The sequence below is a fragment of the Roseococcus sp. GW821-FHT12F05 genome (assembly GCF_058806835.1).
Genome location: NZ_JBXAQB010000003.1, coordinates 1 through 57,671 on the forward strand (window position 1 = coordinate 1; position 57,671 = coordinate 57,671).

The following is a 57,671-nucleotide window of genomic DNA, read 5'->3' on the forward strand; positions in this document are numbered from 1 at the left end:
TGCCGTGGTGCTGGGCCGCCAGCGACAACGGCTGACCGTCACGCACGAGCCATAAGGGCCTCGTCGCCGCGCTTACGCTGGTTCCGGCGGCGCGCGCGATCCGCTCGAAGGCGAGCTGGGAGGTGCTGCCCACCCCCCAACTCGCATAGGAGAGCTCGCCGGGCGCCCGTTTCGCGGCGGCGACGAGATCGGCGAAGCTTCGGATATCGGGCCGGGCCGGGCCGGCGATGAGCGCCGTCGGGACATGGGTGACGAAGCTGACCGGCGCGAAGTCCCGTTCGGGGTCGTAGGGTAGGCTGCGGTAGGTGAAGGGGTTGATCGCCATCACGTCCACCATGCCAAGGAAGAGCGTGTGACCGTCGGCCGGGGCCCGGGCGGCGGCCAGGGCACCGACCCCGCCCCCAGCGCCGAAGCGGTTCTCCACCACCACGGGCTGCCGCAGAACGGCGGAGAGCGGCTGGGCCAGCCCGCGTGCCACGACGTCGCTCAGCCCCCCGGCATTGAAGGGGGACACGATGCGCAGGGCCCGCTCGGGGAAGGCCAATGCGGGGCGGGCGAGCAGCGCCGCGCCCATGCCCGGCAGCAGCCGGCGCGAGATGTTTCGGTACAGGGCCATGGACACCTCGTGCGGATGGGGTCTGGCCGTGCCTTGCGTTCCCGCGCGCAGGCTGGGCCCACCGTTCCCCGGCAGCAATGACGTTTAGCCCACCGATCCTGCCATGGCGGGCGCATGGCAGGATCGGTGGGGAGAATGGCATTGCTGCCATGGGCATCGCCGCTACAGCATGGTGGCATGCCGAGCGACATCCCCACCCCGCGCCGCGCCCTGATCCTGGGCGCCGCCCCCGTGCAGCTGCTCGACCTCGCCGGCCCCGCCGAGGTGCTGGCCCAGGCGGGCCGGCTGCACGCCATGGCGCGCGGTCTCCCGAGCCCCGCGCCGCTTTACGACGTCGCCTGCCATGTGGTGGCCGGCCCGGGCCTGGCGCAGACCTCGGCCGGCCTCGCCTTCCGCGCGACGGAAAGCGAGGCGTCGCTCATGGGCATCGAGGCGCTGGACACGCTGATCGTGATCGGCGGCGAGGGTGCGCGCGAACGCGCCCACGACAAGCAATTGCAGAAGTTCCTGCGCCACCTGGCGCCGCGCTCCCGGCGTCTCGTCAGCGTCTGCACAGGCGCCTTCGTCCTGGCCGCCGCCGGGCTGATCGAGGGGCGGCGCGTGACCACCCATTGGCGTTACTGCGCCGAGCTGGCGCGGCGCCACCCCGGCGTCACCGTGGATCCCGAACCCATCTACATCCGCGACGGGTCGCTCTGGACGTCGGCCGGGGTCACGGCCGGGATGGATCTGATGCTGGCGCTGGTCGAGGAGGATCACGGCCATGACCTCGCGCTCGCCGTCGCGCGGGAGCTGGTGCTCTTCCTGCGTCGCCCCGGCGGCCAGAAGCAGTTCAGCGCCGTCCTGGCCGGGCAGAGCCGCGGCGGATCGCGCCTCGGCGGGCTGATGGCCTGGATGGCGGAGAACCTGCATCGCCCCCTTTCCATCGAGGCGCTGGCCGAGCGCGCCTGCCTCAGCCCCCGGCAGTTCGCCCGCGTCTTTCGCGAGGAGACCGGCGTCACGCCGGCGCGCTTCCTGGAGCAGCTGCGCGTCGAGGCGGCGCGAAGGCGGCTCGAATCCGGGCGCGGCGGGCTCGCCGCCGTGGTGGCGAGCTGCGGCTTCGGGACGGAGGAAACCATGCGCCGTGCCTTCCTGCGCCAGATCGGCGCCTCGCCCGGCGACTACCGCGACCGCTTCCGTCGCCCATCAACCACCGCCTCGAAGGACATGCACCCATGATCGACCCCGACCGCCACCTCAACATCGGCTCCCTGATCTTCGACGGGATCGACCAGATCGACCTGACCGGCCCCTTCGAAGTGCTGGCGCGCATCCCGAACTCCACCTACCGGCTGTACGGCAAGACCGGTGAGACGATCCGCGACCTGAAGGGGCTGCGCATCACCCCCGACGGCGCCATCGCCGAGGCGCCGCAGCTCGACGTGCTGCACATTCCCGGCGGCTTCGGCCAGGAGGCGCTGATGGAGGATGAGGAGGTGCTGTCCTGGATCCGCGCCCAGGCGGCGGGCGCGCACAGCATCTTCTCCGTCTGCACGGGCGCGCTGGTCTGCGGCGCGGCGGGGCTGTTGAAGGGCCGCCGCGCGACGACGCATTGGGCCTCCTTCCAGCTGCTCCCCTATTTTGGAGCGATCCCCGTCGACGAGCGGGTGGTGGTGGATGGCGATTGGGTCTTCGCGGCCGGCGTGACGGCGGGGATCGACGGGGCGCTGCGCCTCGCAGCCGAGCTGCGCGGCGATGCGGCCGCCCAGGGGATCCAGCTCTACATGGCCTATGCGCCCGAGCCGCCCTTCAACGCCGGTACGCCCGAGACGGCGCCGCCAGCGGTGCTGAAGCAGATGCAGGACCTCGTCGCCCCCGTGACCGTGCAGCGCGAGGCGACGGCGCGGCGGGTGGCCGAGAAGCTCGGCATAACGCCTGTCCTGGCAGGCTGATATAACCCTGAAGCCGGCTTGCAGTGGTTGGAGGTCGGCAGCTGTGGCGGTCGCATCGATGCAGTCCGCTCTTGCTGATTTCGCCTCATGAGCGGAAGTGCCGCTTGCGGCCAACTCCCGCGCCGCGAGTTCGTTCTTCCTCAGCTTCTTCTCGTTCGGTGGCGGGCGCTTATCTGATGGCGGGCCTGCCTGAACACGGCGGTGAGGTGCCGGGCTTCGCTGTTCCCGTCCCCGAGACCCCGATGCATCACGATACACTGCTCGCCGACTGCCTGCTCGCCGGCGGCCTGGAGCCGCGCCTCGGCGACGCCCATCGGCGCATTCTTCGATCGTCGGCTTCCCGAGCGTCGCGACACCGGAAATCCTGGACGAGCTCAACAGGTTGGCCATTCCCTATCGCTCGGCGACGCGCGCCGTCCTGCTCGACAAGACCGACGCGGTGCGGTTGCTGACCCGGATCCCCGGCGGCAGTGGTTCGCGAAGCGCAAGAGCATCGCGGCCATACTCAAGGAAGTCATGACCAACGAGGCATCGACGCTGGTCGACAGCGATGCCGCGAACAAGGCGGCGGACCCCGACCTCGCGCTGCAGGAGCTCGGCGCCGACTATGCCGGCCAGGCCTATGTCACCGCCACGGTGACCGTCTGGCACCCCCGGACCCGCGGATCGCGGCCGAGCGCCTGCGGCTGGTCGAGAAGATCATCCAGGGCCGCGACTTCACCGCGATGCCCGAGACGATCAATGCCGTGGATGCGTGGCTCGGGAACCCGCCGGGCCATGCCTACGCCAATGTTCGGCCATACGCTTGTCGTCGGGCCGACGGGCGCCGGCAAGTCCGTCCCGCTGGCACTCATGGCGCTGCAGTTCCGGCGCTACCAAGGCTCCCAGGTCTTCGCCTTCGATTTCGGTGGCCGCATCCGGGCGGTCACGCTCGCCATGTCCGGTGACCGGCACGATCTCGGGTTTGACGGCGGTGGCGTCCCGCGGGCTGATCGCATTCGGGCTCAGCCTGGTCCGGCCCGCCGCGGCTCGGTCCCGCGGAGAAAGATTTCGACGGCCCTTTCGACCTGGCCGACGATCTCCTCGGGGGAGGGCTGCTCCCGGAGGCCCAGGACGAGCATCATATGCATCTTGCCGATCGCCATGCCGAAGAGCATCCCGGCGGCCTCGCTGGCGTCCTCGACCTGGAGCTTGCCCTTCCGCGCATGCGCGGCGATGCAGCGCTCCAGCGATCCCTCGCCGCGGCCGGGCCCGGCGCGGTGGAAGGCCTGGGCGAGCTCGGGCGAGCGCCTCCCCTCGCTCGAGACCAGCCGGAACATCCCGATGTGCTTCCAGTCCAGCAGCCGCTCCGCCGCCATCAGCAGCAGGGCCGTCAGCGAGCTGCGCGGGTCGTCGCCTTCCTCCTCCGGCATGAAGACGATCAGCGGCGCCAGATGGTCCCAGATGACGGCCTCGAAGAGTGCCTCCTTCGAAGGGAAGAGCTGGTAGAGCGTTTTCTTGGACATGCGGGCGCCGCGCGCCACGTCGTCCATGTTCGCCGCCGCGAAGCCCTGCTGGAGGAAGACTGCCTCCGCCGCCTGGATCAGCTCCTGGCGCCGCTCGGCCTCGGCCGGGCGCCGGCGCAGCACGGGATCCGCGAGCACCTCCACCGCCTCGATACCGGCTCTTTCCGCTGACTTCATGGCGCCCTCCCGATGCCGACGGCCTGCAGCGTCGCACGTCGTCGGCTCCCTTGCATCACCGCCCGCGGGCCGTTGCCCCGGTCTCCTCGTTCCAGCCGCCGCCCAGTGCCTTGTAGAGCGTCACCAGCGTCTGCAGCCGCTGCACCTGGAGCGTGATCAGCTCCTGCTGCGCCGTGTAGAGCTGGCGCTGCGAATCCAGCGGCGCCTGATAGGTGTCGAGCCCGCTGCGGAAGCGCAGCATGGAAAGGCGGAAAGCGTCGGCATAGGCGGCGGCCAGGGCGGTCTGGGCCGCGATCTGCGAGTCGTAGGTGCCGCGCGCGGCCAGGACATCCGCCACCTCGCGGAACGCCGTCTGGATGGTCCGCTCGTATTCCGCGACCTGGAGCTGGGTCTGCACCTTGGCGAGATCGAGGCTGCCCCGGAGGACGCCGGCCGAGAAGATCGGCACGTTGATCTGCGGCGCGAAGCTCCAGCTCGCGCTGCCGGCCGAGAAGAGCCGGCTGAAGCTGGAGCTGGCCGTGCCCGCGCTGCCGGTCAGTGTGATCGAGGGGAAGAAGGCGGCCCGCGCCGCGCCGATATTCGCATTGGCGGCGAGCAGGTTGTGCTCCGCCGCCAGCACGTCCGGGCGCCGGACCAGGATGGAGGAGTCCATCCCGGCCGGCACCTCGGCCACCAGGGCGCCGTCGAGCGGCGCCGAGGGCAGCAGGTTCTCCGGCACGGGCGCGCCGACCAGCAGGTTCAGCGCGTTCAGATCCTGCGCCTGCTGCCGCGTGTACTGCGCGAGGCTCGCCCGCGCGGTCTCCACCGAGGTCTGCGCCTGGCGCAGGGCCAGCGCGGTCGCGGTCCCGCCGTCGTAGCCCGCCTGCGTCAGGCGCAGCGCGTCCTGCTGGTTCACCAGGGTGCGCTCGGTCAGGGCCAGCAATTCGCGGTCGCCGAGCAGGTTGAGCCAGGCATTGGCCACCTGCGCGACGAGGCTGATCTGCGAGGCGCGCCGCGTCTCGTCGTAGCCCAGATACTGCTCGAAGGCCTGCTGGCTCAGGCTCCGCACGCGGCCGAACAGGTCGACCTCGTAGGAGGTGAAGCCGATGCCACCGGACCAGGAGCGCGAGGTGATGGCGCGCCCGGTGGCGGAGAGGTTCGCGGGCGTGCGCTGGGCGCTCAGCGCGCCGGTCGCGCCGACCTGCGGGAAGAGCTCGCCGCGCTGGATGCGGTACTGCGCCTCGGCCTGGGCGACGTTGAGCGCCGCGGTGCGCAGGTCGCGGTTGTTGGCGAGCGCCAGTTCCACCACGCGCTGGAGCTGCGGGTCGCGCAGCACGTCCCGCCAACCGACCGCGTCGGCCGAGACCGAGGGATCGCCGGCGACCGGCGCGGCCGTCGGCGGCCGGCGATAGGCCGGCCCCTCCGGCCAGGCGGCCGGGACGGGCGCGGCCGGCCGCACGATGTCGGGGATGAGGCTGCAGCCGGAGAGGAGCGCTGCCGCGAGCGGCAGTGCGAGAACCGTGTTGCGCATGATCACTCTCCCGCCGCGGGCTGCGGGCTGGGGGCGGCCGGCTTTGCCTCCGCCGGGACCTTCCGCTTCACGCGGAACAGGCTCAGCACCGAGAGGAAGAAGACCGGGACGAAGACCACGGCGAGGATCGTGCCGGAGAACACGCCGCCGACCACGCCGATGCCGATGGCATTGCGCCCGCCCGCGCCCGCGCCGGTGGAGACCGCGAGCGGCAGCACGCCCAGCACGAAGGCGAGCGAGGTCATGAGGATGGGGCGCAATCGCTGACGTGCCGCGAAGACCGCGGATTCGCCCAGGGTGCCGCCGCGCTCGAACTCCTCCTTCGCGAACTCCACGATCAGGATGGCGTTCTTCGCCGTCAGGCCGACGGTGGTGAGGAGGCCGACCTGGAAGTACACGTCGTTCGCCATGCCGCCGCCGAGGGTGGCGGCCACGGCGCCGAGCACGCCGAGCGGCACGGCCAGCATCACCGCCGCCGGGATCGACCAGCTCTCGTACAGCGCGGCCAGGCAGAGGAAGACCACGAGCAGGGAGAGCAGGTAGAGCGGCGCGGCCTGCGAGCCGGACTGCCGCTCCTCGTAGGAGAGGCCGCTCCAGTCGAAGCCGATGCCGGCCGGAAGCTGCGCCGCCAGCCGTTCCATCTCGGCCATGGCCGCGCCGGTGGTGGCGCCGGCGCCGGGATTGCCCACGATCTGGAAGGAGGCGACGCCGTTGAAGCGCTCCAGCTTCGGCGGCCCGAAGGCCCACTCCGCCGTGGCGAAGGCGGAGAAGGGGACCATCTGGCCGGCCGTGTTCCGCACGAACCAGCTCTCGAGGTCTTCCGGCAGCATGCGCGAGGAGGCGTCGCCCTGCAGGAAGACCCGCTTGACGCGGCCGCGATCGACGAAGTCGTTCACGTAGCTCGAGCCCCAGGCGGCCGCGACCGTGCTGTTGATGCCGGCGATGGAAAGGCCGAGCGCGCTCGCGCGCTCCCAGTCGATGACGAGGCGGTATTGCGGCTCGTCGTCCAGCCCGTTCGGCCGCACGCCGGCGAGGAGCGGGCTTTGCGCCGCCAGGCCGAGGAGCTGGTTGCGGGCCGCCAGCAGCTGCGTGTGGCCGAGGCCGCCGCGGTCCAGCAGCTGGAACTCGAAGCCGGAGGCGTTGCCGAGCTCGGAGATGGCCGGCGGCGAGAAGGCGAAGATCATCGCATCCTGGTAGCCGCCGAAGCGCCGCATCACGCGCCCTGCCAGGGCTTGCACGCTGTTCGCGGCGCCCGGCCGATCGTTCCAGTCGCGCAGGCTGACGAAGGCCATGCCGGAATTCTGCCCGCGGCCGCCGAAGCTGAAGCCGGTGATGCCGAAGACCGAGGCGACCACGCCGCGCTCCTCCTCCAGCAGGTAGCGCGTCACCTGGTCCACGGCGCGCTGCGTGCGCTCCACGGTCGCGCCCGGGGGCGCCACCACCTGGACGAAGAGCGTCCCCTGGTCCTCGTCGGGGACGAAGGCCTTGGGCAGCCGCACGAAGATGACGCCCATGCCGACGACCAGCGCCAGGTAGATGAGGAACATCCGCTTCGGGCGGCGCAGCGCGGCGCCGACGCCGCGTGCATAGCCGTGGGCGCCGCGGTCGAAGTTGCGGTTGAACCAGCCGAAGAAGCCGCGCTTCTCGTGGCTCGCCTTGGTCGGCTTCTTCAGCAGCGTGGCGCAGAGCGCGGGCGTGAAGATGATCGCCACCAGCACCGAGAGCCCCATGGCCGTGGCGATCGTGATGGAGAACTGGCGGTAGATCACGCCCGTGGAGCCGCCGAAGAAGGACATGGGCAGGAAGACGGCGGAGAGCACCAGAGCGATGCCCACCAGCGCGCCGGTGATCTGGTCCATCGACTTGCGCGTGGCTTCCAGCGGAGAGAGGTCCTCCTCCTCCATCAGCCGCTCGACATTCTCGACCACGACGATCGCGTCGTCCACCAGCAGGCCGATGGCGAGCACCAGGCCGAACATGGTCAGCGTGTTGATGCTGTAGCCCAGCGCCAGCAGCACGGCGAAGGTGCCGAGCAGCACGATGGGCACGGCGATGGTGGGGATCAGCGTCGCGCGGAGGTTCTGCAGGAAGAGGTACATCACCAGGAAGACGAGGACGATGGCCTCGATGAGCGTCTTCACCACCTCCTCGATGGAGAGGCGCACGAAGGGCGTGGTGTCGTAGGGGTAGACCACGTCCACGCCGGCCGGGAAGGTCGGGCGCAGGCGCTCGATGGTGGCGCGCACCGCCTGCTCGGTGTCCAGCGCATTGGAGCCGCTGGCGAGCTTGATGGCGATGCCCGAGGCGGGGTTGCCGTTGTAGAGCGAGGAGATGGCGTAGTTCTCGCCGCCCAGCTCCACCCGCGCGACGTCGCGCAGCAGCACGCGCGAGCCGTCGGGCTGGACCTTCAGCAGGATCGTGCCGAACTGCTCGGGCGTCTGCAGGTAGGACGGGCCGATGATGGTGGCGTTGAGCTGCTGCCCCTGCACGGAAGGCAGTGCCCCCAGCTCGCCCGAGGCGATCTGCACGTTCTGCGCCTGGATGGCGGTGGAGACGTCGGCGGGCGTCAGGCTGAAGTTCACGAGCTTCGCGGGGTCGAGCCAGATGCGCATGGCGTATTGCGCGCCGAAGAGCTGGTAGTCGCCCACGCCCGGCGTGCGGCTCAGCGCGTCCTGCACGCTGGAGGCGATGAAGTCGCCGAGGTCGGCGTTGTTCAGGCGCCCGTCGGTGGAGACGAAGCCGACCACCAGCAGGAAGTTGCGCGTCGCCTTGGCGATGCGCAGCCCCTGCTGCTGCACCGCCTGCGGCAGGCGCGGCGTGGCCAGCGCGACCTTGTTCTGCACCTGCACCTGCGCGACGTCGGGGTCGGTGCCCTGGGCGAAGCTCAGCGTGATGGTGGCGCTGCCGTCCTTGGCGCTCTCCGAGTTGAAGTAGAGCAGGTTGTCGATGCCGCTGAGCTGCTGCTCGATCACCTGCACCACCGTGCTCTGCACCGTCTCGGCCGAGGCGCCGGGATAGGTGACGGAGATGGAGATCGAGGGCGGCGCGATGCTCGGATATTGCGCGATGGGAAGGGTGCGGATCGCCAGGATGCCGACGAGCATCGTCGCGATCGCGAGCACCCAGGCGAAGATCGGGCGGTCGATGAAGAAGCGGGCCATGACGTGCGCCTAGCGGCTTGCCGGCGCGGGGGCCGCGCCGCGCTCGTTCAGCGCCTGCTGCGTGGTCTCCGTGGCGTTCACCTTGCCGCCGGGGCGGGCGCGCTGCAGGCCCTCGACGATCACGCGGTCGCCCTCGCGCAGGCCGTCGGTCACGAGCCAGGCGTTGCCGATGGCGCGCTCGGCCTTGATGATCCGGGCCGCGACGGTGCCCTCGCCATCCACGACCATCGCCGTCGCCTCGCCGCGCGGCGTGCGGGTCACGGCCTGCTGCGGCACCATGAGCGCCTGATCTGTGACGCCCTCCTCGATGCGGGCGCGCACGAAGAGGCCGGGCATGAGCTGGCCCTGCGGATTGGGGAAGACGGCGCGGATGGTGATCGAGCCGGTCCCCTGGTCGACGATGACCTCGGAGAATTGCAGCTGCCCGGCCTCGGGATAGGCGGTTCCGTCCTCCAGGGTCAGGCGGACCACGGCCTGGCCCTCGCCGTCGCGGCGGAGCGTGCCGCTGGCGAGGTCCCGGCGCAGCCGCATGACGCGCGCGGCCGGCTGCGTCACGTCCACATAGATCGGATCGAGCTGCGTGATGGTGACGAGGGAGGCCTCCTGCTGGGCGGTGACCAGCGCGCCCGGCGTGACGGTGGAGCGCCCCGTGCGCCCGGGGATCGGGGAGGTGACGGTCGTGTAGTCGAGGTTGATGCGCGCGGTCTGCACGGCGGCGCGCGCCTGCGCGATATCGGCCTGGGCCTGGCGCAGCGCCGCCTCGGCCAGGTCGAGATCCTGCTGGCTGACGGCGCGGGCGCGGACCAGCGGCCGGTAGCGGTTGACCGTGACCGCAGCGGAGGCGGCCGTGGCCTCGTTGCGCTGGAGCGTCGCCTGGGCGCTGTCCAGGGCCGCCTGATAGGGCGCCGGATCGATCTGATAGAGGTGCTGGCCGGCCTGGACCTCGGCGCCCTCGGCGAAGAGGCGCTCGCGGACCACGCCGCCGACCTGCGGGCGGACCTCGGCGGTGCGGAAGGCCGCGGTCCGGCCCGGCAGCTCCGTGGTGATGGTCACGGGCTGCTGGCGGAGGGTGACCACCGTGACCGCTGGCGGCGGCGGCGCGGCGGGGGCGGCCTGCCCGCCGGCCTCGTCGCACCCCGAGATGAGGAGGGACCCGGCGAGGGCAGCAAAGGGCGCAATGCGCAGGCGGGCGTGGAGGCGACTGGGCATGGATAGGCCTTCCGGGATGGAAACTTATCAGTTTCCGTACGGATACTGGCGAGTTTCCGCCCTGTCAAGCGTCGTGCTGCGATGCAGCAAATCCGGTCAACCGCCAGGCCTGACCCGTGCCAGCGGAGCCGGAAGGTATCGTGGATGTGTCACGCGGCCGCCCGCCGGCCGCAATGAGAAGGCTGTCGCTGGATATCGGGGGGCGTTTAATATACTATATGATCTTCAGCGCCGTTGAGCGGCTGGAGAAGGACGCGCATGAAAATCGCCATCGTCGGTGCCGGCATTGCCGGCCTCTCCACGGCCTGGTCGCTGACGAAGCGGGGCGAGCAGGTCACCCTTTTCGAGCAGGGCGACATCCCCAACCCGCTCTCGGCCTCGGGCGATCAGCATCGGCTGATCCGTCGTGCCTATGGCGGCATGGATGGGTATTCGCAGCTTATCAGCGAGGCCTTCGACGCCTGGGACGAGCTCTGGACCGATCTCGGCGAGTCCTACCTGGAGAATCGCGGCGTCATCGCGATCAACCAGTATCCGAACGACCTCGGCCTCAGCTTCGTCGCGAGCATGCGCCGGGGCGGCCACGCCTTCGAGACGATGAGTCCGGGCGAGGCCGCGGAGCGCTACCCCTTCCTGGATCCCGCCAGCTTCCGGCAGGCCTATTACAGCCCGGAGGGCGGCCCGCTGCTGTGCCAGAAGATCGGCGCCGGCCTCGCCGCCTGGCTTCGGGGGAACGGCGCCACGCTGCGGCCTTTCACACGCGTCGCCTCCCTCGATTCCGCGGCGGGCGTCCTCACGCTCGACGGCGGCGGGGCCCTGACCTTCGACCGCATCGTCGTCACCGCGGGCGCCTGGGTCCTGCGCCTCTTTCCGGAGTTGGCGGACACGCTCACGGTCTGCCGCGCCCCGTCCGTCTATGTCAGGCCGCCGGAGCATCTGCGGCAGGCCTGGGAGAAGGCGCCCGCGGTGCAGAACATCGGCGGCATCCTCTCCGGGTACGTCCTGCCGCCCGCCCGCGGGACGGAGCTGAAATTCGCGGCCGGCGCCCTCCGCCGCCTCGCGCATGACGCGGATGCCGACCGCGTCGCCGCTCCGGAGGAAGGGGAACTCCTGCGCAACCTTTTCTCCCCGCCTCTGATGCGCGTCGGCGACTACGAGATCCTGCGGACCGTCACCTGCGCCTACACCTTCACCGAGGATCTGCGCTTCTTCGGCCGCGCCTTCGGCAAGGCGCTGGTGATCTCGCCCTGCTCGGGTCACGGCTACAAGTTCGGTGCCGCGACCGGCCGGCGCGTGGCCAATGCGGTGCTGGACGGCGACACCGGCCGGCTCGCGCGCTGGCTGCGCGCCGAGGAGCTTTCGCCGCGCCACATGGCCGCCTGAGGAGCTGCTGCCATGTCCCGTCGGATGCGCCTTGTCGCCTATCTGAAGACCGGCCCCACCGCCAACCATTCCGGCGGCTGGCGCCATCCCGCCTCCGTCCTCGACGACATCTTCTCGCCGGAGCGCTACGAGCAGGTCGCGAAGCTGCTGGAGGCCGCGTGCTTCGACGCCGCCTTCTTCGCCGACACCGCCGGCGTGCCCGACATCCACAAGGGCAGCTACGCGACCTATCTCGGCCTCGGCGGGCAGATCAGCTATCTCGACCCTATGGCGGTGCTGCCCTTCATGATGCGGGTCACGAAGCGACTGGGGCTGGGCGCCACGCTCTCCACCACCTTCCACCATCCCTTCCACCTGGCGCGCATCCTCGGCTCCATGGACGTGCTGAGCGGCGGGCGGATGTGCTGGAACGTCGTGACCTCGGCCACCGACTTCGAAGCGCGGAACTACGGCGGCGACAACATCCCGCCACGTGACGAACGCTACGACCGCGGCGACGAGGTGCTGGAGGCCTGCCTCGCGCTCTGGCACGGCTGGGATGCCGACGCCATGGTGATGAATAAGGACAGCGGTGTCTTCGTCGACGCCTCCAAGGTGCGCTACGCCGACTATAGGGGCCGCTTCGTCAGCACGCGCGGCCCGCTGCCCACGCCCCGGAGCGCGCAGGGCCATCCCGTGCTGATGCAGGCCGGCGCCTCACCGCGCGGGCGCGAGTTCGCCACACGCTGGGCGGAGCTCATCTTCGCCACCCCATCCGCCAAGGACGATGCGCTTGTCTACTACGCCGACATCAAGCGGCGCCTGGCGGAGGCCGGACGCGACCCGGCGAGCTGCGCCGTGCTGCCCTCGGCCGCGGTGGTGGTGGGCGAGACCCAGGAGATCGCGAAAGAGAAGGCGGCCTACCTGAACGCGCTGATCAACCCGGAGCTGGTGCTGGCGGCGCATTCCAACACGATCGGCCTGGATCTCAGCAAGCCGCTGCCGGAGGGGGATCTGGCGCCGGGCCAGGGCATCCAGGGCTCGCTCGACCGCGTGAGGGCCCGTGCGAAGAAGGAGGGCATCAGCTTCGTCGAGGCGGCGAGCCGCCCGCGAAACCTGATGGTCGGCACGCCCGGGGACGTGGCGGATCAGATGGAGGACTGGTTCCAGGGCGGCGCCTGCGACGGCTTCGTGCTCTGGCCCACCATCAGCCCCGGCATGTTCGAGGATTTCTGCCGGCTGGTGGTGCCGGTGCTGCGGAAGCGCGGCCTCGTGCAGCGCGAGTATTCCGCCGCGACGCTGCGGGACAATCTGCGCGTCTGATGCGCCAGACGCAGGAGGGCGCGGGCTTCGCGCCGCGTCATGGGAATCTGGCCGCTCAGCGGCCGGCGCCCGGCGCCTGAGGGCATGATCAATACGGCCGGATGCGCCGTTCCAGCAGCCGCACCAGCCCGCCGATGGTGATGCTATAGGCCAGGAAGAGGATCCCGGCCGCCGTCAGCGGTTCGACATAGCGGAAGCTGTCCGAGGCCTTGTCGAAGGCGACGCCCAGCAGCTCCGGCACGCCGACCACGGCCAGGTAGGGCGTCGTCTTGAGCAGCGAGATCATGTAGTTCGCCGTGGGCGCGGCCACGAAGCGCAGGGTCTGCGGCAGCACGACGAGGCGCGCCACCTGCATGCGCCTGAGGCCGAGCGCCCGGGCCGCCTCCACCTGCCCATGCGGCACCGCGTCGATCCCCGCGCCGAAGACCTCGCCCAGGAAGGCGCCGAAATGCACGGCCAGCGTCAGGACGCCGACCGTCGTCGCGCTGAGCACGATGCCCCAGACCGGGAGCACGAAGTACAGGAAGTAAAGCTGCGCCAGGAACGGGCTCAGCCGGATGGCCTCGGTGAAGCCCGCGCAGGCCACGAGCCCCACGCGCCCGCTGCGCCGTCCCAGCGCCAGCACGAGCCCCACGAGGATCGCGCCGACCGAGCCCAATGCCGCCGCCAGCAGGGTCATGAGCGAGCCTGCCAGGACGTCGGGCAGGATCTCGAGGAAATAGTCGGGATCGAAGCCCATCCCTAGCGCCCCCGTGTGCGGGAGCGCCGCGCCAGCGCATGCAGGGCGAGGGCGAAGGGCAGGCAGACCACCACGTAGATCAGCAGCAGGCCGGTGTAGATCTGCGCCGGCTGATAGGTGGCCTGCATCGCCTCCTTGGCGCGGAAGGTGATGTCCGCGAGGCCGATCAGCGAGATGTTCGCCGTCGTCTTGATGATCTCGATGACCTCGTTGCCGGCGATGGGCACCACCTTGCGCAGCGCCTGCGGCAGCTCGATCAGCAGCAGGACGCGGCTGCGCCGGAGGCCGAGCGACAGCCCCGCCTCGACCTGGCCCCCGCCCACGGATTCCAGCGCCGAGCGCAGCGCCTGCGAGCCGTAGGCGCCGATGTTGCAGCCGATCACCACGGCGCCGACCGTGTAGGCGCTCAGGTACACCTCGAAGGCCGGCCCGACGTAGTAGAAGAAGAACATCAGGATGATGACCGAGGAACTGCGCCAGAAGTCGATGAAGAGCGAGACGAACAGCCGCGGCACGCCCCGCAGCACAAACTCCGCGATGCCGAAGACGAGCGCGAAGGGAAAGGCGATCGCCGCCGAATAGAGCGCGACCAGGGCGGTGACGCCCAGCCCCTGCAGCATCCAGCCGATGAGCTGGACGAAGCTCACGCCGCGAAGGACGCCGCCATCGGGTTCAGGCGTCCCGGCACAGGCGTTCCGTGTCCGCGCCGACCGGCAGGTCGGCCTCGGAGAAGCGGTAGCGCTCCAGGATGGTCTTGAGCCCGCCGTCGCGCAGCAGCGCGGCGATGCCCTCGTCGAAGAGCCTCTTCAGGTCGGCGTCCGCCGGGCGGAAGGCGAAGGCGGCGAAGCCGAGCTTCTCCTCGCCATTGGGATAGACGTGGCCGGTGAAGGGCACGGCGCGTTGGAGGCCAGCGATGTTCGGGTCGTCCATCAGCGCGATGGTCAGGCCGAGGGAGAAGCCGCCGCCGTCCACGCGGTCGGCCTGCAGCGCGCTGATGAGCGACTGCGCGTCCGGCAGCAGCAGCTGGCGGGCGAGGGGGATGCCGGCCAGCTCCGCATTCTGGGCATTGATGCTGCCGCGCACCGTGCCGAAGCGCAGCGCGGGATTGTCCACGAAATCCTTGTAGCTGCGGATGTTGTGCGGATTGCCCGCCTTCACGACGAGCCCGTCGGCCACGCGGAGGTAGGGCGTGCTGAAGCCCACCAGCCGGCAGCGCTGCGGGGTGACGTAGAGGCCGCCATTGCTCATGTCGAAGCGGCGGGCCTGCAGGCCGGGGATCAGGCCGTTGAACTGCGTGCTGACCGTCTCGATCTCGGTGACGCCGCGGGGGGCGAAGACGGCGCGGATGACGTCGGGCTCGATGCCGGCCAGGTTGCCGTCCGTGTCCCGGAAGGACCAGGGGCGGCTGTTCACGAAGCCGACCGAGACCTTCTTCGCGGCCAGGATGCGGTCGAGCGTCGCATCCGCGCGCGCCGGCCGGTTCACCAGCACCGCGGCCGCGGCGAGCGAGGCGCCGAGGGTCCGGCGCGTCAGCCGGAAGGCGTTCATCGGGTGGCGCGGCATCGCAGGTCCCTTTTCTGGCTTGGTCGATCGGGGCGGGGGCCCCGGTACGGAGGTCACGCGATAAAAAGCTCGCGCGGGAAGCGGGTGATGAGCTCGTGGCCCTCGGCGGTCACGGCCAGCGTGTCGCTGAAGCCGAGGCCGTTGGCCGACTGGATCATATGGAAGACCATGCCTTCCTCGAGCACGAAATCCGCCTGGGGCGTGAACTCGCGGAGGAACTCGCCGGGGCTTGGGCGGAAGTTCAGGCCGAGCGCATAGCCCACGCGGTTGGTGTAGCTGGCGCGGTCCTTCAGCCCCGCGGCGATCATCGGCTCGCGGCAGAGCCGGTCGATCTCGCGGCAATGGACGCCGGCACGGATGGCGGCGAAGCCGGCGGCCTGCGCGCCCAGGATCACCTCGGCGACGCGCGCCTGCTCGTCGGTCGGCTGCGCGCCGAGCAGGCCGGAGCGGAGCATGCGTGCCCAGTAGTGGTTCCGGATGCCATGGAACTCATAGAAAAGCTGATCGCCCCGCTTCAGCACGCGGTCGGTCCAGGGGCCGTGCGATTGGCCGGTCCGCTCGCCCGTGGCGAGCACGCCGTCGATCGGCAGGTCGCTGCCGGCGCGGACGCGCGCATGGGCCATGGCTGCGGCGACCTCCCGCTCGCTCGCGCCCGCATGCGTGGCGTCGATGGCCGCCTGCATGCCGGCCTCGACGATGCGGGCCGCCTGGCGCAGCGTCTCGATCTCCAGCGGCGACTTCACGACGCGGAGCGTGTCGATAAGGCGCCCGTCCGTCACGATCCGCGCATCCGGCAGCCCCGCCAGGAGCTGCTCGTAGCGCTCGGCCGTCAGGTACCAGGAGTGCTTGTCCACGCCGATGCGCGCACCGGCGAAGCCGTGGGCCGCCACGCTGGCGCACAACGTGCCGATCGGATCCTCGTCGTCCCTGTAGCTGATGAGGTCGGAGAGCTCCGTGGTGGACGTCGCCGCCCGCATTTCCAGGTGGCGCAGCACGAGGAAGGGCTCGCCGACGAGCGGGATGCCGAGGACGATCGGGGCGAAGAAGGCGGGGGTGTGGAAGCCGGTGCTCCAGCAGATCGCCTCCGGATTGAATTGCAGGAGGAGGTCGAGCTCCTGCTCAGCCATGGCCTTCCGGACGGCGGCGAGGCGGCGACCGTATTCATGAGGCGGGAAGTACATGGCGGGCTGCACCTCGTGTTCCGATGGTGGCCAGCGCCCCGGCCTTTAATGAACGGTGTTCACTATCTTGCATGGATCAGGTGGCCGTCAACCGTGTATGTGCGTGGTCGTCACGGTCCGTCGTCGTCCGGGAAGCCCCATGCTGGAGGAACGAATTGAACAGCACACTCGCAACACCGGGCCGGCTCACCGGCCTGATCGGCTCTCGCATCCGCGCCCTGCGCCTGGCGCGCGGCATGAGCCTGAACGGACTTGCCGCGCTGTCCGGTGTCTCCGCCGGCATGGTCAGCCAGATCGAGCGCGACCGCGCCAACCCCTCCCTGAACACGATCGAGAAGATCTGCGAGGCCCTGGCCGTGACCACCGACGCGGTGCTGAGCGCGGAGCTGCTGCTGGCGGACCCTTATTTCGTGTGTCGCGTCAGCGGGCGGAAGAACATCCTGGTCGGCACGGCGCCGATCCTGAAGGAGATGATCTCGCCCGCGGGCAATCGGGGCCTCCGGATGATGCTCATCTCGTTGCCGCCGCAATCGGAGAATCTCGACGTCGTGATCGGCGCCGGCGAGAAGGCGGGCCTCGTCCTGGAGGGCGAGATCCGCATCGTCGTGAACGGCGAGGGGGCGACGCTGCACGCCGGCGACAGCTTCCAGTTCCCGAGCGATCAGCCGCACAGCCTCCACAACGACAGCGCGCAGTTCGCGAAGGTCATGTGGATCATCGCCGAAGGCATCCGGGGGGGCGCCTTCTAGCTACGCCGGTCGGCGCGCCATCAGCGCCGCGCCGATGCGCTCCATCTGCGTGGCGAGGTCGAGCTCCGCCGCCTCGCCCGCCGCGACGGCGGCGAAGAAGCGGCGCTTGAGGTAGTGCCGCCAGCTCACCGGCTGGGCGGCGAGGAAGCGCGTCAGCTCGGCATAGCGCGCCTCCGACCAGACGGCTTCGAAGGTCCGCCGCGTTTCGCCGAGATCGAAATGCGCCACCGGGGCCGGCGCTCGCGCCGCGCGCAGCGCCTCTGTGGCCAGAAAGTCCACATCGCCACCGCGCAGCACCACGCCGTAGCCCTCCCGCGCCGCCGCTGCCGAGACGAAGCCGCGCCGTACGTCCTCTGCCACCGCCTCCGGATCGCGCGTGAAGGGGGCGCCGTAGCCGCCGGCGCCGGCGCCGACGACGCGCACGATATCGCCGGGCTCGCAGGGCATGATGTCGGTGTTGCCCTGGCTGAGCTCGCGCGGCGTGCCGGGGTTGCGCTGGAAGGTGGAGGTCGATCCGGCACGCCCGCCCAGTACGCCCCAGGAGGCGAAGACGGAGCGGTTGCGGTTGCGCGCCGTCACCACCGTGCCGGGCGAGAAGACCTGGAACTCCATCACCGCCGCAAGCCCGCCGCGATGGCGGCCGGGCCCGGCGCTGTCGGGCCAGAGGCCGTAGCGGCGGAAGAGGATGGGCACCTCCGCCTCGGTGATCTCGATGGGCGTGTTCTTGAGGAAGGCCTGCGCGCCGCCCGCGCCGTTGGGCCCGTCGGCGAAGGGCGTGCCGCCGCCGCCGCCGCCCACCGGGCCGATGGAGGCCATCACCGGCCGCCCGTCATAGCCCGCCGTGCGGAGGTTCATGATCGAGTTGCCGCCGGGCGAGGTGGCCGGCATGCGCTCCGGCATGGCGAGCGAGAAGGCGCCGAAGGTGACGATCTGCGTCAGCATGCAGGTCAGCGAGCGCATGCCCACCGCCGCCGGCGCGACGCAGTTCACCACCGAGCCCTCCGGCAGGATCGCGCGCGCCGCGCGCAGCGTGCCGGCGTTCAGCAGCAGCGTGGGGTCGAGCGTGAAGAGCACGTAGGTCAACCCGACATGCACGAGCGGATGCCGCGGATGCCCGCCCGTCGGCATGTTCAGCGAGGACGCGACCTGCGGGTCGCTGCCGGTGTAGTCGAGCTCGACCGTCTCGTCCTCGACGCGGAGCGTCAGCGCCATGCGGCAGGGCACGCCGCCCTCGCCGTCCTCGTCGGCGAAGTCGGCGAAGAAATACTCGCCGTTGGGGATGGTGCGGATCGCGGCGCGCGCCTGGGCCTCGGCGTAGTCGAGCATGGCCTGCATGCCGTCGCGGAAGGTCTCGGCGCCGAAGCGGGCGATGATCTCGTGGATGCGGCGCTCGCCCACGTTCACCGAGGCGATCTGCGCCTTCAGGTCGCCCCAGTTCTGGCCGGGCGCGCGGACGTTGAGGCGCATGATGCGCAGCACGTCCTCGTTCATCTCGCCGCGGCGCACGAGCTTCAGCGGCGGCACGCGGATGCCCTCCTGCTCGATCTCGGTCAGCGAGCGCGAGAGCGAGGCGGGGACGGCGCCGCCGACATCGGTGTTGTGGATATGGCCGACGACGAAGCAGATGATCTCGCCCTCATGGAAGACGGGCTTCCAGATGTGCACGTCCGGCGTGTGGGTGCAGACGAAGCCGCTGTAGGGGTCGTTGGTGGCGCAGATGTCGCCTTCCTCATAGGCGTCGATCATGGCGATGACCGGCCCGTAGTCGATGCCGCTGTACCAGGGGGCGCCGAAGCGGCGGGGGGAGGCGAAGGCCAGCCCCTCCCGCGTCACCAGCGTGCAGGAGAAATCCTCGGTCTCCTTGACGAAGGTGGAATGCGCGGTGCGCATCAGGGTGAAGGCCATGGCGTCGGCGGCGGCGCCGCAATGGTCGGCCAGGATCTGCAGGCTGCGGCGGTCGATGGGCATCAGCGCGCCTCGGGCTCGAGGAGGAGGTTGCCGTGGGCATCCACGGCGACGGCGAAGCCGGGCGGGACCACGGTGGTGCAGTCGGGCTGCGCGACGATGGCGGGGCCGGCGAAGGCATGGCCGGCCCGCAGCGCGTCGCGCGCGAAGAGCGGCACGGAGCGCCAGGCGTGGTCGAGGAAGACCTCGACCGTCGCATGCGGCTCGGCGGGCGCGCTGGCCTGGGGCAGAAGGGGCAGGTTGGGCTTCGGCGTCTCGCCGGCGATGACGAGGCGCAGCGACACCATCTGCACCGCGGCGCCGGGATCGGCATGGCCGTAGAGCTTCTCGTGCTGCGCGTCGAAGGCGCGGTGCAGCGCGGCGAGGTCTCCCGCCTCGATCCAGGCGGGCTCGATCGGCGTGTCCACCTCGAAGGACTGGCCCTGGTAGCGCATCTCGGCGGAGAGGGTGAGGCGAGGCGGGCCGGCAAAGCCCTGCTCCTCGACCAGCCAGGCGAGGGCATCGCGGCGCATGGTCTCCAGCGCATCGCGCAGCACCGGCTCCACGCCGGGCGCGAGGCCCGCATAGAGCGTGCGGATGAAGTCGTTGCGCAGGTCGGCGACGAGGCCACCCAGCGCGCTCAGCACGCCCGGCGTCGGCGGCACCACGACGCCGGCCATCTTCAGCTCGCGCGCCAGGAATCCGGCGAGCATCGGCCCGGCGCCGCCAAAGGCGAGCAGCCGGAAGTCTCGCACGTCCAGGCCGAAGCGGGAGATGAGGCCGCTCGCATCGGCGTACATGGCGGAGACGGAGAGCTCGAGGATGCTCGCCGCCGTCTCCTCCAGCCCCGCGCCGAGCTTCCCGGCCAGCCCGCCCACCGCCGCGCGCGCGGCCGCCACGTCCAGCCGCACGGCGCTGTAGCCGAGATCGCTGTGGCCGATGAAGCCGCAGACGGCGGCGGCGTCGGTGACGGTCGGCTCCGTGCCGCCCTTGCCGTAGCAGGCCGGGCCCGGCGTGGAGCCCGCGCTGCGCGGCCCGACCTTCAGCACGCCCAGCCCGTCCACCCAGGCGATCGAGCCGCCGCCCTGGCCGATGGAGGTCACGGAGACCGAGGGGATGTGGATCTGGAAGTCGCCGATGATCTCGCCCGTGCCGTATTCGGCGCGGCCCTCGGTCAGCACGGCGAGGTCGGCGCTGGTGCCGCCGATGTCGAGCGTCAGCAGCCGCGGGAAGCCGCAGCGCTCGGCAATGAAGCCCGCGCCGATCACGCCCGAGGCGGTGCCGGAGAGGATCATCTGCACGCATTCGGCCTTGGCTTGGGCGAGGCCCATCACGCCGCCGTTGGACTTGGTGATGCGTGGCGCCGCCGGCACGCCGAGCCTGGCCAGCGTCGCCTCGAAGCCGTCGAGGTAGCGGGAGACGCGAGGCTGCACGTAGCCGCTGATGCAGGCGGTGATGCTGCGCTCGTACTCGCGGATGATCGGCCAGACCGCGCCGGAGCGGAACACCGGCAGGGCGGGGTCAAGCTCGGCGAGGATCGCCTCCATCTCCCGCTCGTGGACATCGTTGCGCCAGGCGTGCAGCAGGGCGATCACGACGGCCTCGGCGCCCGCCGCCTTCGCCGCCGCATGGGCGGCGACGACGCTCTCGCGCGAGACGGGCGCGTGCACGCTGCCGTCCGCGCGCAGCCGTCCCTCGATGCCGAAGACGCGGTCGCGTGGCACCAACGGATCGGGCCGGCGGGAGTAGAGGTTGTGGATCTGCGGGATCTTCAGCCGCGCCATCTCCAGCACGTCCTCGAAGCCCTGCGTGGTCAGCAGCGCGAGCCGCGCGCCGTTGCGCTGGATGACGGTGTTGATGCCGACCGTGGTGCCATGGGTGAAGTGCTCCACCGCCGCGGCCACGACGCCGTGCTGCCGTTCCAGCAGCGCCAGGCCCTGCTCGATCTCGGCGCCGGGCGCGTCGGGGCGCGAGAAGACCTTGAGGGTGACGAGGCGACCGTCGGCCTCGTTCAGCGCCGCGAAATCGGTGAAGGAGCCGCCGACATCGACTCCCACGCGCCAGCTCATGCGCGAAGCCCTGTGATCTGTGCCATGGTGCAGATCACTGCCACGCATGGCCTGGCCCCTCCAATGACTTCTGGGCCGCCGGCGCCAACCCGAGGTTATGAAGATCGGCGCGGGCCGCCCCTGCAGGGACATAACCACAGGTTCTGTCCCATGGCTCAGATGCGATTGGACCGGCCTGGCCGTCTGCCCAATTCTTCAAACGGTCATTGTACGGAGCGCAGCGCGTTGGATCGCAGACCGGATGTCTGAGGCGGGGCCCCTCCTGCGCCGGCTGGGCGAGCGCGGGCGGCCGGAGGTCGCCTTCACCATCGACGGGCGACCGGCGACGGCGCTGCGCGGCGACACGCTGCTCACCGCGGTGCTGACGAACGCGGCGGCGCTGCGCCTCTCCGAGTTCGGCGACGGCCCGCGCGCCGGCTTCTGCCTGATGGGTGCCTGCCAGGACTGCTGGGTCTGGACCGAGGCGGGCACGCGGCTGCGCGCCTGCAGCACCTCTGTCGAGCCCGGCATGAGAATCGTGACGCGGGAGGCCCCATGGCCGAGCCTCGCGTGATTGTCGCGGCGGAGCCGCGCATCATCATCGTCGGCGCCGGCCCGGCCGGCACGCGGGCGGCGGAGCTGCTGGTTGCCGCCGGCCTGCGCCCGCTGGTGGTGGACGAGGCGCGCGCGAGCGGCGGCCAGATTTACCGCCGCCAGCCCGAGGGATTCACCCGCGATGCCAAGGCGCTCTACGGCACAGAAGCCGGCCGGGCGACGGCTGTGCATGCGGCCTTCGACGCGCTGGCCGGCAAGATCGAGTACTGGCCGGAATCCCTCGCCTGGAACCTGCGCCACGGCGAGCTGCACGTGATGCGCGGCGAGACCGCGCATGTCCGGCCCTTCGACGCGGTGATCCTCGCGACCGGCGCGACGGACCGGCTGCTGCCGCTGCCGGGCTGGACGCTGCCCGGCGTGTTCAGCCTGGGCGGCGCGCAGATCGCGCTGAAGGCGCAGGCCTGCGCGATCGGCAGCCGCGTGGCCTTCCTCGGCTCGGGGCCGCTGCTCTATCTGGTCGCGGCGCAATACGTGAAGGCGGGCGCCGAGGTGGCGGCGGTGCTGGACACGGCGCCGGCCTCCGCGCGCTGGCGCGCGCTGCCCTACATGGCCGCGCGGCCCTCGCTGCTGGTGAAGGGCGCGGCGCTGCTGCGGAGCCTGAGCCGTGCCGGCGTGCCCGTGCGACGCGGCGTGAAGCCGCTGCGGCTGGTCCCTGACGCGGGCGGCACGCGCCTCGCCGGCATCACCATCGCAGGACCGAAGGGCGAGGAGACCATCGCCTGCGACGCCGCCGGCCTCGGCTGGCACCTCCGCGCCGAGAGCCAGCTCGCCGACCTCGCCGGCTGCGGCTTCGACTACAGCGAGGAGCACCGCCAATGGCTGCCGCGCTGCGACGCGGATGGCCGCAGCCCCGTGCCTGGCGTCTACCTCGCCGGCGACGGCGCGCGGCTGCTCGGCGCGGATGGCGCGGAGATCGCCGGCAGGCTGGCCGCGCTGGCCGTGCTGCAGGACCTGAAGCGCCCCGCGCCCGCCGGCATCGACGTGGCATCACTGCACCGCCGCCGCCGCGCCATGGACCGCTTCCGCCGCGGCCTCACCATCGCCTTCCCCTGGCCGGAGGAGCTGGTGCGCAGCCTGCCGGACGAGACGCTGGTCTGCCGCTGCGAGGCGATCACCGCCGGCACGCTGCGCCAGGGCGCGACCGTGCTCGACGCGCCCGAGGTCAACCGCGCCAAGGCCTTCACCCGCGTCGGCATGGGGCGCTGCCAGGGCCGCTTCTGCGGCATCCCCGGCGCCGAGATCCTGGCCGCCGCGCGCGGCCTGCCGATGACACAGGGCGGCCGGCTGCGCGGCCAGGCGCCGGTCAAGCCCATCCCCATCTCCGCCATGGCGGAAGCTTCTTTGACGGATGGGGCCGAATGACCGAGAACCGCGCGGATGTCCTGATCGTCGGCGGCGGGCTGATGGGCGCCTCCACCGCCTTCTTCCTGCGCCAGCGCGGCCTCTCCGTGATCCTGCTGGAGCGCGGCCTCATCGGCCAGCAGGCGAGCGGCGTGAACTTCGGCAATGTCCGCCGCCAGGGCCGCTTCCCGCCGCAGCTGCCGCTGGCGCACCGATCGCGCGCGATCTGGGGACGCCTGCCGGAGCTGCTGGGCGAGGATGTGGAGTTCCTGCCCACCGGCCATCTCCGCGTTGCCTACCAGCCCGAGACCGTCGCGATGATGGAGGCCTATCGCGACACGGCGAAGCCCTGGGGGCTCGAGCTGGAGATGCTCAGCGGCAATGCCGTGCGCGACCGCTTCCCCTGGCTCTCCGGCGAGGTGCTCGCCGGCTCCTATTCGCCGAATGACGGCCACGCCAATCCGCGTCTCGTCGCGCCCGCCTTCGGCCGTGCGGCGCGGCGTGCCGGCGCGCAGATCATCGAGAATGCCGAGGTGCTCTCCATCGAGCAGGAGAATGGCGGCTTCCGCGTTGACACGGCCGACGGCCAGGTCTGGCGCGCGGGCCTCGTGCAGATCTCCGCCGGCGCCTGGGGCGGACGCATCGCCGAGCGCTTCGGCGAGCCCGTGCCGATCACCGCGCGCGGCCCGCAGATGGGCGTGACCGAACCCGCGCCCTATGCGCTGAAGCCCGTGCTCGGCATCACCACCAGGGAGACGAAGGAGGTCATCTATCTCCGCCAGGTGGCGCGCGGGAACGTGGTCTTCGGCGGCACGGGCCATGGCCCGGCGGATCTCGACACGAAGCTTCCGGAGCGCGCCGACCCGCGCATCACGGTGCAGCAGTTCACCCAGCTCCGCCGCATGGTCCCGGCCCTCGGCGCGCTGCGCATCATCCGGACCTGGAGCGGCATCGAGGGCTACCTGCGCGACGACATCCCCGTGATGGGGCCGAGCGGGAAGGTGCCCGGCCTGTTCTACGCCTTCGGCTTCTGCGGCCACGGCTTCCAGCTCGGCCCGGGCGTCGGCGACGTCATGGCCGAGCTCCTCGCGACCGGCCGCACCGAGACGCCCATCGAGCCCTTCCGCATCGGCCGCTTCGCATGAGCCTGCCCTTCGAGACGCAGGTGCTCGAGCGACAGCACGGCGCCTATCGCCTCTCCACCGACCGCGCGCTGCTGGACCTCGACCGGATCGTCGCCTTCATCCTGGAGGAATCCTACTGGGGGAAGGCGTTGGACCGCGGCCTGGTCGAGCGCTCCGTCGCCGGCTCGCTGGCCATCGGCGCCTATGCCGCGGATGGCGCGCTGGCGGGCTTCGCGCGCGTGGTCACGGACGGCGCCGTCTTCGCCTATCTGCGCGACGTCTTCGTCCTGGAGCCGCATCGTGGGCAGGGGCTCGGGCGCGCGCTGACGGCCGCGGCGCTGGACCATCCGGACCTCGCCACCGTGCGCAACTGGATGCTGGCCACGCGCGACGCACACGACGTCTACGCGCCGCTCGGTTTTGCACCGGTCGCTGATCCCTCGATCTACATGCAGAAGCGCCGATCCGGAGTAGCGGTATGACCGAAGAGTTGTGGCGCTGGGGCGCGGTGGAGCTGGCGGAGGCGATCCGCGCCCGCCGCATCTCCAGCCGCGAGGCGACGGAGAGCGCGCTGGCCCGCATGGCGGCGGTGAACCCGCAGCTCAATGCGGTCGTCGAGCCGATGGAGCAGGCCGCGCGCGACGCCGCGGACGCGGCCGATGCGGCGCTGGCGCGCGGCGAGGCGGCAGGGCTGCTGCACGGCGTGCCGGTCACGGTGAAGATGAACGTCGATGTCGCGGGCATGCGGCGCTCCAACGGCATCCTTGCGCTGAAGGACCGCATCGCGACGGACGACAGCCCGGTGGTCACCAATTTGCGCAAGGCCGGCGCGGTGATCCTCGGCCTGACGAACAGCCCCGCCTTCGCCGCGCGCAGCTTCACCAGCAACGAGATGTACGGCGAGACCCTCAACCCCTGGGGCCGCGCCTTCACGCCGGGCGGCTCCTCGGGCGGCGCAGCCGCGGCGGTGGCGGCGGGGATCGGCGCCGTCGCGCATGGCAACGACCTCGGCGGCTCGGTGCGGCAGCCGGCCTCCTGCTGCGGCGTGGTCGGGCTGCGCTGCACGCCGAGCCGCATCCCGAACTACAACCCCTCGGTCGCCAAGGACCGGCCGGCGCTGCACCAGTCCACCACCTCGCAGGGGCCCATTGCGCGCAGCATCGCCGATGCGCGGCTCGGTTTCTCGGCCATGTCGGCGCGCGACCCACGCGATCCCTGGTGGGTACCGGGCCTCTCCGACGCGGACAGCCTGAAGCTGCCGGTGCGCGTCGCGGTCTTCGCCGGCCCAGCCGATGTCGATGCGCCCGTCGCGGCGGCCGTGCGTCAGGCAGCGACCTATCTGGAGGAGGCCGGCTGCGCCATCGAGGAGGTGAAGCCGCCGCGCTTCGACGAGGCCTGGGACCTGCACCGTTCCCTGCTCAACGCCGAGCGCGAGGGCGCCACGCTGAAGGAAATCGAGCGCTACGGCGACGAGTTCGTCCGCCGCTCCATGCGGCACCGCCTCGCCTTCGGCCAGCAGGCGCTGACGGGCCGCGACGAGTACATCGCCGCCATGGCGATGCGCTCCACCATCCTTCGCGAGTGGAACCTCTTCTTCGAGACCTACCCGCTGCTGCTGATGCCGGTCGCCTTCGCCCATGCCATGCCCGCCGAGTACGACCAGCGCGGCGAGGAGGCCGCGGCGCGGGTCCTCTGGGCCAATATGCCGGCCTATGTCACGGCGCTGCTCACGCTGCCAGGGCTCTCCGTGCCGATGGGAATCGTGGACGGCGCGCCGACCTCGGTGCAGCTCGTCGCCGCACGTTTCCAGGATCCCTTCCTGCTCGACGCCGGCGCCGTCATCGAGGCGCGCGCCGGCCGCCTGACGCCGATCGATCCCACCCCCTGACAGACCGGAAAGGATGCCGCTGATGTCCCTTCATCGATGTGGCCGGGCCGCCGCGGCCCTTTCGGTCGCCGCGCTCCTGGCCGCCCTGCCGGCCGCCGCCCAGACGCGGCTGACGCTGGGCATCAGCGCCGCGCCCGGCACGGTCGATCCGCACTTCAACCAGGGCACCTCGACCCAGACCCTGATCTACCATGTCTTCGACACGCTCATCGACCGCCGCCCCGACTTCAGCCTGGCGCCGGCCCTCGCGCTGAGCTGGCGGCCGCTGACGGACACCCTGTGGGAGGTCAAGCTGCGCCCGGACGTCCGCTTCTCCGACGGGCAGGCCTTCTCCGCCGATGACGTGGTCTTCACCTTCGAGCGTATCCCCAACGTGCCCAACGCGGTGCTCACCTATTCCAGCCAGATCCGAGCCATCCGCCGCGTCGAGGTGATGGACCCGCTGACGCTGCATCTCCACACCGACGGCCCCGCGCCGAGCCTGCCGACCGATCTCTCGAGCGTGCCGATCGTCTCGCGCCATGCCGGGCAGGGCGCCTCGACCGAGGACTACAACGCGCTCCGCGCCGCCATCGGCACGGGCCCCTACATCCTGCGCTCCTATTCGCCCGGCAGCGAGGCGGAGCTGGTGCGCAACGAATCCTGGTGGGGCCCGCGGCCGGACTGGGAGCGGCTCTCCTTCCGCTACATCTCCAATGCCGGGTCGCGCTCGGCGGCGCTGCTCTCCGGCAGCGTGGACGTGATCGACCAGCCCTCGCCCAACGACCTGCCGCGCTTCCGCAGCACGCGCGACATCAGCGTCTTCTCCGCCCCGGGAACGCGTCTGGTCTATCTCGCTCCGAACCAGGCGGCCGAGGCGCTGCCGACGGCGACCGACAATGACGGGCGCCCGCTGACCACGAACCCGCTCAAGGACCGGCGCGTGCGGCAGGCGCTGTCGATGGCGATCAACCGGCAAGGGCTGGCCGAGCGCGTCATGCAGGGCACGGCGCTGGCGAACGGCCAGTTCCTGCCGCCCGGCATGTACTCGCACAATCCGGCGATCCCGGTCCCCGCCTTCGACGTGGAGGCCGCCCGGCGCCTGATGGCCGAGGCCGGCTATCCCGACGGCTTCCGCGTGACGCTGCCGGCCGCCTCCAACTCGCGCCCCACCGACCCGATCGCGGCGCAGGCGGTCGCGCAGATGTGGGGCCGCATCGGCGTGCAGACCGCGGTGGAGACGATGCCGCTCGCCGCCTATGGCGCGCGCTCGGCGCGGATGGAGTTCCCCTTCTCGATGTATGGCTGGGGCAGCGTGGGCAGCGCGGCCCATCCGCTGGTCAACGTCATCGCCACGGCCGACCGCGCGAGGTTGACCGGCAGCTTCAACCGCTCCGGCTATTCCAACCCGGAGCTCGACGCGCTGATCGCGCGCGCCACGACCATCATGGACGACAAGGCGCGCGAGGAGGCGCTGAACCAGGCCGTCGCCCTGGCGATGCAGGACGTGGCGATCATCCCACTCTACCAGCTCCTCAACTTCTGGGCGACGCGCCGCGGCATCACCTACGAGGCCACGGGCTACGACTACACGCGCGCCACGCTGGCACACCGGGTGCGTTGATGCGGCTCTTCATCTCCGTCGACATCGAGGGCATCGCCGGCGTCGTGTCGCGCCAGCAGAGCCTCCCCGCGGGCCGCGAGCACGACGACGCCTGCCGCTGGATGACCGACAGCGTGGCCGCGGCGGCCGAGGCGGCCTTCGCCATGGGCGTGGAGGAGGTCGTCGTCACCGACAGCCACCTCGTCTCGCAGAACATCCTGATCGACCGGCTGCCCGAGCGCGTGCAGCTCGTGCGCGGCGTGCGGCGTCCACTGGGCATGGTCGCCGGCGTGGAGCAGGGCCGCTACGACGGCGCGCTCTTCATCGGGTATCACACGGGCAGCACGCATCTTTCCGGCGTGTTGGGGCACACCATGCGCAGCCTGGTGGTGCGCGAGGTGCGGCTGAACGGCCGCGTGGTCTCCGAGGCGGGATTCTACCATCCGCTGCTGGGCCATTTCGGCGTGCCGCTGATCGGCATCTCCGGCGACGACCAGTTCGTCGAGGAGACGCGCGGCCTCGCCGGCGACGTCGAGGCCGCGGTGGTGAAATGGGCCTACGGGCACCTCGCCGCGCGGAGCCTGACGCCGGCGGCCTCCTACAAGGAGATCGACGCGATGACGCGCCGCGCGATCGCCCGCATCGGGGACTTTCAACCCTACCGGATCGAAGGCCCGATCCGGCTGGAGGTCGCCTTCAAGCACCGGCCGCCGGCCGACACGCTCTCGCTGCTGCGCGGGGTGGACCGGCTGGATGCCTACACCATCGGCCTCACGGTCGAGGACATGCGCGAGGCGTCGAACTTCATGCAGGTCGCGCTGGGCTACGATCCGACGGAGCAGTAGCGAGGGGCTCTGCCCCTCGCGCTCCCCACCAGGGCTTTTGGCCCTGGACCCCAAATCAGCGTGTCAGCCCCGCCTTCGCCACCGCGTGGCGAATGTCGTCCGCGATGTCCTGCACGAAGCGCGGTGCCGGCCGCGTGCCGGAGGTGACGAGGCTGAGGCTCATCAGCGTCCGCGGCACGAAAGGCCGGACCACCACCCCCGAGAACGAGGCCCAGGGGAACATGCCGTCCACCAACGCCACGCCCAGCCCCGCCTGCACCAGGGGCAGGGCCGAGATGGACATGGTGATCTCCGTGTGGAGCTCCCGCACCAGCCCGGCGCGCTCGAAGGCCCCGTCGAGCGGCGGGCCGACATCGGCGTGCGAGCCGTAGGAGATCAGCCGCTCACCCTTCAGGTCCTCCACCCCGATGCTCCGCTTGCGGGCGAGCGGCGAGCCGGCGGGCAGCAGCACGATCACCGGGGCCGCAGCCAGCAGCTCGGTCTGCACCATGGGGACGTGGATTGCCGAGAGGGTCAGCCCGAGGTCGACCTCGCCCACCAGGATCTTCTCGCTGAGCTCCTCGGCGGAAAGGGCGCGGAGCACCACCTTCACCCCAGGATGGCGCGCCTGGAAGGCGGCCAGGGCCTGGGGCAGCACGGAGAAGGTCGGCGGCGCGCTGGCGCCGATGCGCAGCAGGCCCACGCGCCGCTCCCGGATGCGGATCGCGAGGTCGCGCACCGCCTCGATCTCGCGGAAGACGCGGTCGGCGTCGGCATAGAGGAGCTGCGCCTCCGCGGTCGGCTGGAGACGGCCGCCGATGCGCTCGAAGAGGCGGTAGCCGATCTGGCTCTCCAGATGCCGCAGCACCTTGCTCACCGCCGGCTGCGACACGTGCAGCAGCTGCGCCGCCGAGGTGAGCGTGCCGCTGCGCATGATGGCGCGGAAGACCTCGAGCTGACGGGCGTTCATTGCGATGGTAGGATCGAAGGGAAACGGTCGCCCCGTCCAGCATCCAAAGCCCGGCTTTCCTCGGTTTCAGCGGATTCCTGCCTATCCGTGTAGCTCCGGGTACTCTGGCAGGATGCGCGCATAGGCAGCCTCCACCGGGTTGGCGGCCGGATCGGCAGCCTTTCCGCCGGTCGCGCGTATCTCCTGGAAGAGGCGCGTCTTGATGAAATGCCGCCAGTGGACCGGCAGGCCGGCCAGGATGCGGGTGAGGGCCGCGTAGTTCTCCTCGGTCCAGACGGCCTCGAAGGCGGTGCGCACGGCGCCGAGGTCGAAATGCGCGTCGCTGGCCTTCGCGTGCATTGCCGCGCGCAGCGTCGCCGTGGCGGCGAGGTCAATCGCGCCGTCCACGATCCGCACGCCATAGTCGCGCTCGGCGGCCTCGGGCGAGAGGAAGCTGCGGCGGATATCGGCCAGCACGCGCTCTGGCTCGCGCTTGAAGGGATGACCGCGCCCACCGCCGCCTGGCGCCGAGATGCGCACCACGTCGCCCGGGCCGATCACCACGAAGTCGGTGTTGCCGAGCCTGTTCTCGCGCGGCGTGTCGGGGTTGAGGATGAAGTTGCAGGTCTCGCCGGGCCGGCCGCCGAGGATGCCCCAGGGCTCGAAGAAGGTGCGGTCGCGGTTGCGCGCGGTGACCTTGGTGCCGGGCGAAAAGGCCTGGAAGTCGAGGATGGTTCCGAGCCCGCCGCGGTTCTTCCCCGGGCCCCCGCTGTCCTTCTTGAGGCCGTAGCGCAGGATGCGGATCGGGATCTCCGCCTCGTTGATCTCGACCGGCGTGTTCTTCAGGTAGCCCGCATCGGCGCCCGAGCCGTCCGAGCCGTCCTCGTGCGGGCGGCCGCCGGCGCCGCCGACGATCGGGTTGATCGCGGCGATCAGGCGCTTGCCCGTGCGGCTGTCCGTGGTCGCGACGTTCATGATGGTGGTGGCGCCCGCCGCGCCCGCCGGCATGCGGTCCGGGATCGCCAGCGTGACCGCGCCGATGATGAGGCTGCGGATGCGCCCGCAGGTGAGGCTGCGCATCCCCACCGCCGCGGGGAAGACCGGGTTCACGATCGAGCCCTCGGGCAGGATGCAGCGGAAGGGCCGTACCAGCCCGTAGTTCGGCAGGATCGAGGGGTTGAGCGTCGTCAGGATGTAGAAGACGCCCCAGAGCATGATGGTGTGCCGCTCGTCGCCGCCGGTCGGCACGTTGAGCGAGGCGTTGAGCTGCGGGTCGCTGCCGGTGAAGTCCAGCACCGCCTCGTCGCCGCGGATGGAGAGGGTCAGCGCCAGGCGCACGGGGTCGCCGCCCGGCATGTCCTCGTCGATGTAGTCGGCGAAGCGGTAGTCGCCGTCGGGGATGGAGCGCAGCACCGCGCGCGCCTGCTGCTCGGCATAGTCCATCAGCTCGGCCGAGCGGCGCCGAAATCCCTCCAGCCCGTAGCGGGCGAGCAGCGGCTTCATCTTGCGCTCGCCCACCTTCATCGCGCCGATGAAGGCCTTGAGGTCGCCCCAGTTCTGCTCCGGCGTGCGGACATTGGCCATCATCACGCACAGCAGCTCGTCGTTGAGCTGGCCGTCGCGCATCAGCCGCGCCGGTGGGAAGCGGATGCCCTCCTGATGCACCTCGGTGAAGGCGCGCGAGAGGCTCGCCGGCACCGCGCCGCCGACATCGGTGTTGTGGATGTGGCCGGAGACGAAGCAGGCGATCTCGCCTTCGTGGAAGATCGGCTGCCAGAGATGGATGTCGGGCGAATGCGTGCAGACGAAGCCGCTATAGGGATCGTTGGTGAAGCAGAGGTCGCCCTCGCGGTAGCCGTCGATCATCCGGATCACCGGCGCGTAGTCGATGCCCGAGGCGGCGGAGACGCCCATGTCCTGCGCGATGGAGAGGCATTGGCCCTTCGCGTCCAGCAGCGTGATGATGAAGTCCTCCGTCTCCTTGACGAAGGTGGAGTGCGCGGTGCGGAACAGCGTGTGCGCCATCGCCTCGGTGGCGGCGCGGGTGTGGTTCGCGAAGGCCGCGAGGCTGGGGATGCGCGGGCTCATGCGAGGGCCTCGAGGGAGAGGATGAGGTTGCCCATGGCGTCCACCCGCCCGGCGAAGCCGGAGGGGATGCAGGTGGTGGTGTCGTCCTGCGCGACCACGGCGGGTCCGGCGAAGCGGTCGCCGGCGCGGAAATCCGTGCGGCGGTAGAGCATGGCGCGGCGCGGAGCGCCGTCGAGGAAGACCTCCAGGGTGCCGGCGGGCGTTGGCGGCCCCTCCGTCGGGGGCAGTTCCGGCAGGCGCAGCTCGGGGCGGGGCGCGCTGATCACGACGCGGAGGTTCACCACCTGCGCGGCCGCCTCGGGATCCGCGAAGCCGTAGAGCGCCTCGTGCTTCGCGTCGAAGACCTCGCGGATGCGGCCAAAGTCGTGCTGCTCCAGCCAGGCGTGTTCCAGCGGCACCTCGATCTCGAAGGACTGGCCCGCATAGCGGAGGTCGGCGAGGACATGCAGGCGGTATTCCCCGCCATGACCCTGCTCCTCGCGCAGCCAGCGCAGCGCTTCCTCGGCGAGCCGCGCGACGGTGGCGGCGTGGACCGGCAGGGATTCGCGGTCGAGCGGCCCGAAGACGGTCTGCACGAAGTCGTTCTGCGCCGGCGCGACGAGGCCGCCGAGCGCGCTCACCACGCCAGGCGAAGGCGGCACCAGCACGGTGCGGATTCCGAGCTCGCGCGCCAGCAGCGGGCCGAGCATGGGACCGGCACCGCCGAAGGCGAAGAGCGTCAGCTCCTCAGGGTCGAGGCCTCGCTGCGCGAGGAGGCTGCTGATCTCCTTGAACATGCTCGAGAGGCAGATCTCCACGATCTGCTCCGCCGTCTCGCGCAGCCCCGTGCCGAGCCGCGCGGCCAGCCCGCCCATGGCCGTCTCGGCCCTGCCACGGTCGAGATGAACGGCGCCGAAGCCGAGCTCGGAATGGCCGAGGAAGCCGAGCACAGCGAAGGCGTCCGTCACGGTCGGCCGTGTGCCGCCGCGGCCGTAGCAGGCCGGGCCGGGATCGGAACCGGCGCTCTCCGGCCCCACGTTCAGCACACCGAAATCGTCCACCCAGGCGATCGAGCCGCCGCCGTCGCCGATCGAGGAGACGGAGACCGAGGGGATGTAGACCGGGAAGTCCCCGACCTGCTCGCCCATGCCGTATTGCGGCTCGCCGTCGAGGATGAAGGCGACGTCGGCGCTGGTGCCGCCGACGTCCAGCGTCATGCAGTCCGGGAAGCCGGCCTGCCGCGCCAGGTAGCTCGCGCCGATCACGCCGGAGGCCGTTCCCGAGAGCAGGATGCCGACGCAGGAGGTCTTGCCGAGCTCCGCGCGCATCACGCCGCCATTGGACTTCGTCGCCATCGGCTCGGCCGGCACGCCCGCCGCGCGCAGCGCCGCCTGCAGCGAGGAGACGTAGTGGCTGACGCGCGGATGGACGTAGCCGTTGAGGATGGCGGTGGTGGTGCGCTCGTATTCGCGGATCGCGGGCCAGACCTCGGCCGAGCCGAAGACGAAGAGGTCCGGCGCGCAGCGGGCCAGCACCGCCTTCGCCTCGCGCTCATGCGCCGGGTTCCGGTAGGCGTTGAGGAAGGCGACGATGACGCCTTCGGCGCCGCATTCCCGCGCGAGCTGCGCGGCGTGCTCCACGTCCTCGGCGTTCAGCTTCTCGTGCTCCGTGCCGTCGGCTAGGATGCGGCCGCGCACGCCGAAGACGCGGTCACGCGGGATCAGCGGCGGCTCGCGCCGCGAGAAGAGGTCGAGCACCTTGGGCATGCGCAGCCGCGCGATCTCGAGCACGTCGCTGAAGCCCTCGGTGGTCAGCAGCGCGAGCGTTGCCCCCTTGCGCTGGATGATCGTGTTGATGCCGACGGTGGTGCCGTGCGTGAAGCCGGCGATGCGTGCGGGGTCCGCGCCGTAGCGCTCTGCGAGGCCGGTGACGCCGCCCATGATGTCCTCGCCGGGGCGGGCCGGGGTGGAGAGCACCTTCAGCGCCCGGATCGTGCCTGTGTCCTCGTCGAGCAGGCAGAGGTCGGTGAAGGTGCCGCCGATATCCACGCCCACCCGGTATGCCATGCGCAACCACCCCTTCTCGGATGGCGCGACGCTCGGCGATGGACGCGGGCCTGTCCAATAGTCTATGGCCGGAAGGACATAACCAAATCTCATATGCGGCCATGAAGTTCCGACAGATCGAGGTCTACTGGGCCGTCATGCGCTGCGGCTCCGTCACCGCGGCGGCGAAGTTCCTGAACGTCAGCCAGCCCGCGGTGAGCAAGACGATCCGGCAGGCCGAGACCCGGCTCGGCCTGCGGCTCTTCCAGCGGATCGGCGGGCGACTGGTCCCCACGCCGGAGGCCGAGGCGCTGTATCCGGAGGTGGACCGGATCTACCGGCAGATCGACGCGCTGCGCGAGCAGGCCGGCGACCTGAAGTCGATCCAGCAGGGCGTGCTCCGCGTGGGCACGACCTCCACGCTGGCGACCTCGGTCCTGCCCTCCGCCGTCTCCGCCTTCCAGCAGGCCTATCCGGGCTTCAAGGTCGCCGCCTCCCTGCTGCCGGCGAATGCCATGGCGGAGAAGCTGCACGCCAACGCGATCGAGATCGGCCTGGCGCTCACGGCGCTGGAGGAGCCGACGGTCACCTGCGAGCCGATCGGCATGACCCGCATCGCCTGCCTGCTGCCGGCGGGCCATGAGCTGGAGCGGCTCGAGCGCATCCGCCCGACCGATCTGGCGAACCACCCCATGATCTCCTTCGGGGACGGGACCGCCTTCGGGCAGGCGCTGAAGCGCGCCTTCGAGGCGGAGGGCGTCCAGCCGCGGACGGTCATCCAGGTGGACCTGTCGCTGCAGGCCTATATGTTCGCGCAGCGCGGCTGCGGCGTCGCGCTGGTGGACACGCTGCTCTCCGGCATCGACCTGCCCGGAATCAGCTGGCGCCCTTTCGATCCGCCGATGCCGCTGCCGATCTACCTGCTGCATGCGACGAGCCGTCCGCCCTCGCGCGCGGCCCTCGCCTTCCGGTCCTTCGTGGTCGCGGCGCTGGCGAGCCTCGGCCACGCGCCGGCGCTGCAGCGTTCCCCGAGGCGCGCGAAGGGGCAGCCGCCAACCGCGTGATAGCGCCGTAGAGCGGGCGCCATAACCCCGGGCTATGCAGGCTGCGCAATTGTTGCCTGGACAATCAGGGTCTCGCGAAAAGAAGGATCGTCCAGACGCGGAGCAAGAACATCCGCCGCTGCGACGATGGCGGCTACACGGTGGCGATCTCGGGCGCCGGGCGAGTGGAGTTCACGCCGCAGGACATCCGCTACGCCTGGAAGCTGCTGCGGCTCTTTCGCAAGCGCCAAAAGAAGGTGCAGCTCACGCTCGGCCCTTCCTTCTTCCGCGGGCCGGAGGCGTGGGGAAGATGGTCCTTCGACGGGGTCTCGCCCTTCGAGAAGATGCGCATCCTCGATCCGCCGGCGAGCATGGAGCTGATCGGCCAGGCGATGGACCGCTTCCGCGCGGACTATCCCGTGCTTGCCGACCTCAAGGTTGCCTGGGGCGGCTTCATCGATTCGCGCGGCCGGTGATCTCGGCGGTGGAGAAGCTGCCGAGCTTCTTCCGGGCTTCTTCGTCACGGCCGGCTTTAGCGGGCACGGCAGCAGCTCAGTCCCGGCGAGATCTGCGCTGGGATCTGGATGTCGCCGGCGAGCAGAGCCGATGGCTCGACCCATCTGCGGCTGACACGCGCGGTCTATCAGCCGGGAGTGAGCGTTCCGAGGGATAACGACGATGACGGCCTTCAGTTGTGCGGCGCGGCGAACCGGCCGTGTGTTGCAAGGCTGCGGCAAGCTGCGTGAGGCGGAGCGACCTGGCCGCCGGGAAACCTTCCCGCGTCGCGCGACGTTGGCGCTTCATGAAGCAGATGCTGGCACGTCTCCGTGACGAGGCGCGTGACCTCGCCAGGCATCTCTGGCGAAACCGTCCGCTCATCGCCGGCATGGCCGGCACCGCCCTCTTCGCCGTTGGATTATTTGTCTGGTCCGGCGCCTACGACGTCGCCGCGAGCAAGGGCCATTGGCCGCCGGTGCGCGCGCTGCTGGCCTATGGCATGCGCCAGTCGGTCGCCACGCACAGCGCAGGCGTCGCCGTGCCGGCGCTCGACGATGCCGCGCTGATCCGTCGCGGGGCGGGCCATTTCCAGGGCGGGTGCGCTCCCTGCCATGGGGCACCGGGCCACCGGCCCAACCCCGTCACGCGCGCCATGCTGCCGGAGCCGCCGGAGCTCGGCCCGCGGATCGGCGAGTGGCGCCCGGAGGAGCTGTTCCACCTCGTCATGCACGGCATCAAGTACACCGGCATGCCCGCCTGGCCGGCGCGCGAGCGGCCGGACGAGGTCTGGGCGGTCGTCGCCTTCCTGCGGCGCATGCCGGGCCTGGAGACCGCCGCCTATCGCGAGCTGGCCTTCGGCGAGATGGCCTCCGAGCGGGAGGCGGCGTCGGGGGACACGGCGCTGATGCTGCGCAACGGGCCGCTCGGGGAGGGCATCGCCAGCTGCGGCCGGTGCCATGGCCGCGACGGCGCCGGGAATCCCGAAGGCGCCTTCCCACGCCTCGCTGGCCAGAGCGAGGCCTACCTGCTGGAGGCGCTGCGCAGCTTCACCAGCGGCGCCCGGCCAAGCGGCATCATGGGCCCCGTGGCCGCCGAGCTGACGGAGCCGGAAATGGCGGCGCTGGCGAGGCACTATGCGGCGCAGCCCGTGCCGCGGCCCTCAGGTGCCGATCCGGCCCTCCCGGAGCGCGGCCGCCGCATCGCGACCGAAGGCCTGCCGGAGCGCCGTGTCGCCGCCTGCCGGGCCTGCCATGATGGCAACAGCCCGCTGCACCCGCGGCTCGCCGGCCAGCACCCACGTTTCCTGGAGGAGCAGCTCGCGCTGTGGATGCAGGGCGCGCGGACGCCGGAGGGCGCCTCGCCCCTGGCGCGGATCATGGCGCAGGCGGTGGGCGGCGCGCGCGGGGCGGACGAGACGCTCTGGTCGCTCTCGCGCGAGGACATCCGCGCCGTCGCCGCCTGGTACGCGGCGCAGGAGAACGTTCCGTAGGCGGCGTGCAACCTCCCGCAGACCGGAAGGTTTGCCGATCAACCGGCAAGAGGAGAGCCGCATGCCCGCCGTTCCCTATTGCGGATCGCCGCCGCTGCCCGGCGGGGTGGCATGGAACCTCGACCCCGCGCTGATCGCGCTCCTGCTGGCGGCCGGCGCGGCCATCGCCTGGCGAGCGCGGAGCGCGCCGGCGCTGGCGGGATGGGCCCTGGCCTCGCTGACCCTGGTCTCGCCGCTGTGCAATCTCTCGGTCGCGCTCTTCTCGGCACGGGTGGCGCAGCACCTGATCCTGATCTTCCTCGCCGCGCCGCTGCTCGCCTTCGCTCTCGACAGGTTCCGCGGTACCGGGCTGGCGCCGCCGACGCTGCTCTTCGCGGCCGCGCTGTGGATCTGGCACATACCCGGCCCCTATCTGGCGACCTTCGATAGCCGGCTCGCCTACTGGGCGATGCAGGCGAGCCTGCTGGGCTCCGCCATCTGGCTCTGGGCGGCGCTGCGGCAGGCGGCGGGAGAGCGGCCCGAGGCGGCCTTCCTGGCCGTGCTGGCTACCGCCGCCCAGATGGCGCCGCTGGGCGCGCTGCTGACGCTCGCGCCGCGGCCACTCTTCGCCGCGGCGCACGCCCCCGCGGCGACTCTTCCCTGGGGGCTGACGCCCCTGGAGGACCAGCAGCTCGGTGGGGTGCTGATGTGGGTGCCGGGTGGGCTGCTCTTCGCCGTGGCCTGCACCGTCTGCCTCGCGCTGGCGCTGCGGCCGAGGGAAGCGGGGTGAGGGGCAGCCAGTCGGCGCTGGCGCCGCGAGGTCCGGAGGCCGAGCTGCTCCACGGCATGACCTGGCTGCTCGCCTCCGGCGCGGCGGTCATCTTCGCGGTGACGATGGCCCTGCTGCTGCTCGCCCTGGCTGGCGGCCACCGCTGGCGTCGGAAGCTCGCCTCGCCGCGGGCGATCCTGGTCCTCGGCGGCGCGATCCCGGCCTTCGTGCTGGTCGCCCTGCTGGTTCACAGCCTCGGCGTGATGGGGGCGCTGGCGCGCGTCACCGGCACTCCGCTCGTCATCGAGGTGGTGGGGCGGCAGTTCTGGTGGGAGGTGCGCTACCCCGCGCAGGGCGTCGTCACCGCCAACGAGATCCGTCTGCCGGTCGGTCGCCAGGTGGAGCTGCGCGTGACCTCGCCCGACGTGATCCACAGTCTCTGGATTCCCGCGCTGCACGGCAAGATCGACATGATCCCCGGGCGCGAGAACCGCCTGCTCCTCACCGCCGGCGAGCCGGGCGTGATGCGCGGGCAATGCGCGGAGTTCTGCGGCGCGCAGCACACGCTGATGGCGCTCTTCGCCGTCGCCGAGCCGGAAGCCGATTTCCTCCGATGGGTCGAGCGGCACGGTGAGCCGGATGCGCCCGGAGGAGAGGGGCGACGCATCTTCGCCACGGCCGGCTGCGGCGCCTGCCATGCCGTCCGAGGCACGGAGTTCACCGGGCGCATCGGCCCCGACCTCACCCTGATCGGCACGCGGCAGAGCCTCGGCGCCGGCACGCTGGAGAACCATCGCGACACGCTGGCGCAATGGATCGCCGCGCCGCAGGCGATAAAGCCCGGCAATGCCATGCCCGATTTCCGCGGCGCGCTCTCCGAGGCCGAGCTGGATGCGGTGGCCGCCTGGCTCGAAAGCCTGCGATGACCCTGCCCAATCCGCTCCCGCGCCCCGAGGGCGAGCTGGATGCGCTGCGTCGCGCCTGGGCGCAGCCCATGGGCTGGCGTTTCCCGACGGTCGTGAACAACGCCTGGATCGGCGTGCTGTATGTCGGGACGGCGCTGCTCTTCTTCGTGCTGGCGGGCATCCTCGCGCTGCTCATGCGGCTGCAGCTCGCGGTGCCCGGCAACGACCTGCTCGGCCACGCCACCTACAACCAGTTCTTCACCATGCACGGCACGGTGATGATGTTTCTCTTCGCTGTGCCGGCGGTGGAAGCAGCGGGCGTCTACCTCCTGCCGGCCATGCTGGGCGCGCGCGACCTGCCGTTCCCGCGCCTCGGCGCCTATGCCTATATCGCCTACCTCATCGGCGGGCTCGCCTTCTTCGCCAGCCTCTTCTGGGGGCTGGCGCCGGACCAGGGCTGGTTCCTCTATCCACCCCTCGCCAGCCGGCCCTACTCGCCCGGGATCAACGCGGATTTCTGGCTGCTCGGCATCGGCTTCATCGAGATCTCCGCCATCGCCGGCGCCATCGAGATCATCGTGGGCGTGCTGCGCACCCGGGCGCCGGGGATGAGCCTCTCGCGCATGCCGGTCTTTGCCTGGGCCATGCTGGTCTTCGCGGGCATGATCGTGATCGCCTTCCCGGCGGTGATCTGGGCGACCATCCTGCTCGAGCTCGAGCGCGCGCTGGATTGGCCCTTCTTCCTCGCCGAGCGAGGCGGCGACCCGTTGCTCTGGCAACACCTCTTCTGGTTCTTCGGCCATCCCGAGGTCTACATCATCTTCCTGCCGGCGGCCGGCATGGTCTCGATGATGATCCCCACGCTCGCCCGCACGCGGCTCGTCGGCCACGAGCTGATCGTGGCGGCGATGCTCGGCACGGGACTGCTGAGCTTCGGGTTATGGGTCCATCACATGTACACGACCGGCCTGCCGCAGCTCTCGCTCGCGTTCTTCACCGGCGCGTCCTTCGCCGTGTCCCTCCCGGCCGGCATCCAGGTCTTCGCCTGGATCGCGACGCTGGCCTCGGCGCGGAAGATCCAATGGGAGGTGCCGACGCTCTTCGTCCTGGGCTTCCTCATCATCTTCGTCCTCGGCGGGCTGACCGGCGTGATGCTGGCCGTCGCGCCATGGGACTTCCAGGCGCACGACACCTACTTCGTCGTGGCGCATCTCCACTACGTGCTAATCGGGGGCATGGTCTTCCCGCTGCTCGCGGCGCTCTACTACTGGGCGCCGACCTGCTCGGGCCGGAAGCTGTCGGACCGGCTGGGGCGCTGGGCCTTCTGGTTGATCTTCGGCGGCGTGAACCTGACCTTCTTCCCCATGCACATCTCGGGGCTGATGGGCATGCCGCGGCGCATCTACACCTACCCCGCCGGCATGGGGCTGGAGCTGCCCAACATGCTCTCCACCCTAGGCTCGATGCTGGTGGCGACGGGCGTGCTGCTCGTGCTCATCGACCTCGCGCGAAACTTCCGCGTTGCGCCCGGCGCTGATGCGGGGAATCCCTTCGGCGCGGGCACGCTGGAATGGCTGCCGGCGGAGAATTTCGCAACGCGCAGCATCCCGCTCGTGACGGATCGCGAGCCGCTCTGGGCCAACCCGTCGCTCCGTGAAGAGGTCGAGGCCGGCCAGCACTTCCTGCCCGGCACCGCCACCGGCCTGCGCGAGACGCTGGTGACGAGCTCCGTCTCCGCGAAGCCGCAGCAGGTGGCGATCGTGCCCGGGCCGGGCTGGGCGCATGTGATCGCGGCCGTCGGCACGGCCGGGTTCTTTCTGGCGCTGACCGTGCAGCTTTATACGCTCTCCGTGGGCTTCGGCATCGTGGCGGTCGTCGCGGTGATCGTCTGGCTCTGGAGCGGGACGGATCTTGGCCTCATCTCGCCGCCGGTGGATGTGGGCGGCGGTCACCGCCTGCCGGTCTACGTCACCGGCCCCGCCTCGCTCGGGAACTGGGCGATGACGGTGCTGCTGCTGGTGGACGCCGCCGTCTTCGGGTGCCTGGCCTTCACCCATGCCTTTCTGTGGCTCGCCAATCCGGGGGCCTGGCCGCCGGCCGCGACGCACCTGCCGGACTGGCCGATCTGGCCCGTGCTGATGCTGGTGGGCGGAGGTGTGCTGCTCGTCCTGTCCGGGCGGCAGCCTTCGGTGCCGCTCGCGCTCTTCGGCGCGGTGCTGCTGATCGTCGCCCTGGGCCTGGATGCATGGAGCTGGTGGCAGGCGGGCTTCCGGCCGACCTCAGGGGCCTTCGCCGCCAGCGTCTTCGCCAACCATTTCTGGCAGGGCTTTCACGCCGCTGTCGTCGCGGCGATGATGCTGTACCTCGCCGCGCGGGCCTATGCCGGCCTCACCGATTCCACGCGGCGCCTGACCTTCGACGTGGTCCGCTTGTTCTGCCTCTATGCCGTGGCGCAGGGCTTGGCCGGTCTCGCGCTGGTTCATGGCTTTCCGCGAGCCATCTGACATTCCGGTGCGCGCCGTCGCATAGCCATCCTGCTTCCGGAGCTGATCAAGCGCCATTGGTGCCAGCATCTGCTCCACACGCATCGCGCGCGGCGGCTTCGGACCCGCTCCCGGCTCGTGGCGATCCGGACCTGGTTGTCGCCACCCTCCTTGGGCGGCGGGGGCATCGGAGCGTCCGGGAAGCCTCGATGACCGATGCCCTGGAGACGGGCCGCGGCGAAGGGCCGCGGGCGATCGCTGCGACAGCAGCAGACCGGCCGATGCGCAACATCTCGGTCGGCCCGCTGAAACTCATGCCATGCAGGCAGGTTCTATTCGCAGCCGTCGGCGTGACGGCTCGGAGAGTATCATGTCAGACGAATATGCCCTTCTTCAGCAGCGCATTCGGGAGCGCGCCTACGAGCTCTGGCAGGAGGCCGGCTCACCGGACGGTGAAGCGCAGCGCTTCTGGGACGAGGCGAGGATCGATATCGACCGGCAGGAAGCGAAGCTGGACAAGGAGGTGGCGGGCAGCTTCCCCGCCAGCGACCCGCCCTCCTCCTCGGTCGTCACGGGCGCCACGGGCGAGGCGGCGGCCATCACGGGGACGGAAGCCGCCGATGAAACGGGCGCGCCCGCCGCCAAGGCGAAACCCGTCAAGCAACGCGCCAAGTGAGGCGCGTGGAGGCCGGGGCGCCTTTCCCCTTCGGCGCCACCGTCACGCAGCGCGGCACCAATTTCGCGCTCTTCTCCGACAATGCCGAGGGCGTGGAGCTCTGCCTCTTCGACGGCCGCGGCGAGCGGGAGGAAGAGCGCGTCCCCGTCACCGAATGCACCGACGGTGTCTGGCACTGCCACCTGCCGGGCATCGGCCGCGGCCAGGCCTATGGCTGGCGCGTGCACGGGCCTTGGGCGCCGGAGCAGGGGCACCGCTTCAACCCGGCGAAGCTGCTGCTCGATCCCTATGCGCGGCAGCTGGTGGGCGAGATCCGTTGGGACGACGCGCTGCACGCCTATCCCATCGGCGCGGGCGACGACGCGGACCTGGTCCTCGACGAGCGCGACAGCGCGCCCTTCATGCCCAAGGCGCGCGTGGTGACGGGCCTGCCGGTGACGGCCACCGCGCCGCCGCGCAATCTCTGGCCCAAGACGATCATCTACGAGGGCCATGTGCGCGGCCTCACCATGCGCCATCCGCTCATCCCGGAGGAATCGCGCGGGACCTTCGCGGCGCTCGGCTCGGCGCCCATGGTGGATCACCTGACGAAGCTCGGCGTCACGGCGCTGGAGCTGCTGCCAGTGCAGGCCTTCACGCAGGACCGCAACCTCGTCGAGAAGGGCCTGGCGAACTACTGGGGCTACAACACGCTCGGCTTCTTCGCGCCCGAGCCGCGCTATCTCGGCCTGGGTGGGCTGGAAGAGATCGGCGCCGCGGTGGACCGGCTGCACCAGGCGGGCATCGAGGTGATCCTCGACGTGGTCTACAACCACACCTGCGAGGGCAACCACCTGGGTCCGTCGCTGTCGTGGCGGGGCATCGACAATGCCAGCTATTACCGCCTTCTGCCGGACCAGCCGCGCTACTACGACAACCTGACCGGCACGGGGAACGCGCTGAACACCAGCCATCCGCGCGTGATGCAGATGGTGATGGACAGCCTGCGGCTCTGGGCCACGGTCTACGGCGTGGACGGCTTCCGCTTCGATCTCGCCACCACGCTGGGCCGCCGGCCGGAGGGCTTCGACTCCCACCATCCGCTCTTCCTGGCCATGCGGCAGGACCCGGTGCTCGGCCGCTGCAAGCTCATCATGGAGCCTTGGGACGTAGGCCCGGGCGGCTACCAGCTCGGCAATTTTCCGCCGGGCTTCTCCGAATGGAATGGCGACTACCGCGACGTGGTGCGCGACTTCTGGGTGGGATCGGAGGGCCTGCTGCCGGCCTTCGCCTCTCGCTTCGCCGCCTCGTCGGACCTGTTCGGCGAGGGGCGCCGACGGCCCTGGTCGAGCGTGAACTTTATCACCGCGCATGACGGCTTCACGCTGCAGGACCTCGTCTCCTACGACCACAAGCACAATGAGGCGAACGGTGAGGACAACCGCGATGGCCACGACGACAACAAGAGCTGGAACTTCGGCGTGGAGGGCGACACCGACGATCCCGAGATCCTGGAGCGCCGCGCGCGGCAGAAGCGCAACCTGCTCGCGACGCTCTTCCTGTCGCAGGGCGTGCCGATGCTGCTGGCCGGCGACGAGATCGGCAATTCCCAGGGCGGCAACAACAACGCCTATTGCCAGGACAATGAGATCGGCTGGGTCGACTGGACGAAGCAGGACGAGGCGCTGACGGAATTCGTCGCCCGCCTCACGGCGCTGCGGAAGCGGCGCAGCGCGCTCTCGCGGCCGGCCTTCCTCACCGGCGCGCGGAACGAGCGCGGCGTGCCGGATGTCGCCTGGTTCGCGGTGGGCGGCGCGCGCATGACGGAGGAGGAGTGGAACAAGCCGCATGCGAAATGCCTCGTCGTGCGGCTCGCGCCGGCCGCGCAGGGGGATGCGAGCCTGCTCATCATGCTCAACGCCGCCGATCACGGCGTGGACTTCACCATCCCGCCCGGCGGCTCGGGGAAGTGGGAGGCGGTGCTGGACACGGCGGGTCACCTTGAGGGGGAAATCCGCGCCACCGGGGAATCCGTCATCGCCGACGCGCGCTCGCTGATCGTCTGGGAAGCGCGCGCGTGACGCCGCGCTTCGGCCCGCGGCTGCTGCCGGAGGGCGTGCTGTTCCGCCTCTGGGCACCGGATGCGAAGCTTGTGTCGCTGGTGCTGCCGGACCGCGAACCGGAACGCATGCGGGCGGGCGGGGAGGGTTTCTTCGAGCTGCTGCTGCCGGCCGCGCGCGCCGGCCAGCCCTATCGCTTCCTCGTCGGTGACCGCGAGGTGCCCGATCCCGCCTCGCGCCGGCAGGAGGGCGACGTGACGGGCTGGAGCGTCGTGCGGGCCGAGCTGCCGCCGCTGCGCCATCCCACGCCGCCGCGCCCCTGGCACGAGGTGGTGCTGGCGGAGCTGCATGTCGGCACGGCGACGCCGGAGGGCAGCTTCGAGGCGTTGATCGAACGGCTCGACCATTTCGCCGGCTGCGGCATCACGGCACTGGAGCTCATGCCCGTCGCGGATTTCCCGGGCCGGCGGAACTGGGGCTATGACGGCGTCCTGCCCTTCGCGCCCGACGAGGCCTATGGCTCGCCCGCCGCGCTGCGCGTCCTGGTCGACGCGGCGCATGAGCGCGGGCTGGGGATGATGCTCGACGTCGTCTACAACCACTTCGGCCCCGAGGGGAATTTCCTGTCCCTCTACGCGAAGCGCTTCTTCACCGAGGCGCACCGCACGCCCTGGGGCGCCGCGATCGACCTCGACCAGCCCCTGGTGCGGCGCTTCTTCGTCGAGAACGCCGTGATGTGGCTGACGGAATACGATTTCGACGGCCTGCGCCTCGACGCCGTCCACGCCTTCGCCCAGCCGGGGGGCGACAAGCTCCTCGCCGAGCTGGCCGAGGCCTGCCGCGCCGTGAAGCCGGAGGCCTGGCTCGTGCTGGAGAACGACGACAACGCCGCCCGCTGGCTGGAGCGCGACGGCGCCGGAAGGCCGCGCCACTACACCGCCCAGTGGAACGACGACGCGCACCACGCGCTGCATGTCGTCGCCACGGGCGAGGCCTCCGGCTACTACGCGGATTACGGCGAGGATCCCGAGGCCGCGCTGGGCCGCGCGCTGGCCGAGGGCTTCGTCTACCAGGGCGAGGCCTCCGCCCATCGCGGCGGACGGACACGCGGCGAGGCCTCCGCCCATCTGCCGCCCAACGCCTTCGTGAATTTCGCGCAGAACCATGACCAGATCGGCAACCGTCCCCTGGGCGACCGGCTGGCCACCGGCCTGGCGCCGGAGCGCCTCGCCCTGCTGCGCTTCCTGCTGCTGATGAGCCCGGCCATCCCGATGATCTTCCAGGGCGAGGAGGCCGGGCTCGATACGCCTTTTCCTTTCTTCTGCGACTTCTCCGGCGACCTCGCGGAGGCGGTGCGGAAGGGCCGCGCGGCGGAGTTTTCCGAATTCTTCGCGACGGCCGACGCGCTGCCGGATCCGCTCGCGCCGGAGACGATGGAGACGGCGCGGCTGCCCTGGGAGCGCATCACCCCGGCCGCGACGGCGTCGTTCCGGCTGCTGGCGGAGCATCGCCGGCGGCTGGTCTGGCCGCTGCTCGCGACCGTCTTCCGTGGGGCCGAGCTGCGGCGGGAGAAGGGCGCGCTGTTCTGGCGCTGGCGCTTCGAGGCGGGCGCGCTGTGCCTTCTCGCCAATCCCGACGTCGTCCCCGCCGAGATGGCGGTCGAGCCGCGCGCCGGCGCCCTGACCGTCGGCGAGGCGGTCTTCGACGGAACCCACACGAGGCTGGCCCCCTGGTCCGCCTGCGCCTGGGGCGATCCGGCATGACGCGCCCCGATGCGGCACGTCCCGACTGGCGTGCCACCTACCGGCTGCAGTTCCACGCCGGCTTTACCTTCGACGACGCGCTGGCGATCCTTCCCTATCTGGAGCGGCTGGGCGTCAGCCACGTCTACGCCTCCCCCATCTTCGCGGCGCGGCCGGGCTCGACGCACGGCTACGACGTCACCGACCCGACCCGCATCAATCCGGAGCCGGGCAGCGAGGAGGGCTTCCGCCGCCTGAGCGACGGGCTGCGCGCGAAGGGCATGGGCCTGCTGCTGGACATCGTGCCCAACCACATGGCCGCGCATCGCACCAACCCGTGGTGGATGGGCGCACTCGCCGGCGGGCGCGAGGGGCCGGCCGCGGAAATCTTCGACATCGACTGGGAGCGGCATCCGCAGCTGCTCCTGCCCGTGCTCGGCGACACGCTCGCCGCGACGCTGGAACAGGGCGCGATCACGCTGGATCTGGATGCGGAGGAAGGCTGGCTCGTCGCCTGCGCCTATGGCGAGCACGCCTGGCCGCTGCGGACCGAGGACGCGGCGCGGCTGCTGGACGCGGCCGGACTGACCGGGCAGGGCCGCCTCTGGCGCTCCGATCGCACGCCGGACTTTTCCGGCGCGCGCGCCGCGCTGCGCGAGCTGGAGCCCGGGCAGCAGGCGGGGCTGCGCGCCACGCTGAGCGCGGAGGATCTGCCCGCGCTGCTGGACCGCCAGCACTGGCGCCTGCTGCACTGGCGATCCGGCCGCGACGCGCTCTCCTCGCGCCGCTTCTTCAACATCAGCGAGCTGATCGGCGTGCGCGTGGAGCGTGAGGAGGTCTTCGACCTCACCCATCGCCTCGCCCTCGATCTGATCCGCGAGGGCCGGGTGGACGGGCTGCGCATCGATCACATCGACGGCCTCGCCGACCCGGCCGGCTACGCGCGCCGCCTGCGCGAGGCGGTCGGGCCGGAGGTACCGCTCCTGGTGGAGAAGATCCTCGGCCGGGGCGAGGAGCTACACCCCGGCTGGCCGGTGGACGGCACGACAGGCTACGAGCGGCTGAACGTGCTGAACCGGCTCTTCGTCTCGGCGGAGGGCTACCGTGCCCTGGCCACGCATCTCGACGACAAGGGCTGGGTGACCGGCGAGCCGGCGGCGCGCCTTCGCGCGGCCAAGCGCCAGATGTTGGAGGAGAGCTTCGCCCCCGAGCTGGAGCAGGTCGCCGACCTCGCGCAATCCATCGCGGGGCCGGATCCGGCCGTGGAATTCGCCCTGCCGACGCTGCGTGCCGCGCTGTCCTCGCTGCTGGTGGGCTGCCCCGTCTATCGCAGCTATCTGACGGGCCCGGGGCCGGATGCGGCGGACCGGGCGCTCTGGGACGCCATGCTCGCCGCCGCCGAGGCGGAGGGTGATCCCTGGACGGGCGCCGCCGCGCGCTGGCTGGTGGAGACCATCCTCGCCGGCGAGGGGCAGCCGGCCGCGGAGCTGCGCCGCCGCTTCCAGCAGCTCAGCGGGCCTCTGATGGCCAAGGGGCTGGAGGACACGGAATTCTATCGGGCCGTCGCGCTCACCTCCGTCAACGAGGTCGGCGGCGAGCTGGAGGAGGCCGGCGGCGACATCGCGGAGTTCCACGCCTGGGCCGCGCGGCGCGGCGCGATGCGCCCGCGGGACCTGACGCCGCTCGCCACCCACGACACCAAGCGGGGCCCCGAGGTGCGGGCGCGGCTGAACCTCCTGTCGCTGGAGCCCGAGGCCTGGATCGCCGCCTGCACGCGCTGGCTGGAGGCGAACGCGCCGCTGCGCCCGCCCGAAGGGCCGGATCCCGCGGACGAGTGGCTGATCTACCAGACCCTGCTCGGCGCCTGGCCGATCGGCGCCGACCGGATGCGCGAGTACCTCACCAAGGCGATGCGCGAGGCGAAGCGGCACACGCGCTGGGAGAATCCGCAGGAGGGCTACGAGCAGGCCACCCTGGATTTCGCAACGGCGCTCCTGGAGGACCCGCGGGCCGAAGCCTTCCGGCGGGAGCTCGCGGATGTCGCGGCGCGGCTCGCGCTGCCGACGCGGATCAACGGGCTGGCGCAGACCGTCCTGCAACTGACGCTGCCGGGCATCCCCGACCTGTACCAGGGCACCGAGTGGTGGGATTTTTCGCTGGTCGATCCGGACAACCGCCGCCCCGTGGATTACGCGGCCCGCGCCGCGGCGCTGGACGCCGGCGTGCCGCCCCTGGCCGAGGATTCCCAGGGGCTGGTGAAGCAGCGCGCGACCCAGCGGCTGCTGGCGCTGCGCCGCTCGCGGCCGGAGCTGTTCGAGGGCTACGAGGCCCTCGACCTTCCGCCGGGCCCTTGTGGCGTCCTGGGCTATGCGCGCGGTGGGGGAAGGCTCGTCGTGATGGTGCCGACACGGGCGCTCGGGACGCTCGCGCCGCCTCCGCCTCCGCCCGGCCCCTGGTGGGACGTGCTGGCGGACCAGGCCTTCGACGGCCGGGACACGCCCCTGCGGGTCCTGGCCAGGCCGGACTGACCCGCCGGACCGTTATCCTGCGCCGGCCTGGCCCACCGATCCCACCAGGAGCCGCGCGGACCTGGCGGCGATGGGAACGCTGCCGAGGACGACGCGTTCCGCCGCCTCGGGATCCGCGCTGTCCAGCAGGGAGCGCCAGGTCAGCATGGGCTCCGGCAGGATGAAGTCCCGATCGTGCGGCGTGCCGTTGATGAGCAGCGCGCTCACCTCCACGCCGTTCCCGGTCGCCGCCGCTCGGCGCAGGACCAGCAACCGGCCCTCCGGATCGTTCCAGGCCTCGTCGGAGAGCCTTTCCCCCATCTCATCGAACCAGCCCACATCCGGGAGGCCGGGCAGGGGCTCGGTGCGCCCGTGCAGAAAGACCGGGCTGCGCAGGGTGAGGTGGCGCCGGCGGAGGGCCGCGGCGCGACCGATGAAATGGGACAGCGAGATGCCCTCCGGCGAGCCCGCATCGTCCCAGTCGAGCCAGGAGATCTCGTTGTCCTGGCAATAGGCGTTGTTGTTGCCGCGCTGGCTGCGCCCGAACTCGTCGCCGGCCAGGAGCATCGGCGTGCCGTGGGAGGCCATGAGCGTCACCAGCATGGCGCGCTTGACCCGAGCCCGCAGCTCCAGGATCGCGGGATCATCGGTGGGGCCTTCCACGCCCCAGTTGGCGCTGAAGTTCTCGCCGTGGCCGTCCCGGTTGTCCTCGCCGTTCGCGAGGTTGTGACGCTCGGCGTAGCTGACCTGGTCCTCCAGCGTGAAGCCGTCATGCGAGGCCAGGAAGTTCACCGAGGCCCAGGGGCGCCGGCGCCGGTGGTCGAAGAGGTCGCCCGAGCCGGAGAGCCGTGCCGCCAGCTCGGGCCGCAGCCCGGCATCGCCGCGCCAGAAGCGGCGCACGCCGTCGCGGAAGCGGTCGTTCCACTCGGAGAAGCCGGGCGGATGGCGGCCGAGCTGATAGCCGCCGGGCCCGATGTCCCAGGGCTCGGCGATGAGCTTGAGGCGCGACAGCACCGGGTCCTGCCGGATCGCGTCGAAGAAGCCGGCGCCGGTGTCGAAGCCGTGCGGCTCGCGGCCCAGGCTGCTCGCGAGATCGAAGCGGAAGCCGTCGACGCGGAAGGAAGTGGCCCAGTAGCGCAGGCTGTCCATCACCATCTGCAGCACGCGCGGATGCGCGGTGTTGAGGGTGTTGCCCGTGCCGGTGTCGTTGATGTGCCGCCGCTCGTCGCCCGGCATCAGCCGGTAGTAGCTGGCATTGTCCAGCCCGCGCCAGGACAGTGTCGGCCCTCGTTCGCTGCCCTCGCAGGTGTGGTTGTAGACGACGTCGAGGATCACCTCGATGCCGGCCGCGTGCAGGCGCCGGATGGCGACGCGGATCTCGTGGAGCGAGCCGTTGGAGAGATAGGCTGGCTCCGGCGCGAAGTAGGAGAGGGTCGAATAGCCCCAGTAGTTGCGCAGCTTCTTCTCGACCAGGAAGCGGTCCTGCAGATAGGCGTGGATGGGCAGCAGCTCCACCGCCGTCACGCCGAGCTTGAGCATGTGCTCGATGACCGGCGGATCGGCCAGCGCGGCGAAGGTGCCGCGCTCGCGGAGCACCAGGTCCGGCCGGCGCACGGTCAGGCCGCGCAGATGGGCCTCGTAGATGAAGGTGCGGTCCCAGGGCACGGCGGGCGGGTGGTCGTCGCCCCAGTTGAAGGCATCGTCGGCCACCACGGCCTTGGGCATGGCGGCGGCGCTGTCGCGGCGGTCGAAGGTCAGGTCGGCGCGGGCGGCGCCCACGCGATAGCCGAACAGTGCGTCCGACCAGTGCAGCTGCCCCGCGATCTGCCGCGCATAGGGATCGAGCAGCAGCTTGTTGGGGTTGAAGCGATGCCCCCGCTCCGGCTGATAGGGGCCATGGGCGCGATAGCCGTAGATCTGGCCTGGGCGCGCTTCCGGCAGATATCCGTGGAACACCTCATCTGTGCATTCCGGCAGGGGCAGCCGCGCGATCTGCTTCCGGCCGGCGGCGTCGAAGAGGCAGAGGTCGATCTGCGTCGCATGGGCGGAGAAGACGGCGAAGTTGACGCCCAGCCCGTCCCAGCACGCCCCCAGCGGATCGGGGCGGCCGGGCAGAAGCCGGTCCGGCAGCAGCGGCAAGTCAGCGTTCCGCCGGGGTGAGAACCAGCGTCCCCAGCGCCGGCAGCGTCAGGGACAGCGAGGCGTCCAGCCCGTGCGAGGTCTCGTCCCAGGCCTCCACGCGGCCGCCGTTGCCGGTGTTCGCGCCGCCATAGATGCCCGCGTCGGAGTTGAAGATCTCCCGCCAGACGCCGCTTCGCGGAACGCCGAGGCGATAGCCCTGCCGCGTCACCGGCGTGAAGTTGCAGACGACCAGCGCGGGCGCGGCGCCGTCCGGCCCGAAGCGGAGCCAGGCGAAGACGCTGGCCTCCGTGTCGTCGAGCACCACCCAGCGGAAGCCGGCCGGGTCGCAATCCAGCACGTGGAGGGCGGGCATGCGCGCATAGAGCTCGTTCAGGTCGCGCACCAGGCGCTGCATGCCGGCATGGCGCGGATCGTCGAGCAGGTGCCAGTCCAGCGAGCGGTCGTGGCTCCACTCGCGCGGCTGGGCGAACTCGCAGCCCATGAAGAGCAGCTTCTTGCCGGGATGCGTCCACATGAAGCCGAGATAGGCGCGCAGGTTGGCGTAGCGCTGCCACTCGTCGCCCGGCATCTTGGCGGGCAGCGAGCCTTTCCCGTGCACCACCTCGTCATGCGAGATCGGCAGCAGGAATTTTTCCGAGAAGGCGTAGACCAGGCCGAAGGTCATCAGCCCGTGGTCGTAGCGCCGGTAGATCGGATCGCGCTCCATGTAGCGGAGCGTGTCGTTCATCCAGCCCATGTTCCACTTGAAGTCGAAGCCGAGGCCGCCGTCCCGCGCCTTGCGGGTGACGCCGGGGAAGGAGGTGGATTCCTCGGCGATCAGCAGCTTGCCCGGGCAGCGCACGGCGATGACCTCGGAGAGCTCCTTCAGGAAGGAGATGGCCTCCAGGTTCTCGCGCCCGCCGTGGATGTTCGGCACCCATTCGCCCTGCTTGCGGCTGTAGTCCCGGTAGAGCATCGAGGCCACCGCATCCACGCGCAGCGCATCCACGCCGTAATGCTCGAGCCAGTGCAGCGCGCTGCCGATGAGGAAGTTCCGTACCTCCTGCCGGCCGAGATTGTAGATCAGCGTGTTCCAGTCCTGGTGGAAGCCCTCGCGCGGATCCTCGTGCTCGTAGAGCGCCGTGCCGTCGAAGCGCGCGAGGCCATGCGCATCGGTCGGGAAATGCGCCGGCACCCAGTCCAGGATCACGCCGATGCCGGCCTCGTGGCAGCGCTCCACCAGCCGGGAAAAATGCTCCGGCGCGCCGAAGGGCGCATGCGTCGCGAATTGCCCGAGCGGCTGGTAGCCCCAGGAGCCGCCGAAGGGATGCGCCATGATCGGCAGGAATTCGAGATGGGTGAATCCCATCCCCTTCACATAGGGAATGAGCTTGTCGCCCAGCTCCTCCCAGTCGAGCGCGAGATTGCCGTCGCCGCGCGCCCAGGAGCCCGGATGCACCTCGTAGACGGAGATGGGCTTCAGCGCCGGATCGCCCGAGACCTTCAGCGGGTGCGGCGGCACGATGCGCCCGGTATCGGCGACGATGGAGCCGGTGGCGGGCGGCGGCTCCGCCTGCCAGGCGACGGGGTCGGCCTTCATCGGCAGCACATGGCCCTGCGCGCCGAGGATCTCGTACTTGTAGACGGTGCCGGGCAGCAGGCGCGGGATGAACAGCTCCCACACGCCGGCGTGGTGGCGCAGCCGCATGGGGTGACGGCGTCCGTCCCAGCTGTTGAAGTCGCCGGCGACCGAGACGCGGCGGGCATTGGGCGCCCAGACCGCGAAGCGCACGCCGGCGATGCCGTCCACCACCATCGGATGCGCGCCGAGGCAGCGGCCGATATCCTGGTGCCTTCCCTCGCGCAGCAGATGCAGGTCGAGATCGCCGAGCAGGGGGCCGAAGCTGTAGGGGTCCTCCGTCTCCTGGATCACGCCGTTCCAGTCGATGCGCAGGCGGTAGGGACCCGGATCCACCCCGCCGGCGAAGAGCCCGGCGGGATGGATCTGCATCATCGCCGCGGCCGTCTCGCCGGACAGCAGCGTGACGGCGGCGGCGCCCGGCAGGAAGGCCCGCACGATCGGGCCGGCCTCGGTCGTGTGCGGGCCCAGGATCGAGAAGGGATCGCCATGGCGGCCGTCGATCAGGGACCAGATGGAATCGGGGTGGAGATTCGGCTCAGCCATGCACCATCTCCTGTTCGAGGACGCGGGTGGCGAGCTCCCCGAGCCCACGCAGGGGGATGTGCAGCCAGCCCGGGCGGTTGGCCGCCTCGTAGCAGACCTCGTAGGCGGCCTTCTCCAGCAGGAAGAGGTCGAGCAGCGCGGCTTCGGCCTCTGCGGTGACCCACGGCCGGGGCGCCTGGGCATGGGCCTCGCGATAGGCGGCGAGGAAGCTCTCGCTGGCGCTCTGCCGGAAATGCTCCAGCAGCGCGGCGGCGCGGTCGGGCGGCAGGCCCTGCACGCCCTGGCGCTCCGCGCCGGCGGCGGCCGCAGCATAGTCGAAGGAGCGCAGGAGTCCCGCCGCGTCGCGCATCGGCGAGGATTTGGCGCGGCGCTGGTCGAGCGACTTCGCGGGCTCGCCCTCGAAATCGATGATGCAGGCATCGCCCTGGACCACGAGCACCTGGCCCAGATGGAAATCGCCATGCACGCGCGTCTTCAGCGTGCCCTTCGCGGCATCGGCGAGATGCTCCACGGCGCGCAGCAGCTCCTTGCGCCGCGAGAGGAGATCCTCGGCCCGGGCCCTGTGGGTCTCGGAGTTCCAGTTCTTCACGGCACCCAGCGCCTTGAGAGCCAGCTCGATCTGCGCGCCGGCGGCCTTGCCCCAGGCCCTGGCATCCTGCGCCGTGGCCGGCTCGGGCCGGAAGGCGGGATCGTCGCTGTCCTGCGCCAGCACCGCGTGCATCTCGGCCAGGCGGCGCCCCAGCGCGGTGGCGAAGCCCAGGTAGTTGTTGAAGACCCCGTCCTGGGCCTCGGACGGAGGATCGGCGACCGCCATCGTGTCGATGACGCGGCTGAGGAATTCGGTGGTCCAGCCCCAGCCGTCGCCCTGGTTGCGCACGAAGCCCTGGAGCACGACCAGCGTGCGGGGCACGCCATCCGGCGTCACGCGCACGACCTCGCCCAGCAGGGGCGCGGTCTGGCCGAAGCCGCGCTCGGTCAGGTAGCGCGTCATCTCCGTCTCGGGGCTGATGCCCTCGGTGACGCGGCGCACCAGCTTCAGCACCGCTTGCTCGCCGATGATGAGCGAGGAGTTCGACTGCTCGGCGGCGAGGCGGCGGATCTCCGCATCCGCCGGGATCTCCACGCCCTCGAAGGCCGAGGTGGGCAGGAAGCGGATCTCGCCCTGGCTCAGCGGCATCACGGCGTGCTCGCGCAGGCCGCGCAGCACGGAGCTGGGCAGCGCATCCAGCGCAAAGGCATCGGTCAGGACGCCCACGCGCCGGCCGCGGCGGATGCGGGCCAAGGCGAGCTGCTGCGGCAGCGGGGAATTGGTCTCGTCCTCCCAGGCGATGCCCAGGGGCAGGAGGTAGCGGCCGAGGCCGGTGGCGTCGGCCGCCTCCACCTCGGCCAGCAGGACCTCGGCGCCGTTGCGGCCGGTGATGGCCTCCACGAAGGCCAGCCGCGTCTGCGTCACCTCCGCGCCCTTGCCGGCGAACCAGCGGCGGCGCGACAGGTAGGGCGGCAGGATGTCGGTCTCGATGATCTTCAGCGATGCCGGCGCGAGGACTTCCGACAGGCTCTTGCGGAGCACCAGCGTCGAGAGCTCGGACATCGGCTCAGGGGCCGGGGTGTGCCAGCTGGGCATGGCGGCCTCCGTGGCCAGGAAGAACCAGTAGAAGCCGTAGGGCGGCAGGGTCAGCAGGTAGTTCAGCTGCCCGATGGGGGGGAAGGACGATCCGCCGACCAGCTCCACCGGCACGCGCCCGGCGAAGGTGGACAGGTCCAGCTCCACGGCCTGCGCGGTGCGCGAGAGGTTGCAGACGCAGAGGATGGTCTCGCCCTCGTATTCGCGCAGATAGGCGAGGATCTTGCGGTTGCCGGGATAGAGGTAGCCGAAGCTGCCGCGGCCGAAGGAGCGGTGACGCTTGCGCACCGTGAGCATGCGGCGCGTCCAGTTCAGCAGCGAGTGCTGGTCGGCCGCCTGCGCCTCCACGTTCACGGCCTCGTAGCCGTAGACCGGGTCCATGATGGTCGGCAGCACGAGGCTCGCCGGATCGACGCGGCTGAAGCCGCCGTTGCGGTCCGGCGACCATTGCATGGGCGTGCGCACGCCGTCGCGATCGCCGAGATGGATGTTGTCGCCCATGCCGATCTCGTCGCCGTAATACATGACGGGCGTGCCGGGCATGGAGAGCAGCAGCGAGTTCATCAGCTCGATGCGCCGGCGATCATGCTCCAGCAGCGGCGCGAGCCGGCGGCGGATGCCGAGGTTGATGCGCGCGCGCTTGTCGGAGGCGTAGGTCTCCCAGAGATAGTCGCGCTCCCTGTCGGTCACCATCTCGAGCGTCAGCTCGTCGTGGTTCCGCAGGAAGATCGCCCATTGGCAGGTCTCGGGAATGGCCGGGGTCTGCCGCAGGATGTCGGTGATGGGGAAGCGGTCCTCCTGCGCCATCGCCATGTACATGCGCGGCATCAGGGGGAAGTGGAACGACATGTGGCACTCGTCGCCGTCGCCGAAATAGAGCTGCGTGTCCTCGGGCCATTGGTTGGCCTCGGCGAGCAGCATGCGCCCGGGCGCGACCCGGTCCAGCTCCGCGCGGATCTTCTTCAGCACGACATGCGTCTCGGGCAGGTTCTCGTTGTTCGTGCCGTCGCGCTCGATGAGATAGGGGATGGCGTCCAGCCGCAGCCCGTCCACGCCGGCATCCAGCCAGAAGCGCATGACGGAGAGCACCTCCTTCAGCACATGCGGATTATCGAAGTTGAGATCCGGCTGGTGGCTGTAGAAGCGGTGCCAGAAATAGGCGCCGGCGACCGGATCCCAGGTCCAGTTGGATTTCTCTGTATCGAGGAAGATGATCCGCGTGCCGTCGTACTTCTTGTCGTCGTCGGACCAGACGTAGAAGTCGCGATGCACCGAGCCCTTCTTCGCGAGGCGCGCGCGCTGGAACCAGGGGTGCTGGTCGGAGGTGTGGTTGATGACGAGCTCGGTGATCACACGGATGCCACGCTCATGCGCGGCCGCGATCAGCCGGCGGATATCGGCCATCGTGCCGTATTCCGGATGCACCGTCTTGTACTCGGCGATGTCGTAGCCGTCGTCGCGCCGGGGCGAGGGGTAGAAGGGCAGCATCCAGATCGTGTCGACGCCGAGCTCGGCGATGTAGTCGAGCTTCTGCAGCAGGCCGGGAATGTCGCCGACGCCGTCATTGTTCGAGTCGAAGAAGGACTTGATGTGCAGCTGGTAGATGACCGCGTCCTTGTACCAGAGCGGATCGCTCCCGGCCGTGGGCTTCCCGGTGTGTATCGTCTTGCGCGGCATGATCAGACCTTGTCGGCGGCGCGAAGGCGCCAGATGGCGAAGGGCAGGGCCTGGGGATCGAGGCGGAGGTATCGGTGGGAGCCGTCCCATCGTTCCTCGCCGCCCTGCAGGAGGTTTTCGGCGAGCAGCGCCGCGCCGTAGGGGAGGCCCATGGCGTCCTGCGGCAGCGCGATATGCGTCTCCAGCGGCTCGCGTGGATTCATCGACACCGCGACGAGCACGACATTCGCGAGATCCGGCGTCGCCTTCACGAAGAGCAGGATGCCCTCATGCCCCGAGGCGAGGATGGTCGTGCCGAGATGCGTGTGCAGCGCCGGGTTCTGTCGCCGCAGCGCGTTGAGCAGGGTGATCTCGGCCTTGATGTTCCCGGGGCGGTCGTGATCCCAGACGCGGATCTCGTATTTCTCGCTGTCGAGATACTCTTCCTTGCCGGGCTTCTCGGGCCGCGCCTCGCAGAGCTCGAAGCCGTTGTAGACGCCCCAGAGGCCCGAGAGCGTCGCCGCCAGCGCGGCGCGGATCAGGTGCCCTGGCCGGCCCGACTGCTGAAGAAAAATCGGGTTGATGTCCGGCGTGTTGACGAAGAAATGCGGCCGGAAGAACTCCGAGACAGGGGCTTGGTTCAGCTCCGTCATGTACTGGCCCAGTTCCCAGGCCTCGTTGCGCCAGGTGAAGTAGGTGTAGGACTGCGAGAAGCCGACCTTGGCCAGCCGGTACATCACCTTGGGGCGGGTGAAGGCCTCGGAGAGGAAGACGCAGTCGGGGTCGCGGGCGCGGACCTCGGCGATCATCCACTCCCAGAAGGGCAGCGGCTTGGTGTGCGGATTGTCGACGCGGAAGAGCTTCACGCCCTCCTTCGCCCAGAAGAGCACGACGTCGCGCAGCGCCAGCCACAGGTCGGGCACGGCGCCCTTCGCGTAGAAGTCGACGTTGACGATGTCCTCGTACTTCTTCGGCGGGTTTTCCGCGTAGCGGATGGAGCCGTCGGGCCGCCAGGCGAACCAGTCGGGATGCTGCTTGAGCCAGGGATGATCCGGCGAGCACTGGATCGCGAAGTCGAGCGCCAGCTCCAGCCCCTCCTTCGAGGCTGCGACGACAAGCCGGCGAAAATCGTCGAGCGTGCCGAGCTCGGGATGCAGCGCGTCATGCCCGCCGGCTTCGGAGCCGATGGCATAGGGGCTGCCCGGATCGTCGGGGCCGGCCGTCAGGCTGTTGTTGCGGCCCTTGCGGTTCTTCCTCCCGATCGGATGGATCGGCGGGAAGTACAGCACGTCGAAGCCCATCTCGCGCACGCGCGGCAGCTGCGCGATGACGTCGTCCAGCGTGCCGTGGCGCTTCGCGTCGCCGCTCTGCGAGCGCGGGAAGATCTCGTACCAGGCGGCGAAGCCGGCGGCGCGGCGCTCGACATCCAGTTGCAGCAGCGGCTCCTGGATCACCTGGAAGGGGCGCCGATCCGCCTTCGTCATCAGCGAGACGACACGGGGCATGGCGAAGAGCTCCACCGCACCGGCGGCATCGGCGCGGGGCAGCGCCTTGAGGAGCGACGCGAACTCGGCGGCCTCGCCGCGTGCCAGGTTCGCCTTCGCGGCTTCCAGCAGCGCCATGCCCTCGCGCCGCTCCAGCGTGATGTCGACGCCGGCGGCCTGCTTCTTGGTGATCTCGTCCAGGAAGGCGGCGTAAAAATCCACCCAGGCGCAGACGGTGTAGAGGTGGCGGCCCACGCGGTCCGGCACGAAGGTCGCCGTGTGGATGTCGTTGAGCGTGTGCCGCATCGGCACCTCGCGCCAGGCCTTCTCGTCGGAGGGCCGCCAGAGCAGGCGCACGGCCAGCTTGGTCGCGCCGTCGGTGAAGACGTCGGCGGTGACGGTCACGGGCTGGCCGACGGCGCGCTTCAACGGGAAGCGGCCGGCATCCACGATGGGGCGAATGGCCTCGACGGCGATGCGCGGCGATTCCGCGAAGGCCTTGGCGCCGCGCGCACCGGGTTCGGGCTTCAGGACGACCGGCTTGGTGTCCTGGATCGCGAGGCCGAGAACCTCGCCCGGCGCCAGGGTGATCCGGCCGGCCAAGTCCGTGGCATTGGCGGGCAGGGCGCCGGGCCTGGGCAGCAGTCCCACCACCTGCGCCGCAGAGACGACCGCCGGGCGCGCGAGCGAGGGGTTGGCCAGGACCAGCCGCCCTTCCGCGGCCTGCAGGATCACGGCCACGGGCGCCCTCGGCCCGGACAGCAGCAGCGGCGGCTCGGGCGCGGCGACGTGCCGCTTCCGCTCCGCATTCGCGTCCCGGACGGCGTCCTGGAGATCCAGGCGGGGGTTGCCGCGCAGCTCGGCAAACGCCTCGGCCTGGCCGGCGCCATGGCCCATGCGCTGCAGGTCGCCGAACTCGAAGCCCATGGGCAGCAGCCAGGCGGCGCCGGTGAGGGCGGAGAAGCGGAGAGCCCGTTCCGCCGCGCGCCCGGCCAGGATGCGGCTGGAGAAGCCGGCG

Annotated in this window: 40 protein-coding genes and 1 pseudogene (1 of these 41 running past the window's edge); 23 read left to right on the top strand and 18 right to left on the bottom strand. The window is 70.8% G+C overall.

Annotation, left to right across the window (positions count from 1 at the left end; translation table 11 throughout):
• The coding region (locus AC1ROY_RS08530) for a Bug family tripartite tricarboxylate transporter substrate binding protein (RefSeq protein ID WP_493148370.1) at positions 1 to 616 on the bottom strand (616 nt) is incomplete at its 3' end.
• A 177-nt stretch (positions 617 to 793) separates the two neighbouring features.
• Between AC1ROY_RS08530 and AC1ROY_RS08535 the strand changes: the two genes are divergently transcribed.
• The 3 genes and pseudogenes from AC1ROY_RS08535 to AC1ROY_RS08545 form a co-directional block, all read left to right on the top strand.
• Positions 794 to 1,834: a GlxA family transcriptional regulator gene (locus AC1ROY_RS08535; protein ID WP_493148371.1), complete on the top strand. Its 1,041-nt coding sequence runs from the start codon at positions 794 to 796 to the stop codon at positions 1,832 to 1,834.
• Entirely contained in the window at positions 1,831 to 2,547 is a 717-nt protein-coding gene (locus AC1ROY_RS08540; protein ID WP_493148372.1) for a DJ-1/PfpI family protein, read from the top strand. Before AC1ROY_RS08535 ends, AC1ROY_RS08540 begins: the two co-directional genes overlap by 4 nt.
• Positions 2,548 to 2,768: 221 nt before the next feature.
• Positions 2,769 to 3,510: pseudogene (locus AC1ROY_RS08545) on the top strand (conjugal transfer protein TrbE); the annotation flags it as partial.
• Positions 3,511 to 3,551: 41 nt separating this feature from the next.
• Here the strand turns inward: AC1ROY_RS08545 and AC1ROY_RS08550 are convergent.
• From AC1ROY_RS08550 to AC1ROY_RS08565, 4 genes are read right to left on the bottom strand one after another with little or no spacing between them, the layout of a single operon-like run.
• Entirely contained in the window at positions 3,552 to 4,229 is a 678-nt protein-coding gene (locus AC1ROY_RS08550; protein ID WP_493148373.1) for a TetR/AcrR family transcriptional regulator, read from the bottom strand.
• Positions 4,230 to 4,284: 55 nt separating this feature from the next.
• Positions 4,285 to 5,739: an efflux transporter outer membrane subunit gene (locus AC1ROY_RS08555; protein ID WP_493148374.1), complete on the bottom strand. Its 1,455-nt coding sequence runs from the start codon at positions 5,737 to 5,739 to the stop codon at positions 4,285 to 4,287.
• A gap of 2 nt (positions 5,740 to 5,741) precedes the next feature.
• Complete coding sequence (locus AC1ROY_RS08560) at positions 5,742 to 8,900, bottom strand: efflux RND transporter permease subunit (RefSeq protein WP_493148375.1); 3,159 nt, start codon at positions 8,898 to 8,900, stop codon at positions 5,742 to 5,744.
• Between the two features lie 9 nt (positions 8,901 to 8,909).
• Positions 8,910 to 10,109: an efflux RND transporter periplasmic adaptor subunit gene (locus AC1ROY_RS08565; RefSeq protein WP_493148376.1), complete on the bottom strand. Its 1,200-nt coding sequence runs from the start codon at positions 10,107 to 10,109 to the stop codon at positions 8,910 to 8,912.
• A gap of 258 nt (positions 10,110 to 10,367) precedes the next feature.
• Here AC1ROY_RS08565 and AC1ROY_RS08570 point away from each other — a divergent pair, with 258 nt between their 5' ends.
• Both AC1ROY_RS08570 and AC1ROY_RS08575 read left to right on the top strand, forming a co-directional pair.
• Positions 10,368 to 11,492 (top strand): NAD(P)/FAD-dependent oxidoreductase, encoded by a 1,125-nt coding sequence (locus tag AC1ROY_RS08570; RefSeq protein WP_493148377.1) that lies wholly within the window; start codon positions 10,368 to 10,370, stop codon positions 11,490 to 11,492.
• A gap of 12 nt (positions 11,493 to 11,504) precedes the next feature.
• A complete protein-coding gene (locus tag AC1ROY_RS08575; RefSeq protein WP_493148378.1) occupies positions 11,505 to 12,794 on the top strand; it encodes an NtaA/DmoA family FMN-dependent monooxygenase in 1,290 nt (429 codons plus the stop codon).
• Between the two features lie 88 nt (positions 12,795 to 12,882).
• Here the strand turns inward: AC1ROY_RS08575 and AC1ROY_RS08580 are convergent, their stop codons facing one another.
• From AC1ROY_RS08580 to AC1ROY_RS08595, 4 genes are read right to left on the bottom strand one after another with little or no spacing between them, the layout of a single operon-like run.
• Positions 12,883 to 13,533 carry an amino acid ABC transporter permease gene (locus AC1ROY_RS08580; RefSeq protein WP_493148379.1) on the bottom strand — a complete coding sequence of 217 codons (651 nt, stop codon included), beginning with the start codon at positions 13,531 to 13,533 and terminating at the stop codon, positions 12,883 to 12,885.
• Positions 13,534 to 13,535: 2 nt separating this feature from the next.
• The gene (locus AC1ROY_RS08585; RefSeq protein WP_493148380.1) at positions 13,536 to 14,180 is read right to left on the bottom strand and encodes an amino acid ABC transporter permease; all 645 of its coding nucleotides are present in this window, start codon (positions 14,178 to 14,180) and stop codon (positions 13,536 to 13,538) included.
• A gap of 25 nt (positions 14,181 to 14,205) precedes the next feature.
• Positions 14,206 to 15,096 carry a transporter substrate-binding domain-containing protein gene (locus AC1ROY_RS08590; RefSeq protein ID WP_493148381.1) on the bottom strand — a complete coding sequence of 297 codons (891 nt, stop codon included), beginning with the start codon at positions 15,094 to 15,096 and terminating at the stop codon, positions 14,206 to 14,208.
• A gap of 53 nt (positions 15,097 to 15,149) precedes the next feature.
• Positions 15,150 to 16,277, bottom strand: a complete 1,128-nt coding sequence (locus AC1ROY_RS08595) for a M24 family metallopeptidase (RefSeq protein ID WP_493149012.1) — start codon at positions 16,275 to 16,277, stop codon at positions 15,150 to 15,152.
• Between the two features lie 155 nt (positions 16,278 to 16,432).
• On the opposite strand from AC1ROY_RS08595, the gene AC1ROY_RS08600 reads away from it, so the two are divergent.
• Complete coding sequence (locus AC1ROY_RS08600; protein WP_493148382.1) at positions 16,433 to 17,026, top strand: helix-turn-helix domain-containing protein; 594 nt, start codon at positions 16,433 to 16,435, stop codon at positions 17,024 to 17,026.
• On the opposite strand, the gene AC1ROY_RS08605 is transcribed toward AC1ROY_RS08600, so the two are convergent.
• Together AC1ROY_RS08605 and AC1ROY_RS08610 are read right to left on the bottom strand one after the other, a co-directional pair.
• Positions 17,027 to 18,994 (bottom strand): hydantoinase B/oxoprolinase family protein, encoded by a 1,968-nt coding sequence (locus AC1ROY_RS08605; protein ID WP_493148383.1) that lies wholly within the window; start codon positions 18,992 to 18,994, stop codon positions 17,027 to 17,029.
• On the bottom strand, positions 18,994 to 21,039 hold the full coding sequence (locus tag AC1ROY_RS08610) for a hydantoinase/oxoprolinase family protein (protein WP_493148384.1): 2,046 nt from the start codon (positions 21,037 to 21,039) through the stop codon (positions 18,994 to 18,996). Before AC1ROY_RS08610 ends, AC1ROY_RS08605 begins: the two co-directional genes overlap by 1 nt.
• 241 nt (positions 21,040 to 21,280) lie before the next feature.
• Between AC1ROY_RS08610 and AC1ROY_RS08615 the strand changes: the two genes are divergently transcribed.
• The 7 genes from AC1ROY_RS08615 to AC1ROY_RS08645 are packed head-to-tail and all read left to right on the top strand — an operon-like array spanning position 21,281 to position 28,413.
• On the top strand, positions 21,281 to 21,592 hold the full coding sequence (locus AC1ROY_RS08615; RefSeq protein ID WP_493148385.1) for a (2Fe-2S)-binding protein: 312 nt from the start codon (positions 21,281 to 21,283) through the stop codon (positions 21,590 to 21,592).
• A complete protein-coding gene (locus AC1ROY_RS08620) occupies positions 21,574 to 22,995 on the top strand; it encodes an FAD/NAD(P)-dependent oxidoreductase (protein ID WP_493148386.1) in 1,422 nt (473 codons plus the stop codon). Before AC1ROY_RS08615 ends, AC1ROY_RS08620 begins: the two co-directional genes overlap by 19 nt.
• On the top strand, positions 22,992 to 24,119 hold the full coding sequence (locus AC1ROY_RS08625; RefSeq protein ID WP_493148387.1) for an NAD(P)/FAD-dependent oxidoreductase: 1,128 nt from the start codon (positions 22,992 to 22,994) through the stop codon (positions 24,117 to 24,119). The genes AC1ROY_RS08620 and AC1ROY_RS08625 overlap by 4 nt, the downstream gene beginning before the upstream one ends.
• On the top strand, positions 24,116 to 24,580 hold the full coding sequence (locus AC1ROY_RS08630) for a GNAT family N-acetyltransferase (protein WP_493148388.1): 465 nt from the start codon (positions 24,116 to 24,118) through the stop codon (positions 24,578 to 24,580). The genes AC1ROY_RS08625 and AC1ROY_RS08630 overlap by 4 nt, the downstream gene beginning before the upstream one ends.
• Positions 24,577 to 25,986, top strand: a complete 1,410-nt coding sequence (locus AC1ROY_RS08635; RefSeq protein WP_493148389.1) for an amidase — start codon at positions 24,577 to 24,579, stop codon at positions 25,984 to 25,986. Before AC1ROY_RS08630 ends, AC1ROY_RS08635 begins: the two co-directional genes overlap by 4 nt.
• A gap of 22 nt (positions 25,987 to 26,008) precedes the next feature.
• On the top strand, positions 26,009 to 27,589 hold the full coding sequence (locus AC1ROY_RS08640; protein WP_493148390.1) for an ABC transporter substrate-binding protein: 1,581 nt from the start codon (positions 26,009 to 26,011) through the stop codon (positions 27,587 to 27,589).
• Positions 27,589 to 28,413: a M55 family metallopeptidase gene (locus AC1ROY_RS08645; protein WP_493148391.1), complete on the top strand. Its 825-nt coding sequence runs from the start codon at positions 27,589 to 27,591 to the stop codon at positions 28,411 to 28,413. Before AC1ROY_RS08640 ends, AC1ROY_RS08645 begins: the two co-directional genes overlap by 1 nt.
• A gap of 55 nt (positions 28,414 to 28,468) precedes the next feature.
• On the opposite strand, the gene AC1ROY_RS08650 is transcribed toward AC1ROY_RS08645, so the two are convergent.
• The 3 genes from AC1ROY_RS08650 to AC1ROY_RS08660 form a co-directional block, all read right to left on the bottom strand.
• Positions 28,469 to 29,362 (bottom strand): LysR family transcriptional regulator, encoded by an 894-nt coding sequence (locus AC1ROY_RS08650; RefSeq protein ID WP_493148392.1) that lies wholly within the window; start codon positions 29,360 to 29,362, stop codon positions 28,469 to 28,471.
• Positions 29,363 to 29,443: 81 nt separating this feature from the next.
• Positions 29,444 to 31,429: a hydantoinase B/oxoprolinase family protein gene (locus tag AC1ROY_RS08655; protein ID WP_493148393.1), complete on the bottom strand. Its 1,986-nt coding sequence runs from the start codon at positions 31,427 to 31,429 to the stop codon at positions 29,444 to 29,446.
• Positions 31,426 to 33,474, bottom strand: a complete 2,049-nt coding sequence (locus AC1ROY_RS08660) for a hydantoinase/oxoprolinase family protein (protein WP_493148394.1) — start codon at positions 33,472 to 33,474, stop codon at positions 31,426 to 31,428. The genes AC1ROY_RS08655 and AC1ROY_RS08660 overlap by 4 nt, the downstream gene beginning before the upstream one ends.
• 101 nt (positions 33,475 to 33,575) lie before the next feature.
• Between AC1ROY_RS08660 and AC1ROY_RS08665 the strand changes: the two genes are divergently transcribed.
• The 10 genes from AC1ROY_RS08665 to treY all read left to right on the top strand — a co-directional run bounded on the left by AC1ROY_RS08665 (position 33,576) and on the right by treY (position 47,604).
• On the top strand, positions 33,576 to 34,517 hold the full coding sequence (locus tag AC1ROY_RS08665; RefSeq protein ID WP_493148395.1) for a LysR family transcriptional regulator: 942 nt from the start codon (positions 33,576 to 33,578) through the stop codon (positions 34,515 to 34,517).
• A gap of 140 nt (positions 34,518 to 34,657) precedes the next feature.
• Entirely contained in the window at positions 34,658 to 34,972 is a 315-nt protein-coding gene (locus AC1ROY_RS08670) for a hypothetical protein (protein ID WP_493148396.1), read from the top strand.
• A 335-nt stretch (positions 34,973 to 35,307) separates the two neighbouring features.
• Positions 35,308 to 36,483, top strand: a complete 1,176-nt coding sequence (locus tag AC1ROY_RS08675; RefSeq protein WP_493148397.1) for a c-type cytochrome — start codon at positions 35,308 to 35,310, stop codon at positions 36,481 to 36,483.
• 61 nt (positions 36,484 to 36,544) lie between these two features.
• Positions 36,545 to 37,252, top strand: a complete 708-nt coding sequence (locus AC1ROY_RS08680; RefSeq protein WP_493148398.1) for a cytochrome c oxidase assembly protein — start codon at positions 36,545 to 36,547, stop codon at positions 37,250 to 37,252.
• Positions 37,249 to 38,157, top strand: a complete 909-nt coding sequence (locus AC1ROY_RS08685) for a cytochrome c oxidase subunit II (protein ID WP_493148399.1) — start codon at positions 37,249 to 37,251, stop codon at positions 38,155 to 38,157. Before AC1ROY_RS08680 ends, AC1ROY_RS08685 begins: the two co-directional genes overlap by 4 nt.
• On the top strand, positions 38,154 to 40,640 hold the full coding sequence (locus AC1ROY_RS08690) for a cbb3-type cytochrome c oxidase subunit I (RefSeq protein WP_493148400.1): 2,487 nt from the start codon (positions 38,154 to 38,156) through the stop codon (positions 40,638 to 40,640). Before AC1ROY_RS08685 ends, AC1ROY_RS08690 begins: the two co-directional genes overlap by 4 nt.
• 349 nt (positions 40,641 to 40,989) lie before the next feature.
• On the top strand, positions 40,990 to 41,295 hold the full coding sequence (locus AC1ROY_RS08695) for a DUF2934 domain-containing protein (protein ID WP_493148401.1): 306 nt from the start codon (positions 40,990 to 40,992) through the stop codon (positions 41,293 to 41,295).
• Entirely contained in the window at positions 41,292 to 43,355 is a 2,064-nt protein-coding gene (glgX, locus tag AC1ROY_RS08700; protein WP_493148402.1) for a glycogen debranching protein GlgX, read from the top strand. Before AC1ROY_RS08695 ends, glgX (AC1ROY_RS08700) begins: the two co-directional genes overlap by 4 nt.
• Positions 43,352 to 45,097, top strand: a complete 1,746-nt coding sequence (treZ, locus tag AC1ROY_RS08705) for a malto-oligosyltrehalose trehalohydrolase (protein WP_493148403.1) — start codon at positions 43,352 to 43,354, stop codon at positions 45,095 to 45,097. The genes glgX (AC1ROY_RS08700) and treZ overlap by 4 nt, the downstream gene beginning before the upstream one ends.
• Positions 45,094 to 47,604 carry a malto-oligosyltrehalose synthase gene (gene treY / locus AC1ROY_RS08710; RefSeq protein WP_493148404.1) on the top strand — a complete coding sequence of 837 codons (2,511 nt, stop codon included), beginning with the start codon at positions 45,094 to 45,096 and terminating at the stop codon, positions 47,602 to 47,604. Before treZ ends, treY begins: the two co-directional genes overlap by 4 nt.
• A gap of 12 nt (positions 47,605 to 47,616) precedes the next feature.
• On the opposite strand, the gene glgX (AC1ROY_RS08715) is transcribed toward treY, so the two are convergent.
• The 4 genes in view from glgX (AC1ROY_RS08715) to AC1ROY_RS08730 are tightly spaced (at most 2 nt apart) and all read right to left on the bottom strand, a layout consistent with a single transcriptional unit that may run on beyond the window.
• The gene (gene glgX / locus AC1ROY_RS08715) at positions 47,617 to 49,722 is read right to left on the bottom strand and encodes a glycogen debranching protein GlgX (protein WP_493148405.1); all 2,106 of its coding nucleotides are present in this window, start codon (positions 49,720 to 49,722) and stop codon (positions 47,617 to 47,619) included.
• Between the two features lies 1 nt (position 49,723).
• A complete protein-coding gene (gene glgB / locus AC1ROY_RS08720; RefSeq protein WP_493148406.1) occupies positions 49,724 to 51,889 on the bottom strand; it encodes a 1,4-alpha-glucan branching protein GlgB in 2,166 nt (721 codons plus the stop codon).
• Positions 51,882 to 55,190 (bottom strand): maltose alpha-D-glucosyltransferase, encoded by a 3,309-nt coding sequence (treS, locus tag AC1ROY_RS08725; protein WP_493148407.1) that lies wholly within the window; start codon positions 55,188 to 55,190, stop codon positions 51,882 to 51,884. Before treS ends, glgB begins: the two co-directional genes overlap by 8 nt.
• Positions 55,191 to 55,192: 2 nt before the next feature.
• Positions 55,193 to 57,671, bottom strand: partial view of an alpha-1,4-glucan--maltose-1-phosphate maltosyltransferase gene (locus AC1ROY_RS08730; RefSeq protein WP_493148408.1) — the 3' portion only. 755 nt of this gene lie beyond the right edge of the window; 2,479 of the gene's 3,234 nt are visible here — the last part of the coding sequence; the start codon falls outside the window, past its right edge; it ends in the stop codon at positions 55,193 to 55,195.

Coding starts and splice junctions, on each gene's coding strand:
- AC1ROY_RS08535 (WP_493148371.1), top strand. CDS start 794: ATGCCGAGCGACATCCCCACCCCGCGCCGCGCCCTGATCCTGGGCGCC.
- AC1ROY_RS08540 (WP_493148372.1), top strand. CDS start 1,831: ATGATCGACCCCGACCGCCACCTCAACATCGGCTCCCTGATCTTCGAC.
- AC1ROY_RS08550 (WP_493148373.1), bottom strand. CDS start 4,229: ATGAAGTCAGCGGAAAGAGCCGGTATCGAGGCGGTGGAGGTGCTCGCG.
- AC1ROY_RS08555 (WP_493148374.1), bottom strand. CDS start 5,739: ATGCGCAACACGGTTCTCGCACTGCCGCTCGCGGCAGCGCTCCTCTCC.
- AC1ROY_RS08560 (WP_493148375.1), bottom strand. CDS start 8,900: ATGGCCCGCTTCTTCATCGACCGCCCGATCTTCGCCTGGGTGCTCGCG.
- AC1ROY_RS08565 (WP_493148376.1), bottom strand. CDS start 10,109: ATGCCCAGTCGCCTCCACGCCCGCCTGCGCATTGCGCCCTTTGCTGCC.
- AC1ROY_RS08570 (WP_493148377.1), top strand. CDS start 10,368: ATGAAAATCGCCATCGTCGGTGCCGGCATTGCCGGCCTCTCCACGGCC.
- AC1ROY_RS08575 (WP_493148378.1), top strand. CDS start 11,505: ATGTCCCGTCGGATGCGCCTTGTCGCCTATCTGAAGACCGGCCCCACC.
- AC1ROY_RS08580 (WP_493148379.1), bottom strand. CDS start 13,533: ATGGGCTTCGATCCCGACTATTTCCTCGAGATCCTGCCCGACGTCCTG.
- AC1ROY_RS08590 (WP_493148381.1), bottom strand. CDS start 15,096: ATGCCGCGCCACCCGATGAACGCCTTCCGGCTGACGCGCCGGACCCTC.
- AC1ROY_RS08595 (WP_493149012.1), bottom strand. CDS start 16,277: ATGTACTTCCCGCCTCATGAATACGGTCGCCGCCTCGCCGCCGTCCGG.
- AC1ROY_RS08605 (WP_493148383.1), bottom strand. CDS start 18,994: ATGCCCATCGACCGCCGCAGCCTGCAGATCCTGGCCGACCATTGCGGC.
- AC1ROY_RS08610 (WP_493148384.1), bottom strand. CDS start 21,039: ATGAGCTGGCGCGTGGGAGTCGATGTCGGCGGCTCCTTCACCGATTTC.
- AC1ROY_RS08615 (WP_493148385.1), top strand. CDS start 21,281: ATGTCTGAGGCGGGGCCCCTCCTGCGCCGGCTGGGCGAGCGCGGGCGG.
- AC1ROY_RS08620 (WP_493148386.1), top strand. CDS start 21,574: ATGGCCGAGCCTCGCGTGATTGTCGCGGCGGAGCCGCGCATCATCATC.
- AC1ROY_RS08625 (WP_493148387.1), top strand. CDS start 22,992: ATGACCGAGAACCGCGCGGATGTCCTGATCGTCGGCGGCGGGCTGATG.
- AC1ROY_RS08630 (WP_493148388.1), top strand. CDS start 24,116: ATGAGCCTGCCCTTCGAGACGCAGGTGCTCGAGCGACAGCACGGCGCC.
- AC1ROY_RS08635 (WP_493148389.1), top strand. CDS start 24,577: ATGACCGAAGAGTTGTGGCGCTGGGGCGCGGTGGAGCTGGCGGAGGCG.
- AC1ROY_RS08640 (WP_493148390.1), top strand. CDS start 26,009: ATGTCCCTTCATCGATGTGGCCGGGCCGCCGCGGCCCTTTCGGTCGCC.
- AC1ROY_RS08645 (WP_493148391.1), top strand. CDS start 27,589: ATGCGGCTCTTCATCTCCGTCGACATCGAGGGCATCGCCGGCGTCGTG.
- AC1ROY_RS08650 (WP_493148392.1), bottom strand. CDS start 29,362: ATGAACGCCCGTCAGCTCGAGGTCTTCCGCGCCATCATGCGCAGCGGC.
- AC1ROY_RS08655 (WP_493148393.1), bottom strand. CDS start 31,429: ATGAGCCCGCGCATCCCCAGCCTCGCGGCCTTCGCGAACCACACCCGC.
- AC1ROY_RS08660 (WP_493148394.1), bottom strand. CDS start 33,474: ATGGCATACCGGGTGGGCGTGGATATCGGCGGCACCTTCACCGACCTC.
- AC1ROY_RS08665 (WP_493148395.1), top strand. CDS start 33,576: ATGAAGTTCCGACAGATCGAGGTCTACTGGGCCGTCATGCGCTGCGGC.
- AC1ROY_RS08675 (WP_493148397.1), top strand. CDS start 35,308: ATGCTGGCACGTCTCCGTGACGAGGCGCGTGACCTCGCCAGGCATCTC.
- AC1ROY_RS08680 (WP_493148398.1), top strand. CDS start 36,545: ATGCCCGCCGTTCCCTATTGCGGATCGCCGCCGCTGCCCGGCGGGGTG.
- AC1ROY_RS08690 (WP_493148400.1), top strand. CDS start 38,154: ATGACCCTGCCCAATCCGCTCCCGCGCCCCGAGGGCGAGCTGGATGCG.
- AC1ROY_RS08695 (WP_493148401.1), top strand. CDS start 40,990: ATGTCAGACGAATATGCCCTTCTTCAGCAGCGCATTCGGGAGCGCGCC.
- treY (WP_493148404.1), top strand. CDS start 45,094: ATGACGCGCCCCGATGCGGCACGTCCCGACTGGCGTGCCACCTACCGG.
- glgB (WP_493148406.1), bottom strand. CDS start 51,889: ATGGCTGAGCCGAATCTCCACCCCGATTCCATCTGGTCCCTGATCGAC.
- treS (WP_493148407.1), bottom strand. CDS start 55,190: ATGCCGCGCAAGACGATACACACCGGGAAGCCCACGGCCGGGAGCGAT.